Origin of the sequence: Microbacterium sp. NPDC079356, assembly GCF_049545465.1 — a bacterium.
In the GTDB taxonomy this organism is placed as follows: Bacteria; Actinomycetota; Actinomycetes; order Actinomycetales; family Microbacteriaceae; genus Microbacterium; species Microbacterium gawkjiense.
This window is the reverse complement of sequence record NZ_JBMWDN010000001.1, coordinates 556826-613712: the sequence shown is the minus strand read 5'-3', so window position 1 is coordinate 613712 and position 56887 is coordinate 556826. Positions and strand designations below refer to the sequence as shown.

Below are 56887 nucleotides of genomic sequence, written 5' to 3'. Positions count from 1 at the left end.
GACGTCTACCGGGTCACCTCGTCCTGACGCCTCCGGAGCTCGGTGGCGGCCGCCCGTTTGTGGTGGACAGGTCCGGAGGTCTCGACCCAGCTCAGCGCATCCGCGAGGAGCTCCGGGCGCCACGCCAGCACGTCGTCGACCAGCCGTGGCGGACCGGCGCCGACGACGGCGTCCCGGACGAGGTCGACGAGCGTTCGCACCGGCGTCGTCACAGCCACGCCGCTGATGGTCTCGACGTCGGAGGCGGGCAGGGCCACGTCGCGGAAGCGGATGCGGGTGTCGAGGGGGACGGCAGCCCGCGTCCGGCCGGCGCGCTGCAGGGTCTGGATGAGGGGCGGTTCGGGGATCGCCCCGTGCACCCACGCCGCGCTCGCGTGCGTGACGGCCCGGTGGACCCCGGCGACCCCGCGGAACGAGGCCGCACGCAGTTCGCGCGTCTCGACGGCATCGGCGGGCATGAACGCCTCGCCGATCTCGACGAGGTCTCCATCCAGCCGGGCTGCGGTCAACTCGGCGGTCGACAGGCGGTCATCGGCGAAGTAGAGGAACGGCCACATGAGGGCAGTCTGCGCCACCGCGCCGAGACGACGACGCCGCGGCGGGACTCTGTGGAGAATCCCGCCGCGGCGACGGTGCTGTGTCGGAGGCGGTCAGCCGCCGAGGGCGCGCAGCCAGCCCTTGCGGGCTTCGAGCGCGTCCTTCGCCTTGGCGATCGCGGCCTTGTCCTTCGAGGCCTCGGCGGCGGCGAGCTCGTCCTCGAGCTTGGATATCGCATCCTGGAGCTGGCTCGTCATGTCGTTCTGACGCGCCTTCGTCTCGGGGTTGTTGCGCTTCCAATCCTCGTCCTCGCGCGCCTTCAGCGCGGTCTCGACCTTGCGGAGCTGGTCGTCCAGGCCGCGCTCCGTGTCGCGCGGGAAGACCCGACCGATCTCATCCCACTGGCGCTGGATGTTGGTGAGGAGAGCGCGCGCCTTGCCGTTGTCCTTCTCCTTCGCGACGCCGGCGGCCTCGTCGAGGAGTGCGCGCTTGGCCTCGATCTTCTCCTTGGACGCCTCGACGTCGCCGTTCTCGCGTTCGATGCGCGCACCGTAGAGCACGTCGCCGGCGGCCTTGAAACGGGCCCACAGTGCGTCGTCCGCCTTCTTGCCCGCGCGACCGGCGGACTTCCACTGGTCGAGCAGCGTGCGGTAGGCGGCGATGCCGTCCTCACCCTGCGGCGCGAGGGCCTCGGCGCGCTCGACCAGTCGGGTCTTCGCGTCGCGGGCGGCCTTGTGCTGCTCGTCGAGGCTCGAGTAGAACTCGCGGCGGTTCTTGTCGATCACCGCGCGCGCGTCGCGGAACCGCTTCCAGAGCTGCTGACCGACGGCCTTCGGCAGGCGCGGGCCGCTGCTCTGGTGCTCCTGCCAGCGGGCGAACAGGGCGGCCACGTCCGCGGTCGTCTGCTTCCACTGGATGGACCGCGGGTCCTTCGCGGCGATCGCCTCGATCTCGGCGACGATCGACTCGCGCTCGGTCACCGCGGCATCCACTGCGGCACGCTGCGCCTGGGCCTCCTCGGCGCTCGCCTCGGAGAGGGCGCCTTCGAGTGCCGTCACGCGGGCTTCGAGCGCGGCCAGGTCGCCGACGGCGGCGGCACCGTCCAGGCGCTCCCGGATGGTGCGTGCCGTGGAACGGAGGTCGGATGCGGAGGCGCCGCCGCGACGGTGTCGCACTTCGAGGAGCGTCACCTCGGACGCGAGGTCGGCGAACTTGCGCTCGAAGTAGGCCAGTGCCTCTTCGGGGGTGCCGTCGGGGTACTGCCCGACGACACGCCACTGGTCGCCCTCACGGACGGAAACGGTGCCGTCGTCGTCGACGCGGCCCCACGGCTGGGTCTCGGCGGATTCAGGGGTGGCGGAACTCACGGGGGTCACCTCGTCGGCGGCATGCGCCGCATGGGGGTCGGATTAGTGACTCAGCCTAGTACGGCGGTCACGGGGTCGGAGAGGGGGTCGGCGAGCCCGACGGTGAGGCGGACGGCGTCGGCGACCCGCTCGGTCCCGGGGTGGGTGTCCCGCTGGGGGAGGCGGGCGCGGTCGGTGTCGGCTCCGGCTCCGGCATGCCCGGCCCGAGCGTGTAATAGGCGACCTGCGCACCCAGCAAGGCGGCGATCAGGAGGCCGCCGGCGACGCCCGCGATCAGGTTGTCCCGGCGCCTGCGCTGGATGACGGAGGCGTGGAACCGGCGCCGCGCCTCATACAGTCGGGCACGCTCGCGCTCCTGCGCACTGTCGCGCCCCTTGCCCCTGCCCGCTGCCACGGTGATCCTCTCGTCGGCGCCGCGCACGCCCGCGCGGCCATCTGCAGAGTATTCAGTCCCCGGCATCCGTTCCAAACCGGAGCCCCGCAGCCTCGGCACGATGTCGGTGGGGGCGGTTAGCCTGGGGGGATGGCCCAGAGTGACGCGCTTTTCCGTGGTGCGACGCCGCTGGCCGTGAGGATGCGGCCCGCATCGCTCGACGAGGTCGCAGGGCAGACGCACTTGTTGCGCCCCGGCTCCCCGCTCGTGGCTCTCGCCGACCCCGGCCGCGCGACGACCGGAGCCGTGTCGGTGATCCTCTGGGGCCCGCCCGGCACGGGCAAGACGACGCTCGCCCAGGCCATCGCGCGGACGTCGGGCCGTCGGTTCGTCGAACTGTCCGCGGTGACCGCGGGCGTGAAGGACGTGCGCGAGGTCATGCAGGAGGCGATGACCCAGCGCGACCTGTACGGGACGTCGACCATCCTGTTCCTCGACGAGATCCACCGGTTCACCAAGGCGCAGCAGGACGCCCTGCTGCCCGGCGTCGAGAACGGATGGGTCATCCTCATCGCCGCGACCACCGAGAACCCCTCGTTCTCGGTGATCTCGCCGCTCCTGTCGCGCTCGCTCCTGCTCACCCTGCAGCCGCTGACGGACGCCGACCTCGGCATGCTGATCGACCGCGCCGTGACCGACGCTCGCGGACTCGCCGGGACCGTCGAGCTCTCGGACGACGCACGTGCCGCGCTCGTCCACCTCGCCTCGGGCGACGCACGCCGCGCCCTCACCTCGCTGGAGGCCGCCGCGGCCATGGCGGAGCCCGGGGAGGACACCCCGGTCATCACCGCCGAACACGTCGCCCAGGCCGTCGACCGCGCTCTCCTGCGCTACGACCGGCAGGGCGACGAGCACTACGACGTCATCAGCGCGTTCATCAAGTCGATCCGCGGTTCGGATCCGGATGCCGCCATGCACTACCTCGCCCGCATGATCGAAGCCGGGGAGGACCCGCGTTTCATCGCGCGACGGCTCGTGATCTCGGCCGCCGAGGACATCGGCCTCGCCGATCCGCAGGCGCTGCAGATCGCGGTCGCGGCCGCCGACGCCGTGGCCTTCATCGGGATGCCGGAGGGCCGCATCCCTCTCGCGGAGGCGACGGCGTACCTGGCGACGACGGCCAAGTCGAACGCGGCGTACAACGCCATCAACGCCGCGATCGCGGACGTCCGCGCGGGCGGCTTCGGGCGGGTGCCGGTGCACCTGCGCGACGCGCACTACGCGGGAGCCAAACGCCTCGGTCACGGCAAAGGCTACGTCTACCCGCACGACCTCGACGTGGGCGTCGCGACCCAGCAGTACCTCCCTGACGAGCTGCGCGGCCGACGCTATTACGAGCCGACCTCGCGCGGCGTCGAGCGCGACATCTCCGCCCGCCTGGAGAAGATCCGGAAGATCCTCGGTGAGTGACCCCTGGGAGCGCCGCATCGAGTCGGTCTGGGAGGGTGCGGACGACGGGAAGCCGGAAGCGCTGCGATCGGCGATGGCGGACGCCCTCGCCGGGCGCCCGGAGGACGACGCGCGGTGCCTGTTCGAGCGGGCATCGGTCGAGGACTTCCTCGGGGAGGAGGCGGCCGCCATCCCGCTGTACCGGCGCGCGCTGGATGCGGGACTCCGCCCGCCCTTCCGCAGTCAGGCGATCATCCAGCTCGCGAGTTCGCTCCGGAACGTCGGCGATGCCTCCGGGGCGATGGCGGCCCTCAAGGGGATCGATCCCGCCGACCCGCTGTCCGCGGCGGCGGCAGGATTCGAGGCCCTCGCGCTCTACGACGACGACAAGCCCGCGCGTGCCCTGCGGACCGCGCTCGGCGCTCTCGCGGACGAGGTTCCCCTCTACGGTCGTGCGCTGCGCGCCTATGCGGCGGACGTCCGCACACGCCCCCGCATCCGGGTCATCGCCGTCGCAGTGCTGATCCGCGACGGCCACGTCCTCGCCGAGGAGTACGCCGCGACGCCGGCCCGTCCCGCGTTCCTTCGCGCTCCCGGCGGAGGAGTGCAGCCGGGCGAGACCGCGGAGGCGGCCGTCCGACGCGAGATCGCCGAGGAGCTGGGGGTGACCGTCACCGAGACCCGACTCGTCGGGGTGGTTGAGAACATCTTCGACAACGAGGGCCGGCCGGGGCACGAGATCGCCTACGTCTTCGCGATCCGGAGCCCCGAGCTGGAGGCCCACCCGCGGGGCGACCGCCTGCCCGTACTCGACGGCGACACGACCGTCGGCTGGTACCGCCTCGAGGACGTGTCGGAGGAGTCCGTGCCGTTCTATCCGCCCGGAGCCCTCGATCTGGCACGCGGCCGGGGATGAAGCCGCCCGTCTGTTAGACTTGACCGGCTCGAAACCGTGTTTTCGGGCATCCTCTTCTCTCTTTCCCACCTTTCGGCGTGCCCCGGCGTGCAGTCCGGAAGGGCGAGAGACGGCGATACGCCCGTGAGCCGTGAAAGACATGGCCACGTCATGGAAGGAAGATTTCGTGGCAACGAAGTCCCAGGACCGCCGCAAGGTGCGCCTCTCGCGCGCCCTCGGCGTCGCACTGACCCCCAAGGCCGCCCGCTACCTCGAGAAGCGTCCCTACGCTCCCGGTGAGCACGGCCGCACCAAGCGCAAGCAGGACAGCGACTACGCCGTCCGTCTCCGCGAGAAGCAGCGTCTGCGCGAGCAGTACGGCATCCGCGAGAAGCAGATGCGCAACACGTTCAACGAGGCCCGCCGCACCGAAGGGCTGACCGGTGAGAACCTCGTCGAGCTCCTCGAGATGCGTCTCGACTCGCTCGTGCTGCGTGCCGGCTTCGCCCGCACCACCGCACAGGCTCGCCAGCTCGTCGTGCACCGTCACATCCTCGTCGACGGCCAGCTCGTCGACCGCCCGTCCTTCCGCGTGAAGCCGGGCCAGACGATCCACGTCAAGCCCAAGAGCGAGGCTCTCGAGCCGTTCCAGGTCGCAGCAGCCGGCGGTCACGCCGAGGTCCTGCCTCCGGTTCCCGGCTACCTCTCGGTCGAGCTCGACAAGCTCCAGGCACGTCTCGAGCGTCGCCCGAAGCGCGCCGAGGTCCCCGTGACCTGTGAAGTCCAGCTCGTCGTCGAGTACTACGCCGCGCGCTGAGCGAAGCTCATCACCGCCAGAAGGGGCGTCGGGTTCACCCGGCGCCCCTTCTGCTTTGCACCTAACATGGATCCCATGAAGAGCGTCCTCTGGTTCCTGCTGGGCATCGCCGGTGGCTTCGTCGTCGCGCACCTGGTCAACAAGGACCCCCGAGGTCAGGAGCTGCTCTCCGAGGTCGATCTCCGGATCTCCGAGTTCACCGACCGGATGGCCGACGCCTACCGGGCGCAGGAAGCGAAGATCGACGGCATCGTCGCCGACGCGAAGGACCTCGCCGCCGACGTCGCCGCCGCCGGCCGCTCGGCCGCAGCGAAGCTCGACGACTGACCACCCCCACATCTCCCGGTCGCCTCCTCGCGGATGCGACCGATCCCGCCTGCAGTTGAGGACACACGATGAAGACCGCTGAGATCGCCCGGCGCTACCTGGACTACTTCGAGAAGAAGGGGCACACGATCGTGCCCTCGGCATCCCTCGTCAGCGACGACCCGGCGCTACTGTTCACGGTGGCGGGCATGGTCCCCTTCATCCCGTACCTGTCCGGCGACGTGCCCGCGCCCTACAAGCGCGCCGCCGACAACCAGAAGTGCATCCGCACGAACGACATCGAAGAGGTCGGCAAGACCCCTCGCCACGGCACCTTCTTCCAGATGCTCGGCAACTGGTCGTTCGGCGACTACTTCAAGGAAGGCGCGATCCGCTACGCCTGGGAGCTGCTCACGACGTCCGAGGAGGAGGGCGGCCTGGGCTTCGACCCGAAGGATCTGTGGGTCACCGTCTACGAGGAGGATGACGAGGCGATCAAGCTCTGGCTCGAGCACTCCACGCTGCCCGAGGAGCGCATCCAACGACTCGGCAAGGACACCAACTACTGGACGACCGGCCTTCCCGGCCCGGCCGGCCCGTGCTCGGAGATCTTCTTCGACCGCGGCCCGGCCTACGGCGTCGACGGTGGTCCCGCGACCGACGACGACCGGTACGTGGAGATCTGGAACCTCGTCTTCATGCAGTACGAGATCACGAACGTCCGCTCGAAGTACGAGTTCGACATCGTGGGCGACCTCCCGGCGCAGAACATCGACACCGGCATGGGCCTCGAGCGGGTCGCCTTCATCAAGCAGGGCGTCGACAACATGTACGAGACGGACCAGGTGCGTCCCGTCCTCGACAAGGCCGTCGAGCTGTCGGGTAAGCGCTACGGCGAGAACCACGACGACGACGTGCGCTTCCGCGTGGTGGCCGACCACATCCGGTCCTCGCTCATGCTGCTCTCGGACGGGGTGACACCCGCCAACGACGGCCGCGGCTACATCCTGCGCCGTCTGATGCGCCGCGCCATCCGTTCGATGCGCCTGCTCGGCGTCGACGGTCCGACGTTCGCCGAGCTGTTCGCCGTCTCCCGCGACGCCATGAAGGAGTCGTACCCGATCGTCGAGACCGACTACGCGCGGCTGTCGCAGTACGCCCTCGCGGAGGAGGCGACGTTCCTCCGGACCCTGGCGAGCGGTTCTGAGATCCTCGACACCTCGATCGAGTCCGCGAAGTCGTCCCAGTCGACGTCGCTCAGTGGCTCCCAGGCGTTCCTGCTGCACGACACCTACGGCTTCCCGATCGACCTCACCCTCGAGATCGCCGAGGAGGCCGGACTCACGGTCGACCGCTCCGGCTTCGACGCCCTCATGAAGGAGCAGCGCGAGCGCGCGAAGGCCGATGCGCGCTCCCGCAAGGGCCAGCTGGCCGACACGAGCGTCTACCGCGACTTCCGCGCGCTGGGCGAGACGGTCTTCACGGGGTACACCGACCTCGAGACCGAGTCCCGCGTGCTCGGCATCCTCGTCGGCGGCGCACCCGCCGACCGTGCCTCTCAGGGCCAGATCGCCGAGGTGATCCTCGCGGAGACCGCGCTCTACGCCGAGTCCGGCGGCCAGGTCGCCGACAAGGGCGTCATCGTCGGCCCGGGCTACGAGCTCGAGGTCCTCGACGTGCAGAAGCCCGTGCCGGGACTGGTCAGTCACACCGTCGAGGTGACGACGGGCGAGGTCGCCGTCGGTCACGCTGCGACGACGGTGGTGGATGCCGCCAACCGCCGCGCGGCCGCGCAGGCGCACTCGGCGACCCACCTCGTCCACGCCGCGCTCCGCGACACCCTCGGCAAGGGGGCGACGCAGGCGGGCTCGCTCAACCGCGCCGGTTACCTGCGTTTCGACTTCTCGTGGGGTCAGGCGCTCTCTCCCGAGACCCGCAGCGAGATCGAGGAGATCGCCAACAACGCGGTCCGCGACGACCTCGAGGTCACGACGCGCGTCCTCTCGCTCGACGAGGCCAAGTCGGCCGGCGCGATGGCGCTGTTCGGCGAGAAGTACGGCGACCGTGTGCGCATGGTCGACATCGGCGGACCCTGGTCGCGTGAGCTGTGCGCCGGGACGCACGTGTCCTCGAGCGCGCAGATCGGTCTCATCAACCTGGTGGGGGAGTCCTCCGTCGGTGCGTCGAACCGTCGTGTCGAGGCTCTCGTGGGTCAGGACGCCTTCCGCGAGCTCGCCGCCGAGCGCGCGATCGTGTCGCAGCTCACGTCGGGGCTGAAGATCCCCCGCGACCAGTTGCCCGCGCGCATCGCGGAACTGCAGGCGAGCCTCAAGGCGGCGGAGAAGAAGATCGCCCAGTTCGAGGCCAAGGCCCTCGGCGAGCGCGTCCCGACGCTTGCGGCATCCGCTGTCCGCGCCGGTGCGCACAGCGTCGTCGCCCAGTCCGTCGGCACCGTCGGGTCCGCCGACGACCTGCGCTCGCTCGCCCTGCAGGTGCGCGAGCGCCTCGGCACCGACGCGGCCGTCGTCGCGCTCGGCGGCGAGGTCGGCGGGCGCCCCGTCGTCATCATCGCCACGAACGAGGCGGCCCGCGCCGCGGGCGCCAAGGCGGGCCTGCTCGCGCGTTCCGCGGCGGGTGTGCTCGGCGGCGGCGGCGGTGGACGCGACGACGTCGCGCAGGGCGGCGGGACGGATGCCTCGGCACTGCCGGCGGCGCTGCAGGGCATCGTGTCGGTGCTGGGGAGCGCTGCCGCGTGAGCGGGTTCCGCCGCGGGGTGCGCCTCGGGATCGACGTCGGGCGCGCCCGTGTCGGCGTGGCGCGGTGCGACCCCGACGGCCTGCTCGCCGTTCCGGTCGAGACGGTGCCGCGTGCGGAGACCTCGGTCGCCCGCATCGTCGAGATCGCCCGCGAGTACGACGCGATGGAGGTGCTGGTCGGTCTGCCGATCAGTCTCGGGGGAGCGGAGACCGCCTCGACGACCGACGCCCGCGAGTTCGCGATCGCTCTGGATGCCGCGGTGGAGGTGCCCGTGCGCCTCGTCGACGAGCGCCTGAGCACCGTGTCGGCCAACGCCGTCCTCCGGCAGAACGGGCGTTCGCAGAAGTCATCTCGTAGGATTGTCGACCAGATCGCCGCGGTCGTCCTCCTCCAGCAGGCGATCGACGTCGAGAAGAGCACCGGTAACCCGGCCGGTGCGGCGCTGTAGGAAGACGCAGGAGTCCACCGATGCCCGAGACGCCTTCGCGCGACGACCATTCCGGCGCCCCCGCGGACGAGACCGCGACCACCGGCGCCCCCGTGTCCCGGCGCGCCGCGCGTCAGGCTCAGCAGGGCGCGAGCGGTGACGCACCGACGGGTGCTCCCGCCCCGACGCGGCCGCAGACGACGCCGCGCGCATCCGTCTCCTCGACGGCACCGATCGACGCCCTCTTCGAGGAGAAGGGGCTGGCCGCACCCTCCAGCTCCACGAAGCGACACGATCGTGACCGACGGAAGAGCCGCGTCGCCGCCTGGGGGGTCTTCGCGATCGTCCTCGCGATCCTCGGCGGTCTCGTCGCCGGCGGCTTCTACGTCTGGAACACCTACGAGGACCAGATCCGCGCCGTCATGGGCTGGGAGGAACCCAAGGACTACGACGCGGGTCTCGCCGAGGGCGAGGCGAGCGTCACGATCCTCTCGGGTCAGACGGGCGCCGACATCTCGCGCGCCCTGTTCGACGCGGGTGTCACAAAGACCTCGGACGCGTTCTACTCGTACCTGATCGACAGCGGCGAGGACCCGAACGTCCTGAAGCCCGGCGTCTACTCGCTGCAGCAGAAGATGACCTCGGAGGCGGCGTTCACGGCGCTCCTCGATCCCGCGAACAAGCAGGAGTACACCGCGCAGCTGCGTGAGGGCCTCACCGTCGCGCAGTCCGTCCCGCGCATCGCGGAGGGCATCGGCCTGCCGGTGGAGGAGGTCGAGGCCGCCGTGAAGGATCCGGCCGCCTACGGTGTCAAGGCGCAGAGCCTCGAGGGCTGGCTGTTCCCGGCGACCTACACCTTCGACCCCGACGTCACGGCGACGCAGGTGATCCAGGCGATGGTCGACCGGACGGTGACAGCCCTCGACGATGCCGGCGTCCCGGCCGACCAGCGGGAGCGCATCCTCACCGTCGCCTCGATCATCGAGAAGGAAGCCCGCTACGAGGACGACTTCTACAAGGTCTCGCGCGTCATCGAGAATCGGCTTGACCCGTCGATCAGCGACACGAATGGCAAGCTGCAGATGGATTCGACCGCGCAGTACCCCTTCGCCGATCGGGAGGGTGGCACGAGCTCGCGCGCGGAGGAGCTCGAGGACGACAACCCGTGGAACACCTACGTCAACCCCGGCCTGCCGGTGACGCCCATCGCCAACCCCGGTGAACTCGCCATCAAGGCGGCGCTGGAGCCTGCCGAAGGGCCGTGGCAGTACTTCGTCACCGTCAACCTCGACACCGGCGAGACCGTGTTCTCCGCGACCTTCGCCGAGCACGAGAAGGCCGTCGCGCAGTACCAGAAGTGGTGCCGGGACAACCCCGACGGAGGCTGCTCCTGATGCCGGTCGCCCTGGAGGTCTGGGGCGATCCGATCGAGCACAGCCTGTCGCCGGCGATGCACACGGCCGCCTACGCGCTGCTGGGGTGGGACTGGACCTACGGTCGGCGGCGGGTCGACGAGGCCTCCTTCGCCGATGAGCTCGCCTCGCTCGGCCCCGAGCACCGCGGGCTCTCGCTCACGATGCCCCTCAAGCACGTCGCCTACGCCGCCGCCGGGCAGCACGACGCCCGCGCGGCACTGACCGGCGCGGCGAACACGCTCGTCCGGTCCGGCTCCGGGTGGCATGCCTTCAACACGGATGCCGGGGGCATCGTCGCCGCGTTGGCGGAGGCCGGTGTCGTCGCCGCCGACCGCGCACGCATCGTCGGTGCGGGGGCGACGGCATCCGCTGCGCTCGTCGCGCTGTCGGAGATCGGCGTGCGGCAGGTGTGGATCGCGGCACGCCGTCCCGCCGCGGCCGCCTCGCTGCAGGACCTGGCGGAGCGGCTCCGGCTCCGCGTCGACGCGGTGCCGCTCGACTCGGCGACTCACGCGTCCGTGGACGTCACGATCGCGACGCTCCCCGGCGGTGTCTCGGTGGACGGGTCCGTCGCGGATCGTCTCGCCGCTGCCGGCGGCGCACTCCTCGACGTCGTCTACGGCCACTGGCCGACGGACCTGTCGCGGGCGTGGGACCGCATCGGCGCGCCCGCGCAGGGCGGGGCGGGGATGCTGCTGCATCAGGCCGTGCTGCAGATCCGCGCGTTCGCCTCGGGGGGCGTCGATCAGCCGCTGCCGCGCGAGGACGAGGTGGTGGCCGTCATGCGCCGCGCGCTCGTGGGAGACTAGGGCAATGCTCCGCGTGCTCACCGCCGGCGAATCCCACGGCCCCGAACTCGTCGCCATCATGGAGGGTCTGCCCTCCGGCGTGCCCGTCTCGCTCGACGCGATCCGCGCCGACCTCGCCCGCCGCAAGCTCGGCTACGGACGCGGGTCGCGGATGAAGTTCGAGGAGGACGAGCTGAACCTCTCCGGAGGCGTGCGGCACGGCCTCTCGCTGGGCAGCCCGATCGCCCTGCGCATCGGCAACACCGAGTGGCCGAAGTGGGTCGAGGTCATGAACCCGGAGCCGGTCGAGATGACCGAGCGCTCGCGCGGGCGCGGCGCCGCTCTGACGCGCCCCCGTCCCGGCCACGCCGACCTCGTCGGCATGCAGAAGTACGACTTCGACGAGGCCCGCCCGATCCTCGAGCGCGCCAGCGCCCGCGAGACCGCGGCGCGCGTCGCGCTCGGCGCGATCGCCCGCGGCTTCCTCTCCGAACTCGGCATCCGCCTCGTCAGCCACACCCTGTCGATCGGTCCCGTGCAGGTGCCCGAGGGCTCCGCGCTCCCCGGTCCGGACGACGTCGCGACCCTCGACGCCGATCCGCTGCGCTGCTTCGACCCGCAGACCTCCGAGCGCATGGTCGCAGAGGTTGATGCCGCCAAGAAGGACGGCGACACCCTCGGCGGCATCGTCGAGGTGCTCGCCTACGGACTGCCCCCGGGCCTCGGCTCCCACGTGCACTGGGATCGCCGCCTCGACGGCAAGCTCGCCCAGGCGCTCATGAGCATCCAGGCGATCAAGGGCGTCGAGGTCGGCGACGGGTTCGAGACCACGCGCCGCCGCGGATCCGCGGCCCACGACGAGCTCTTCGCAACGGCGGACGGCATCACCCGCGCGTCCGACCGCGCCGGCGGCACCGAGGGCGGCATGTCGACGGGCACCGTCCTGCGCGTCCGCGCGGGCATGAAGCCGATCGCGACGATCCCGCACGCGCTGCGCACCGTTGACGTCGCCACCGGCGACACCGCAGCCGCGCACCACCAGCGCTCGGACGTCTGCGCGGTCCCCGCGGCCGGCGTCGTCGCCGAGGCGATGGTCGCGATCGTCCTGGCCGACGTCGTCCTCGAGAAGTTCGGCGGTGACAGCGTGCGCGAGACGCGGCGGAACCTCGAGACCTACCTCGCGGCGATCCCCGAGACGCTGAAGACGACCCCTGCGTCAGAGGCGGCGCTGCTCGCGCATGACCTCGCCTGAGCGCCAGGCGATCGTCCTCATCGGCCCCATGGGGGCCGGCAAGACGAGCGTCGGCAAGCGCGTCGCGAAGCGATTGGGCCGCAGCTTCACCGACACCGACGCCGCGATCGTCCGTCAGCACGGCCCGATCGCCGAGATCTTCGCGACGCGCGGCGAGGGTCACTTCCGCGCTCTCGAGCGCGACGCCGTCGCGGCGGCGCTCGAGGCCGGGGGCGTCGTGTCGCTCGGCGGGGGCGCGGTGCTCGACGAGACCACCCGGCAGCGGCTGCAGGCGCACCGGGTCGCCCTCCTGACGGTCGCACCGCGCGTCGTCGCGCGTCGGCTCGGCGAGGCGGCGACCCGCCCCCTGCTCGCCGCGGGCGACGAGACCCCGATCGCCCGCTGGGAGCGCATCTACGCCGAGCGGCGTCCCGTCTACGAGGCTGTCGCCGATGCGACCTTCGACACCTCGTCGGGCCCGCTCGAGAACATCGTGACCGCCATCGCGGAGTGGGCAGCCCCCTCCGCCGACCCTTCCGGAGCACACGAATGAGCCACACCACCATCAGCGTCACGGGAGCGACGCCGTACGACATCCACGTCGGACGCGGGCTCCTCGCCGGTGTCCGCGAGCACCTCGCGCCCACGGTGAAGAAGGTGCTCGTCGTGCACACGCCGCGGCTCGGCGCGAAGGCCGCCGACCTGCGTGAGACGCTCCTCGCCGACGGCACCCTCGAGGTCCTGACCGCCGAGGTGCCCGACGCCGAGGACGGCAAGCGCATCGAGGTGGCCGCCTTCTGCTGGCAGGTCATGGGCCAGGCTGACTTCACCCGCTCGGACGCGGTCATCGGCTTCGGCGGCGGCGCGGTCACCGATCTCGCCGGGTTCGTCGCGGCATCCTGGCTGCGCGGCGTGCAGATCGTGCAGATCCCGACCACCGTCCTCGGCATGGTGGACGCCGCCGTCGGCGGCAAGACCGGGGTCAACACGGCTGAGGGGAAGAACCTCGTCGGCGCCTTCTGGGCGCCGCGGTCGGTGATCTGCGACCTCGACGTGCTCGACACCCTGCCCCGCAACGAGACCGTGGCGGGCTTCGCGGAGGTGGTCAAGGCGGGCTTCATCTGGTTCCCCGAGATCCTCGACATCGTCGAGCGTGACCCGGAGGCCGCGGTCGACCCGACGACCGCGGAGTTCCGCCGCTGCATCGAGCTTGCCATCGAGATGAAGGCGCGGGTGGTGAGCGAGGACTTCCGCGAGGCGGGCCTGCGCGAGATCCTCAACTACGGCCACACGCTCGGACACGCCATCGAGCACGCCGAGCGCTACCGCTGGCGCCACGGCGCCGCCATCTCGATCGGCATGATGTACGCCGCGGAGCTCTCGCGCCTCGCCGGCCGCCTCTCCGACGAGGACGTCGCCCGGCACCGCCGCATCTTCGATCTGCTCGGGCTCCCCGTGAGCTACCGCATGGACGGGTGGCAGCACCTGCTCGGCGTCATGCAGCGCGACAAGAAAGCACGCGGCGGGATGCTGCGCTTCATCGTCCTCGACGCGATCGGCAAGCCGACGGTCATGCAGGCGCCCGACGAGTCGATCCTGTTCGCGGCGTACCAGGAGGTCGCGGGGTGACGGATGCCGTCGTCCGGCGGGTGCGCCTGCAGGAGTGGCGGCAGGCCCGGGATCTGCGTCTGAGGGCGCTGCGGGACCCGGTGGCATCGATCGCCTTCCTCTCCACCGCCGAGGAGGCGCTCGCCCAGGCCGACGACTTCTGGCAGCAGCGCACCGCGGATGCCGCGATGGGCGAAGACGCCGCGCAGTTCGTCGCCGTCGCGGGGGAGCGGTGGGTGGGCTCGGTGACCGTGCTGCTGCGCGCGGCGGGCTCGACCGACACCCTCGGCCGGACCGTCGACGCACCCCAGGCCGACCTCGTCGGGGTCTTCGTCGACGCCGATCACCGCGGCCGCGGCATCCTCGACGCACTCGTGGAGGCGGCCGCCACGTGGGCGGAGGAAGCGGGCGCGAGCGGACTGACGCTCGACGTCCACACCGACAACGCGCGGGCGCAGGCGGCCTACCGCCGGCTCGGGTTCACGCCGACGGGGCTCGGTGTCGACACCGCAGCGGGGTACGAGATCCAGATGCACCGGGCCGCCCGATAGGGTGCTGACGTGTCGACCCGCCGCCTCCTGCTCGTCAACGGACCGAACCTGAACCTGCTCGGCATCCGCGAACCCGAGGTCTACGGCACCGAGACGCTCGCCGACGTCGAATCCCTGGTCGCAAGGACCGCGGCGGAGTCCGGCTACGAGGTGCGCGCCGTGCAGAGCAACCACGAAGGTGTCCTGATCGACGCGATCCACGCGGCACGCACCGACTGCGCCGGCATCGTCATCAACCCCGGGGGACTGACGCACACCTCCGTCGTCCTGCGCGACGCCCTCGCGGGTGTCGCCCTGCCCGTCGCCGAGGTGCACATCTCCGACGTGATGGCGCGCGAGGCGTTCCGCCACCACTCCTACGTCGCCGACGTCGCGGTGGTCCACGTCGTCGGTCGCGGGGTGGCGGGGTACGCCGAGGCGACCCGCGCGTTGCTCGCCCGGCTCGCGGACTGACCCGTTCCCGGGGCGGATGCCGCGGCATCCCGTAGAATCGATCGTCGGCCGCTCCGGCCCCCGAACTCATCGAACGGAAAACCGCACTCTCATGGCATCCACTGCAGACATCAAGAACGGCGTCGTCCTGTCCATCGACGGACAGCTCTGGAACGTCGTCGAGTTCCAGCACGTGAAGCCGGGCAAGGGCGGCGCCTTCGTCCGCACCAAGCTCAAGAACGTCGTCTCGGGCAAGGTCGTCGACCGCACATACAACGCGGGCGCGAAGATCGAGATCGAGAACGTCGACCGCCGCGACTTCACCTACCTCTACAACGACGGTGACAGCTACGTCTTCATGGACGTGTCGGACTACGACCAGCTGAGCGTGTCCTCGACGGTCGTCGGTGACGCCGCGAACTACCTGCTCGAGAACCAGCAGGTCCAGATCGCGCTGAACAACGGCAACCCGCTGTACGTCGAGATGCCCGCGTCGGTCGTTCTCGAGATCACCTACACCGAGCCGGGCCTGCAGGGCGACCGTTCGTCGGCCGGCACGAAGCCCGCCACCCTCGAGACCGGCTACGAGATCCAGGTCCCGCTCTTCGTCGAGCAGGGCACGAAGGTCAAGGTCGACACGCGCACCGGGGACTACCTCGGCCGCGTGAGCTGACCCGTCGATGAGCGCACGCAGTAAGGCGCGCAAGCGCGCCCTCGACATCCTGTACCAGGCCGACGTCCGCGGCGACGAGCTCGCCGTGACCCTCGCCGCCGAGGCGAAGCGCGCCGCGAGCGAGCCCGCCCGCGAGGCGTCGTGGCTCTACGCGCGCGAGATCGTCGACGGCGTCATCGACACGCAGAGCGAGATCGACGAGCAGATCGTCACCCACGCCCGCGATTGGAAGCTCGAGCGGATGCCGGCGGTCGACCGCGCGATCCTTCGCATCGGCGTGTGGGAGATCCTCCACAACGCCGACGTGCCCACGGCCGTCGCGATCGACGAGGCCGTCGAGCTCGCGAAGGAGTTCTCGACCGACGACTCCGGCTCGTTCGTGCACGGCGTGCTCGCCCGCATCGCGCGGAGCTGACCCCCGGCCGCCGGCGGGCGCGTTCGCTGCGCTCGAGCGGAGATCCGCCTTCGCGAGGACGTTTGCGGCGGCATCCGTCCGAGGGAACGCAGATCTCCGCCGGACGGAAGCCCGGTCATGCGAGGTGGAGGACCTGCGCCAGCGCCCGGAGGATCCGATCCTGGACGTCGGGCCACCGGTCCACGACGTCGGCGTACCCGACACGGACCACGGTGTAGCCGTGCAGGGCGAGGAGGGTGTCGTGCGCGTTGTCGGCATCGCGTTGTGCTCCGACGTGATGGCCTCCGTCGATCTGCAGCACGAGCCTGGCCCCGATGAGGAAGTCGACCCGGTGACCGTGCAGGTACACCTGGGGGTGGACGGTGGCCGGAATCCAGCGGAGACGGACCGAGACGAAGGTCTCGAGGCCGGAATCGAGGTGAGCACAGGCATCCTCGAGCACGCGCCGCGCGGCCGGACGGAGGGCGTAGCGTCGCATGACCGCCGCGGACACCAGGCCCTGCCGCAGCGCGGAGTCCCAGACGGCGAGCGCCTGTTCGAACGGCCGGCACTCCGCGACGATCGCGAGGACGTTCTCGATGGGGTCCTCCAGCGCGCCCGGCACGCGTGCGATCAGCGGCGCGCTCCAGTGGACGCGCGCGCCGCGCGCAGAAACGGTTCCGGATGCCGGTGGCGCGCTCACGTGCGGCCGTGAGGAGTCGTCCAGCGTCCAGAGACCGAGCCGCCGCGCCTGCGTGACGCACGTCAGGACCACGCCCGCGCGTGCCGCGCTGTAGAGGAGGGGATCGGCTCCCTGCTCGGCGACCCAGCCGCGGCGCGGTCGTTCCAGGCCCGCCGTGCCCAGCGGACGATCGGGCCGCCATCCCTCCGCGCGAACGCAGATCTCAGCGTGCGGGGCGGAAGGCGGCGAGCTTCCCGACGCCGCGCCCGGCGCGGTGCACGAGGACCCCCGCCCCAACGCCGAGGACGAGGAAGCAGGCGACGAAGCTCGTGCTCACGAGGACGAGCCCGACCTCGGAGTCCGAGCCGTCGATGGGCAGCACGTCACCGAGGTCGCCGAGGGACATCCCGACGCCGAAGGCCACGCCGACGTAGGCGGGCAGACCGCAGACGAGCAGCGCGAGGTACGCGAGCGCGACCCACTCCGTCCGGAACACGGGGAACATGATCGCGGCGACGAGGACGGTCGCCGCCAGCGCGACCCCGACGAGCGGGAGGGCGACGGCGAGGGGCGTGAAGACGGGCTCACCGGCCGCCTCGGCGGCGACGGCGATCTGGCCGAGCGTCCGCCCCGGCACGGTCGACAGCGGTGTGAGGATCTGGGTGACGACGTACATCAGCTGCGCGTACAGAACGACGAGGACCGTCCCGGTCACCACGATGATCGTGCGTACAGGTGTCATGTCTTCCCCCGGAGTCATCCTGGCATGCCGAGCGGGCGCACCCCGTTAGACTGGTCGCACACAAGCAACCTTTAACACCGTCCTGTGAGGCGGAGAAGGGAGCGGCGGATGACTTCGCGCATCGTCTTGCACGACAGCGACATCGCCCGCGCACTCACGCGCATCTCTCACGAGATCCTCGAGTCGAACAAGGGCCCCGACGGGCTCGTGCTCCTCGGGATCCCCACCCGCGGCGTCACCCTCGCCGAGCGGATCGCGTCACTCATCGCCTCGTTCACCGGCGCCACCGTCCCGGTCGGCGCACTCGACGTGACCATGTATCGCGACGATCTGCACCGCAACCCGACCCGCACCCCGCGCCCGACGGAGATCCCCGCCGGCGGGATCGACGCCAAGACGGTCGTCCTCGTCGACGACGTGCTCTTCTCGGGGCGGTCCATTCGCGCGGCGCTCGACGCGCTGCAGGACATCGGCCGTCCCGCCGCCGTGCGGCTCGCGATCCTCGTCGACCGCGGTCACCGCGAACTGCCGATCCGGCCCGACTTCGTGGGCAAGAACCTGCCGAGCTCGCGCGACGAGCGCGTCAACGTCCGCCTCGCCGACGTCGACGGCGCCGAGGAGGTGACGATCGCGTCATGAGGCACCTGCTCGACACCCGTACGCTCGGCCGCGCCGACGCCCTCCGCATCCTCGACGTCGCCGAGGACATGCGCGACACGCAGTCGCGCGAGATCAAGAAGCTCCCGACACTCCGCGGCAAGACGGTCGTGAACCTCTTCTTCGAGGACTCGACCCGCACCCGCATCTCCTTCGAGGCGGCGGCCAAGCGGCTCTCCGCCGACGTCATCAACTTCTCCGCGAAGGGGTCGTCGGTCTCCAAGGGCGAGTCGCTCCAGGACACCGCCCAGACCCTGCAGGCGATGGGGGCCGACGCCGTCGTCATCCGCCACGGCGCCTCCGGTGCCCCCCACACGCTCGCGACGAGTGGATGGATCTCCGCCGGCGTCCTGAACGCGGGTGACGGGACCCACGAGCACCCGACGCAGGCGCTGCTCGACGCCTTCACGATCCGCAAGCGCTTCTTCGGCGACGACAGTCGGGGTCGCGACCTGTCGGGCCTGCACGTCGCGATCGTCGGCGACATCCTGCACTCACGCGTCGCCCGGTCGAACGTCTGGCTGCTCACGACCCTCGGGGCGCGCGTCACCCTCGTCGCGCCGCCGACCCTCGTCCCGCAGGACGTGACGGCGTGGCCGGTCACCGTCCTCTACGACCTCGATCAGGCCATCGCCGACGCCCCCGACGCGGTCATGATGCTCCGCATCCAGCTCGAGCGGATGAACGCCGCCTATTTCCCGACTGAGCGGGAGTATTCGCGGCGCTGGGGATTGGATGGCGCGCGGATGGCCGCCCTGCCGACCGATAGCATTGTCCTGCATCCCGGGCCCATGAACCGGGGTCTGGAGATCTCCGCCGACGCCGCCGATTCGCCACGCTCGACCGTTCTCGAACAGGTCGCGAACGGGGTGTCGGTGCGCATGGCGGCGCTCTACCTGCTCCTGGCGGGGGAGCAACCCACCCACGACGCACAGGAGGAGGCCCGATGACCGAGACCACCCTCATCCGCGGAGCGCGGATCGACGGCGGCATCGCCGCCGACATCCTGATCCGGGACGGTGTCATCGCCGAGCTGGGCTCCGGACTCAGCGCCGCCGGGGCGCGGACGGTGGATGCCGACGGCCTGATCGCGCTGCCGGGACTCGTCGATCTGCACACCCACCTCCGCGAGCCCGGTTACGAGGCGTCCGAGACGATCCTCACCGGATCGCGGGCGGCTGCCGCGGGCGGCTATACGACCGTCTTCGCGATGCCGAACACCTCACCCGTCGCCGACACGGCCGGCGTCGTCGAACAGGAGCTCGCCCTCGGCGAGGCCGCGGGCTACGTCCACGTGCAGCCGATCGGCGCCGTCACGGTCGGGCAGAAGGGGGAGCGGCTCGCCGAGCTCGGCGCCATGGCGTCGTCGCGTGCCCGCGTCCGCGTCTTCAGCGACGACGGCTTCTGCGTCTTCGACCCGCTCATCATGCGGCGCGCGCTGGAGTACGTGAAGTCCTTCGACGGCGTCGTCGCGCAGCACGCGCAGGACCCGCGGCTCACCGAGGGCGCGCAGATGAACGAGGGCACCGTCTCGGCGGAGCTCGGGCTGACCGGCTGGCCGGCGGTCGCCGAGGAGTCGATCATCGCCCGCGACGTGCTGCTGGCCCAGCACGTCGGATCGCGCCTGCACGTGTGCCACCTCTCCACCGCGGGATCGGTCGACCTCATCCGGTGGGCCAAGAAGCGCGGCATCCACGTGACCGCCGAGGTCACGCCCCACCACCTGCTGCTCACCGAGGAGCTCGTCCGCGGCTACGACCCGCGGTTCAAGGTGAACCCGCCGCTGCGGCGCGACGAGGACGTGATGGCCGTTCGCGAGGGTCTCGCCGACGGCACGATCGACATCGTCGCGACCGACCACGCGCCGCACCCCGCCGAGGCGAAGACGTGCGAGTGGCAGGCGGCGGCGAACGGCATGGTGGGGCTCGAATCGGCGCTCCGCGTCGTCCACGCCGCGATGATCGAGACCGGTCTGCTGGAGTGGGCCGACGTGGCGCGCGTCATGTCGACCGCTCCGGCCCGCATCGGCCGCCTCGCCGACGCCGGCGCGCCGCTCGCGGTCGGCGCCCCGGCATCCCTCACCCTCTACGACGCGCACCCGGTCCGCGTGTTCGGCACCGACGACCTGCGAGGCCGGAGCGTCAACTCGCCCTACCTCGGGCGGGAGCTGCCGGGCGAGGTGCGTGCGACGTTCTTCCGCGGGCGACAGACCGTGGCCGACGGCGTCGTCGTCGACGAGGTCGCCCCGTGAGCCGCGAGGCCGCCGGCCTCATCATGGCGGCGGTCGCGGCGCTCCTGATCCTCGCGGGCCTCATCGCGTGGCGACGACGATCCCGGCGGGATGCGGGTCTGACCGCTCCCGTCGGCGAGGCACCGGCCGGCGCCACGACGCGACTGCGGTCCGAGGGACTGTACGTCGCGACGACGCGCCACGACGAGCCGCTCGAGCGGCTCGCGATCCGCGGGCTCGCCTTCCGCTCGCGCGTCGACGTCACCGTCACCGACCGCGGCGTCGCGCTCGATCTGACCGGCCAGCCGCGGGTCTTCCTCGCGGCGGACCGCCTCGTCGACGCGGGACAGGCCACCGTCGCCATCGACCGGGTCGTCGAGCGCGACGGGCTCGTCCGGGTCGCGTGGACGACACCCGAGGGCACCCTCGTCGACAGCTACCTCCGCCCGCAGGACACCTCGGCCCGCTCGCTCGCCGACGCGATCGCCGGGATCCTCCCCGCCACCCCGACTCCCACCTCCCCCCAGCAGACTCCCGGAAGCGACGCATGAGCATTCAGAGATTCCAGGCTCCCGAACCCGCCGTCCTCGTCCTCGAAGACGGTTCCCGCCACCCCGGTCACGCCTACGGCGCGCGCGGCACCACCCTTGGCGAGGTCGTCTTCGCCACCGCGATGACCGGTTACCAGGAGACGATCACCGACCCGTCCTACGCGGGTCAGATCGTCCTGCAGACCGCGCCCCACATCGGCAACACCGGCATGAACGGCGAGGACCACGAGTCGCGCCGCATCTGGGTGTCGGGCTACGTCCTCCGCGACCCGTCGCGCATCGTCTCGAACTGGCGCGCCGACCACTCGCTCGAAGACGCCCTCGTCCGCGACGGCATCGTCGGGATCAGCGGCGTCGACACCCGCGCGGTGACGCGTGTGCTCCGTTCGGCCGGGTCCATGCGCGGCGGCGTCTTCTCGGGGGATGCCGCATCCCTCACCGACGACGAGCAGCTGCGCATCGTGCGCGAGGCGCCCGAGATGAGCGGGCAGAACCTGTCCGCCGACGTCTCGGTCGCCGCCGCCGAGGTGACCCGGGCGGTGGGCGAGAAGATCGGCAACCTCGCGATCCTCGACCTCGGCGTCAAGCAGGCCACCGTCAACAACCTCGCCGCCCGCGGGTTCGAGGTGCACGTCCTGCCGCAGTCGATCACGTTCGCCGACATCCAGGCGATCGACCCGGTGGCGGTCTTCTACTCGAACGGCCCCGGCGACCCCGCGGCATCCGACCGTCACGTCGCGCTGCTGCGCGAGGTGCTGGATGCGCGCCTGCCCTTCTTCGGCATCTGCTTCGGCAACCAGCTGTTCGGCCGCGCCCTCGGGTTCGGCACGTACAAGCTGCCCTTCGGGCACCGCGGCATCAACCAGCCCGTCCTCGACAAGACGACCGGTCGCGTCGAGATCACGGCGCACAACCACGGGTTCGCCGTCGACGCGCCCATCGAGGGCGTCATCGACAGCCCGAACGGCTACGGCCGCGTCGAGGTGAGCCACGTCGGTCTCAACGACAACGTGGTGGAGGGCCTGCGCGCCCTCGACCTCCCGGCGTTCAGCGTGCAGTACCACCCCGAGGCCGCCGCCGGCCCGCACGACGCCAACTACCTCTTCGACCGCTTCCGCGACCTCGTGATCGCCACTCAGGAGACGACCCAGAATGCCTAAGCGCGACGACATCAACAGCGTCCTCGTCATCGGATCGGGCCCGATCGTCATCGGTCAGGCCTGCGAGTTCGACTACTCCGGCACCCAGGCGTGCCGGGTCCTCCGCGAGGAGGGCGTGCGCGTCATCCTGGTGAACTCGAACCCGGCCACGATCATGACCGACCCCGACTTCGCCGACGCCACCTACGTCGAGCCGATCACCCCCGAGGTCATCGAGACGATCATCGCCAAGGAGAAGCCCGACGCGATCCTGCCGACCCTCGGCGGCCAGACGGCGCTCAACGCCGCGATGGCGCTGCACGACCGCGGCATCCTCGAGAAGTACGGCGTCGAGCTCATCGGCGCGAAGGTCGACGCCATCCGCAAGGGCGAGGACCGTCAGGTCTTCAAGGAGCTCGTCCTCGAGTCCGGCGCCGATGTCGCCCGCAGCGTCATCGCGCACACGATGGACGACTTGCTCGCCGGCGCCGCCGAGCTGGGCTACCCGCTCGTGGTCCGCCCCTCCTTCACGATGGGCGGGCTGGGCTCCGGCTTCGCGTACGACGAGGAGGACCTCCGCCGCATCGGCGGCGCGGGCCTGCGCGACTCTCCCACGACCGAGGTGCTCCTGGAAGAGTCGATCCTCGGATGGAAGGAGTACGAGCTCGAGCTCATGCGCGACACCGCCGACAACACGGTCGTCGTGTGCTCGATCGAGAACGTCGACCCTGTCGGCGTGCACACGGGCGACTCGATCACCGTGGCGCCGGCGCTGACGCTCACCGATCGCGAGTACCAGAAGCTCCGCGACATCGGCATCGACATCATCCGCGCCGTCGGCGTCGACACCGGCGGCTGCAACATCCAGTTCGCCGTCGACCCGCAGACCGGCCGCATCATCGTCATCGAGATGAACCCGCGTGTCTCCCGCTCGTCGGCCCTCGCCTCGAAGGCGACCGGCTTCCCGATCGCCAAGCTCGCCGCGAAGCTCGCGATCGGCTACCGGCTCGACGAGGTGCCCAACGACATCACGAAGGCAACGCCGGCGAGCTTCGAGCCGACGCTCGACTACGTCGTCGTCAAGGTGCCCCGGTTCAACTTCGAGAAGTTCCCCGCCGCCGACACGACGCTGACGACCACCATGAAGTCGGTGGGTGAGGCGATGGCGATCGGCCGCAACTACACGACCGCCCTGCAGAAGGCGCTGCGCTCCCTCGAGAAGCGCGGCTCGAGCTTCCACTGGGGCCCCGAGGAGCGCTCGGTGGAGGAGCTCCTCGAGATCGCGAAGACCCCGACCGACGGCCGGATCGTCGTGCTGCAGCAGGCGCTCCGCAAGGGCGCGACGCTCGAGCAGGCGTTCGAGGCCACGGCGATCGACCCGTGGTTCCTCGATCAGATGATCCTCATCAACGAGGTGGCCGAGTACATCCGCGAGGCCGACGAGCTGACCGAGGACGTCCTGCGCCTCGCGAAGGACCACGGCTTCAGCGATGCTCAGATCGCAGAACTCCGCGGCCTCGGCGAAGCGGAGGTGCGCGGCATCCGTCACGGCATCGGACTGCGCCCGGTCTACAAGACCGTCGACACGTGCGCGGGGGAGTTCCCCGCACTCACGCCGTACCACTACTCCTCGTACGACCGCGAGACCGAGGTCACGCCGAGCGAGGGCCGCAAGGTCGTCATCATCGGCTCGGGCCCGAACCGCATCGGCCAGGGCGTCGAGTTCGACTACTCATGCGTCCACGCGTCCTTCGCGCTGTCGGATGCCGGATTCGAGACCATCATGGTCAACTGCAACCCCGAGACGGTCTCGACCGACTACGACACGAGCGACCGGCTCTACTTCGAGCCGCTCACGCTCGAGGACGTCCTCGAGGTGCTGCACGCAGAGGCGCAGTCGGGCGAGATCGTCGGTGTCATCTGTCAGCTCGGCGGGCAGACGCCGCTGGGCCTCGCGAAGGGCATCGAGGCGGCCGGGTACACCATCCTCGGCACGAAGCCCGCCGCGATCGACATCGCCGAGGAGCGCGAGCAGTTCTCGCAGCTGCTCGACCGGGCGGGACTCATGGCGCCTCGCCACGGCACGGCCACCGACGAGGCGGGCGCCATCGCGATCGCCGAGGAGATCGGATACCCCGTCCTGGTGCGCCCGAGCTTCGTGCTCGGCGGGCGCGGCATGGAGATCGTCTACGACACCGAGAGCCTGCGCGACTACTTCGTCCGCATCGCCGACCAGGCGATCATCCGCGAGGACGCGCCGCTGCTCGTCGACCGCTTCCTCGACGACGCCGTGGAGATCGACGTCGACGCGCTCTTCGACGGCGAGCAGCTCTACATCGGCGGCGTCATGGAACACCTCGAGGAGGCCGGCATCCACTCCGGCGACTCGTCGTGCACCCTGCCGCCGATGTCGCTCGGACGCGGCGAGATCGACCGCGTGCGCACCGCGACCCACGCGATCGCCGAGGGGGTCGGGGTGCGGGGCCTGCTGAACGTGCAGTTCGCGGTCTCGGCCGGCGTTCTGTACGTCATCGAGGCCAACCCGCGCGCATCGCGCACCGTGCCGTTCGTGTCCAAGGCCCTCGGCATCCCGATGGCCAAGGCCGCCAGCCGCATCATGGCGGGCGCGTCGATCGCCGAGCTCATCGCCGAGGGTCTCCTGCCCGAGCAGGACGGCTCGCGGGTGCCGCTGGACGCTCCGGTCGCCGTCAAGGAGGCCGTGCTGCCGTTCAAGCGGTTCCGGACCGCAGACGGTCGCACCGTGGACTCGGTCCTCGGTCCCGAGATGCGCTCGACGGGCGAGGTCATGGGCATCGACCGGGACTTCCCGACGGCGTTCGCGAAGAGCCAGGCGGCCGCGTACGGTGGGATGCCGACCTCGGGCACCGTGTTCCTGTCGGTCGCCGACGACGACAAGCGCGCCGTGATCCTGCCCGCCCACCGGTTGCAGGAGCTCGGCTACACGCTCATCGCCACCGAGGGTACGGCCGAGATCCTGGCCCGCAACGGCATCCGGGTGGAGGTCGTCTCGAAGTACTCCGAGACGCAGGACTCGGGGGAGTCGAACGTCGTCGACCTCATCAACGCGGGCGAGATCGACATCGTCGTGAACACGCCCTCGGGCGGCATCGCCCGCGCCGACGGGTACGAGATCCGCGCCGCCGCCGTGGCCGCCGACAAGGCGCTGTTCACGACGATGGCCGTCCTCGGCGCCGCGGTATCCGCGATGCCGGTCCTCCGCGAGGGCTTCGCGGTCCGGAGCCTCCAGGAGTATGCCGCCGACCGGAAGGCGGCGGTGTGACCTCATTCGGTTCACGGCTGGCCGCGGCGGTCGACGCCCGCGGCCCGCTGTGCGTCGGGATCGACCCCCACGCGTCCCTCCTGGACGCGTGGGGGCTCCCGGCATCCGCTGCGGGTGTCCGCGAGTTCGGCCTGCGGGTGGTGGATGCCGCGCGCACCCGCGTCGGCGTCGTCAAGCCGCAGGTGGCGTTCTTCGAGCGGTACGGGTCGGCGGGGTTCGCCGCCCTCGAGGAGGTCATCGGCACGGCGCGCGCCGCGGGCCTCGTGGTGATCGCCGACGCCAAGCGCGGCGACATCGGCACGACGATGGACGGCTACGCCGAGGCGTGGCTGGCGGCCGGATCCCCGTTGGAGTCGGATGCCGTGACGGTCAGCCCGTACCTCGGCCCGGACTCCCTGCGCGGCACGATCGCGACCGCCGTGCGTGCGGGCAAGGGTGTCTACGTCCTCGCCGCCACGAGCAACCCCGAGGCGGCCGGCCTCCAGTCCGCCGAGGTCACGGCGGTCGATGCGGAGCGCGGCCAGACGGTGGCCGACTGGGTCGCCCAGCATGCCGGAGCCGCCAACGCCTCGGCCGTCGTCGGGGATGACAGGTTCGGGCCGGTGGGGTTCGTCGTCGGGGCTACAGTGGAACGCGCCGACCTCGGACTGTCGGATGCCTCGCTGCATCGCGCATCGATCCTCGCCCCGGGGTTCGGCGCGCAGGGTGCCCGCCTGCGCGACATCACCGAGCGGTTCGGTCCGCTCGCTCCGCAGGTGCTCGCCAGTGCGAGCCGCAGCATCCTCGGCGCGGGTCCCGACGGGATCGGCGCGGCCATCGACACCCACAACTCCGAACTCCAGGACGCACGACATGCCTGACTCCCGCACCCCTCCCGAGGTCGACCGCGCCGCCGCATCGCGACGCGCGGTGGCGGCGCGCCGCGAGCGCGCCGCGCTCAAGCGCGACGTCTCGACGCGCGTCATCAGCCCGCAGGACCTCCTGCGACGCGCGTGGGCCGAGCCCCAGTCCGCGGCGGCCGCCATGCGCGTGACCGAGTTCCTGACCGCGATCCCCGCCATCGGCGAGGGCAAGCGCGACCGGATCCTCGCCGACCTCCAGATCGCACCGGTGAAGAAGATCGGCGGTCTCGGCATCCGTCAGCGTCAGGTGCTGCAGGAGTACCTCGACCGCCGCCTGCCCGAGCCGCGGGCGCGCGCCGAGCGCAGCCGGCTGATCGTCCTGGCCGGCCCGACCGCGGTCGGCAAGGGCACCGTCGCCGCGCACATCAAGGAGCACCACCCCGAGATCCTGCTGTCCGTCTCGGCGACGACGCGGCCGCCGCGGCCGGGCGAAGTCGAGGGGGAGCACTACTTCTTCGTCGACGATGCCGAGTTCGACCGGATGGTGCGCGACGGCGAGCTCCTCGAGCACGCGACCGTCCACAACGCCTACCGGTACGGCACGCCGCGCCGTCCCATCGACGCCGCCCTTGCGGAGGGCCGTACGGTCCTCCTCGAGATCGACCTGCAGGGCGCGCGTCAGGTGCGCGCCGCGGCGCCGGACGCGACGCTCGTCTTCCTTCTGCCGCCGAGCTGGGACGAGCTCGTGAACCGCCTCGTGGGGCGGGGCACCGAGGGCGAGGAGGAGCGCGCACGGCGCCTGAAGACCGCCCGGGTCGAGCTGGCCTCGCAGGGCGAGTTCGACTACCGCGTCGTGAACGACGACGTCGCCCGGGCTGCCGCCGAAGTGGCGGACCTCGCCCGCTGACGCCCGCTGGGAACGGTTCGTTTCAGACCGTTACAGCCGATGAGGCGGGACGGCGGCGGTCCGGAAAGCTGGACGCATGTCCACCGTCCTGACCGCCACCGCGCCTGCGTCGAGTCCCGCCGCGGCACCCGGGGCGGTGTCGCTCGCGGGTGTGGAACGCACCTTCGCCGGCGCGAACGGCGCGGTCCCGGTGCTCCGCGGCGTCGACCTGACGATCGACCCCGGGGAGATCGTCGCCGTCGTCGGTCCGTCCGGGTGCGGCAAGTCCACGCTCCTGCGTCTGCTGGCGGGCCTCGACACCCCGACCGCGGGGTCGGTGACCGTCGACGGCACGCCGCTCCGCGACACCGACGAGCGCACCGCCGTGGCCTTCCAGGAGCCGCGCCTGCTGCCGTGGCGCAGCATCGCCGAGAACGTCGAACTCGGGATGCCGCGCGGCACCGCGCGCGCCGCGACGAGAGCCCGCGTCGCCGAGCTGCTCGACCTCGTGGGGCTGACCTCCGCCGCGACGCGTCGCCCGAGCGAGGTCTCCGGGGGGATGGCGCAGCGCGCATCCCTCGCGCGCGCCCTCGCCCGCGGACCCGAGGTGCTGCTGCTCGACGAGCCGTTCGGCGCCCTCGACGCGCTCACGCGGCTGCGGATGCAGGATCTCCTCCTCGACGTCCACTCCGCCGAACCGACGACCGTCGTCCTCGTGACGCACGACGTCGAGGAAGCCCTCTACCTCGCCGACCGCGTGCTGCAGCTGCGTGCGATCGACGCCGGATCCCCGGAATCCTCGATCGCACGCGTGATCGAGGTCCCCGGCATCCGCCCCCGTGACCGCGCCGATCGCGGCTTCACGGACCTCCGCGCCGAGCTCCTCGACGGACTCGGCGTCGACACCCACCGCTCGACCCCTCAGGAGACCCGATGAGCACCGTCATCCGCCGCACCGCCCCCACGATCGTCGTGGCGGGAGCGGTGATGCTCATGGCCACGGGGTGCCTCGCCGGCGAGAACGCCGCCTCCACCACCGAGAGCACGGGAGAGTGGTCCACCGACACGCTGTCGATCGACTTCGCGACCTACAACCCGCTGAGCCTCGTCGTGAAAGACCAGGGCCTCATCGAGAAGGCGCTCGGCGACGACGTCGACGTCGAGTGGACGCAGTCCGCCGGGTCGAACAAGGCCAACGAGCTGCTGCGCGCCGGTTCGCTCGACGTCGGCTCCACGGCCGGCTCCGCCGCGCTGCTGGCCCGCGCCAACGGCTCGCCGATCAAGGTCATCGACGTCTACTCGCAGCCCGAATGGTCGGCGATCGTCGTCGGCCCCGACAGCGACATCACCTCGGTCGCCGACCTGAAGGGCAAGAAGGTCGCGGCGACCAGCGGCACCGACCCGTACTTCTTCCTGCTGCAGGCGCTCGAGACGGCCGGACTCAGCGTCTCCGACGTCGAGGTGCAGAACCTGCAGCACGCCGACGGCCGCTCGGCCCTCGATGGCGGATCGGTCGACGCGTGGGCCGGTCTCGACCCGATCATGGCGGCCGCCGAGGTCGAGTCGGACGACAAGCTGATCTACCGGAACGTCGACTTCAACTCGTACGGCTTCCTCAACGCGACCGAGGACTTCCTCACCGACCACGCCGATGTCGCGCAGGTCGTCGTCAACGCATACGAGGAAGCCCGCGAGTGGGCTCTGGCGAACCCCGACGAGACCGCGGCGCTCCTCGCCGAGGTCGCCGGGATCGACCCCGCCGTCGCGACCACCGTCATCTCCGAGCGCTCGAACCTCGACGTCAGCGCCATCCCCGGCGACGCCCAGCTGGCGGTCCTCGAGAAGATCGCTCCGGTGCTCGTCGACTCCGACGCGGTGACCGGTGGGCAGGATGCCGTGGACACGGCGCTCGACACGATCATCGAGCCGACGTTCGCCGAGAAGGCCGCAGGCTGATCGTGACGGCCTCCGCAGAGGCGACCACCACCGCCGCGGCGCCCTCGGGCGCGGCGGCGGTGCGGCCGTTCTGGTCCCGCACGAGCGTCCGCGTCGTAGGCGGTCTCGTCGTCCCCGTCGCCCTCCTCGCGCTGTGGCAGGCGGTGACGGCGTTCGGGGTGATCCCGACCTATCGCCTGCCGGCCCCAGTCGACGTGGTGAACGCGGCGGTCCGTCTCGCCGAGGACGGCACGCTCTGGCGTCATATCGCGATCTCGGTGCAGCGCGTCGCCCTCGGCTTCGCGGTCGGGTCGGTCGTGGGCCTTGCCGTCGCCGCGGTCGTCGGGCTGACCCGTTCCGGGGACGTCCTCCTCAGCCCGATCCTCGCGGGGTTCCGCGCGATTCCTTCGCTGGCGTTGGTGCCGCTCCTGCTGTTGTGGATGGGCATCGGCGAGGAGCCGAAGGTGACGCTGGTGGCGATCGGCGCGTTCTTCCCGGTCTTCACGACCGTCGCGGGCGCCCTCCGCCATGTGGATCCGCACCTCGTCGAGATGGCGCGCTCGTTCGGTCTCCGCGGGTGGGGGCTGTTCCGCACGGTCCAGCTGCCCGCGACCGTGCCCTCTCTTGTCTCAGGTCTGCGCCTAGCGCTCGCGCAGGCGTGGTTGTTCCTCGTCGCCGCGGAGCTCATCTCCGCCTCGATGGGTCTCGGATACTTGCTTACCGATTCGCAGAGCACGGGACGCGTCGACCGCATCTTCCTGGCGATCGTGATCCTGGCGGGCCTCGGGGTGCTCTCGAACGCGCTCGTCACCCTGCTCCAGCGCCGTGTCCTGCGGAAGTGGTCATGACTTCGACGACCGCAGACGACGAGCTGCGCCTCGTCGAGACCCGCGCCTACCCGGCGCCGCCCACGTTCGCCGCGCAGGCCAACGTGACCGCCGGTGCGTACGGGGAGGCTGCCGCGGATCCCCTGGCCTTCTGGGAGCGTGCCGCGCGGCGCCTGGATTGGACGACCCCCTGGCACACCGCGCTCGACTGGCAGCCCCCCGCCCGCTCCGACGACGGCACACTGGCCGTCCCGGTCGCCTGCTGGTTCGACGGGGGCACCCTGAACGTCGCCGTGAACTGCGTCGACCGCCACGTCGCCGCCGGGCGAGGTGAGAAGGTCGCTCTCTACTTCGAAGGCGAGCCCGGCGACCGCACCGCCGTCACGTACGCGGACCTGCAGCGTCGGGTGTCGCAGGCGGCGAACGCGCTCACCGCCCTCGGCATCCGTCCGGGCGATCGCGTCGTCGTGTACCTGCCGGTCCTCGTCGAGACGGTCGTGATCACCCTCGCGTGCGCACGGATCGGCGCCGTGCATTCGCTCGTGTTCGGCGGGTTCTCGGCCGAGGCGCTGCGGTTCCGCCTCGAGGACACCGGCGCGAAGCTGCTCGTCACGAGCGATGGGCAGTTCCGCCGCGGGGGAGCGGTCGAGGTGAAGTCCGCCGCCGACACCGCGGCTGCGGGACTGCCGGCCCTCGAGCACGTGCTGGTCGTCCGGCGCACCGGCGACGAGGTCGCGTGGACCCCGGGTCGCGACGTCTGGTGGCACGAGGTGGTCGACACGGCAGCGCCCGTCCACGCGGCGCCGGCGTTCGAGGCGGAGCATCCGCTCTTCATCATCTACACCTCCGGCACGACGGGCAGGCCGAAGGGCCTCGTGCACACCTCGGGCGGGTACCTCACGCACGCGAGTTGGGCGCACTGGGCCCACTTCGACGCGAAGCCCGACGACGTGCACTGGTGCACCGCCGACCTCGCCTGGGTCACCGCGCACACCTACGAGATCTACGGCCCGCTCTCGAACGGTCTCACCCAGGTCATCTACGAGGGGACGCCCGATGCGCCGCACCGCGAGCGTCATCTGGAGATCATCGAGCGCTACGGGGTGACCGTCTACTACACGGCGCCCACCCTCATCCGCACCTTCATGACCTGGTTCGGCGACGCGCTCCCGGCCGGTCACGACCTGTCTCGCATCCGCCTGCTCGGCACCGTGGGCGAGGCGATCAACCCTGCCGCGTGGGTGTGGTTCCGTCGCACGTTCGGCCGCGACGAGGTGCCCGTCGTCGACACGTGGTGGCAGTCCGAGACCGGTGCGGCGATGATCGCCCCGCTGCCCGGCGTCACGACCCTGAAGCCCGGCTCTGCGACCGTCCCGCTGCCGGGGATCGACGCGGCCGTCGTGGACGCCGAAGGCCGCGAGGTCCCGCCGGGACGCTCGGGAACGCTCGTCGTGCGCCGCCCCTGGCCGGGCATGGCGCGGACCGTGTGGGGTGACCCGGACCGCTACCGCGACGCGTACTGGTCGGCCTACGCCGGGCACGGGGAGTACGGCGGCTACTACGTCGCCGGCGACGGCGCGACCCGCGACGCCGACGGCCACATCCGCATCCTCGGACGACTCGACGACGTCGTGAACGTCTCCGGTCACCGTCTGTCGACGATCGAGATCGAATCGGTGCTCGTGGCGCACGAGACGGTGGGCGAGGCGGGCACGACGGGTGTCGCCGATCCCGTCACCGGCCACGCGGTCGCGGCCTTCGTCGTCCCGTCCGGGGCGGGGAGGCCGGATGCCGCCGACCTCCGCGCGCACGTCGCGCGCGAAATCGGGCCGGTCGCCAAGCCCCGCCATGTGGTCGTCGTCCCGGACCTGCCGAAGACCCGTTCCGGCAAGATCCTCCGCCGCCTGCTCGCCCAGCTGTGGCAGGCGGAGCAGGACCGCCGTGCCGGCCGCGAGCCCGCGCCGCTCGGCGACACCACGTCGCTGCAGAACCCCGACGCCGTCGCAGAGATCGCCGCCGCCCTCGCCGCGGCCTGACACGCGGCATCCCGAGAGAGAAGACATGACCGACGAACACCGCTTCGGCTTCCGCACCCGCGCCCTTCACGCCGGAGGGACCCCGGATGCCGCCACCGGCGCCCGCGTCGTGCCGATCTACCAGACCTCCTCGTTCGTCTTCGACGACGCGACGGATGCCGCGAACCTCTTCGCGCTGCAGAAGTACGGCAACATCTACTCCCGCATCGGCAACCCCACCGTCGCCGCGCTCGAGGAGCGCCTCGCATCGCTCGAGGGTGGGATCGGCGCGGTCGCGACGGCGTCGGGGATGAGTGCGGAGTTCATCACGTTCGCCGCCCTGGTCGGCGTCGGCGACCACGTCGTCGCGTCGGCGCAGCTCTACGGCGGCACCGTCACGCAGCTCGACGTGACGCTCCGCCGCTTCGGCGTCGACACCACGTTCGTCGCCTCGAGCGATCCGGCCGACTACGCCGCGGCGATCCGGCCCGAGACGAAGGTCCTCTACGTCGAGACGATCGGCAACCCGTCGGGCGAGATCGCCGACATCGAGGGGCTCGCCGAGGTCGCTCACGCGGCCGGCATCCCGCTCGTCGTCGACTCGACCCTCGCGACCCCCTACCTCGCCCGGCCGCTCGAGCACGGCGCGGACATCGTCATCCATTCGGTCACCAAGTTCCTCGGCGGGCACGGCACCACCCTCGGCGGCGTGGTCGTCGAGAAGGGGACGTTCGACTGGGGCAACGGGAAGTTCCCGCAGATGACCGAGCCGGTGGCCTCCTACGGCGGCATCCGCTGGTGGGACAACTTCGGCGAGTACGGCTTCCTCACCAAGCTCCGCACCGAGCAGCTCCGCGACATCGGTGCGGCGCTCAGCCCGCACTCCGCGTTCCTGCTGCTGCAGGGCGTCGAGACCTTGCCGCAGCGCATCGACGCGCATCTCGCGAATGCGCGCATCGTCGCCGAGTGGCTGGACTCCGACCCCCGCGTCTCGTTCGTGACGTGGGCGGGGCTTCCCGGTCATCCGCACCACGCGCGGGCGCAGAAGTACCTGCCGCTCGGACCGGGGTCGGTCTTCGCGTTCGGCGTGAAGGCGGGCGACGAGACGTCGACCGAGGCGGAGCGGGTGGCCGCGGGACGCCGCGCCGGTGAGGCCGTCATCGACGCGCTGCAGCTCGCCTCCCACCTGGCCAACATCGGCGACGCGCGGACCCTCGTCATCCACCCCGCCTCGACGACGCACCAGCAGCTGAGCGCCGAGCAGCTCGTCGCCGCCGGCGTCCCCGCCGACCTCATCCGCATCTCGGTCGGTCTCGAAGACCCCGAGGACATCATCTGGGACCTCGATCAGGCCCTCACCCGAGCCACAGGAGTCAGCCGATGAGCGACACGAACGCGTGCGCCCTGCCCACGCCCGCCGGGCACCACTCCGCCCCCCGCACGTGGCCGTCGGCCGGAGCGCAGGAGCGGTTCGAGATCCTCCGCCGCGCGAAGACGATCGCGATCGTCGGCGCCTCCGACAACCCGGCGCGGGCGAGCTACTTCGTCGCGACTTACCTGCGGGGGAGTTCGCCGTACGACGTGTACTACGTCAACCCGCGGGCCACTGAGATCCTCGGGCAGCCCGCGTACGCCTCGCTCGCCGACCTCCCCGTCGCCCCCGACATCGTCGACGTGTTCCGAAAGCACGACGACCTGCCGGGCGTCGCCCAGGAGGCGGTGGATGCCGGTGCCTCGACCCTCTGGCTGCAGCTCGGCTCGTGGCACGAGGGAGCCGCGAAGATCGCCGCGGACGCGGGACTGTCGGTCGTCATGGACCGCTGCGTCAAGATCGAGCACGCGCGCTTCCACGGCGGGCTCCACCTCGCCGGGTTCGACACCGGAGTGCTGAGCTCGAAGCGGCAGCTGCTCAGCCGGTGACCGCCCGCGCGGCGGAACCACCGCGCGCCCTGTAGACTGGCGGGATGCCGCGCCGCGCACACGCGCGTCCGTGCAGTCTTCTCGCCTCACCGATCCTGGAGGACCACCATGGCCAACCGTGACCAGGGCATCATCGACCCGCCCATCGACGCACTGCTCGACAAGGTCGACTCGAAGTACCAGCTCGTGATCTACGCATCCAAGCGTGCGCGTCAGATCAACGACTACTACTCGGACCTCCACGAGGGCAACCTCTTCGACAACGTGGGCCCCCTCGTCGACTCGAACGTCGAGGACAAGCCCCTCACGATCGCCCTCCACGAGATCCACGAGGACAAGCTGCGCCTGCGCGCGGCCGAGTGACCTCGACGTCATGACCCGGGCGCCACACGGCGTCATCCTCATGCCCGCGAATCCCCGGTGTCGGGGACCGCGGGCATGATGGTTTCCACACCCCCGATCCGCCCTCTGGAGGACCGATGACCGCGCTGCGCCTGTTCACGTCGGAGTCCGTGACCGAAGGTCACCCCGACAAGATCTGCGACCAGATCTCCGACAGCATCCTCGACGCCCTGCTCGAGGTCGACCCCGGCAGCCGCGTCGCCGTCGAGACCCTCGTCACCACGGGGCTCGTCCATGTCGCGGGCGAGGTGCGCACCGACGGCTACGTCGACATCCCCGGGATCGTCCGTCGTGTCGTGAACCGCATCGGCTACACCTCGTCCGAGACCGGCTTCGACGGCGACTCCTGCGGCGTGACGGTCTCGATCGGCGAGCAGTCCGGCGACATCGCCGCGGGTGTCGACAACGCGCTCGAGCACCGCGAAGGCGGTTCGGTGGACCCCGTCGACGCGCTCGGGGCGGGCGATCAGGGCATCATGTTCGGCTACGCCACGAACGAGACGCCGCAGTACATGCCGACCGCGATCTGGACGGCGCACCGCCTCGCCGAGCGGCTGACCGACGCCCGCCGCAGCGGCGCTCTGCCCTTCCTCCGTCCCGACGGCAAGACGCAGGTCACGCTCGGGTACGAGGGCACGACCCCGCGCACCGTCGACACCGTGGTGCTGTCGACGCAGCACCACCCCGACATCTCGCTGCCGGCGCTCCGCGCGGCGGTCCAGGCCGAGGTCATCGACCCCGTCCTCGCCCAGACGGGGCTCGACGTCTCGGACGTCCGGTACGTCATCAACCCGGCAGGCCCCTTCGTCGTCGGCGGTCCGAAGGGCGATGCGGGCCTGACGGGACGCAAGATCATCATCGACACCTACGGCGGCGCCGCCCGACACGGCGGCGGGGCATTCAGCGGCAAGGACCCGTCCAAGGTCGACCGTTCGGCGGCGTATGCGATGCGCTGGGTCGCCAAGAACGCGGTCGCGGCGGGTCTGGCCGATCGTCTCGAGGTGCAGGTGGCGTACGCCATCGGCCGCGCCGCGCCGGTCGGGCTCTACGTCGAGACGTTCGGCACCGGTCACGTCTCCGACGAGGCGATCACGGCCGCGATCCGCGACGTGTTCGACCTGCGTCCGCAGGCGATCATCGACGACCTCGACCTGCTGCGTCCCATCTACGCGCAGACCGCCGCGTACGGCCACTTCGGGCGCGAACTCCCCGAGTTCACCTGGGAGCGCACCGACCGCGTCGACGCGTTGCGGGCCGCCGCCGGTCTCTGACCCCGTGATCGACGTCGCGCGGGTCCTCATCGACTCGCCGCTGCCGCAGCTCGATCGGCTCTTCGACTACGCCGTCCCGAGCGCCCTCCGGGAGGACGTCCGCCCGGGCGTGCGTGTGAAGGTGCCGCTTCGGAGCGCCGGACGCGTGGTCGAGGCCTGGGTCATCGAGCGCGCCGAGGTCGAGCCGGGCGGGAGACCGCTGTCCGAGGTCGCCGCGGTCGTCTCCCTCGTCCCGATCCTCCCCGACGGGCTCTACCGGCTCGCCCGACGCGTGGCGGACCGCGCCGCCGGCTCGGCGAGCGACATCCTGCGTCTGGCTGTCCCCAAACGGATGGTGCGCGCCGAGAAGGCGTGGGTGGCCGCGGAGCCGCCCGCGGCGCCGACGGTGGACCCGGATGCCGCGACCCGCGCACGTGCGGTGGCATCGGCATACCCCGGGCTCGCCGATGCGGTGCTCGCGGGGGAGCGGCTCGCGGTGGATGCGCCCCCGCATCCCTCGCCCGGGCAGCTGCGCGGCGCGTGGGCGGATCTGCTCGCGTCGCTCGCGACCCTCGTCCTGGACGGCGGCCGGAGCGCGCTCATCGTCGTGCCGGACCACCGCGACCAGTCGCAGGTCCTGCAGGCGCTCGCGGCGCTCGTGCCGGCGGACGCCGTCATCCGCGACGACGCCCGGCGGTCGGGTCCGGAGCGCTTCGCGACCTACCTCCGCATGCTGAGCCCCGCGCCCTGCATCGTGGTGGGCAACCGATCGAGCGTCTACGCCCCGGCCCACGACGTCGGCGCGGTCCTCCTGTGGGACGACGGCGACCCGCTGCTCGCCGAGCCGCTGAGTCCCGGGGTCCACGCCCGCGATGCGGCGCTCGTGCGGCAGGAGGAGGAGCACTCCGCCCTCGTCTTCGCCGGTCACACCCGGACGACGGACGTCGAACGTCTCGTGCAGCTCGGCTGGGTGCGCGAGCTGCCCGCGCAGCGTCGCGTCAGCCCGCGGGTCGTCCTGTCGGCCACGCACGAGGCCGAGTACCGGGGCGCCCGCGTACCGTCCGCGGCCTTCGCCGCCGCGCGCGAAGCCCTGCAGCACGGTCCCGTGCTCGTGCAGGTCGCCCGTCCGGGGTACTCGCCCGTGCTCGTGTGCGCCGAGTGCCGTCACCCGGCGCGGTGTCGGCACTGCGCGGGCCCACTCCGCGCGCGCCGGCCCGGAGCCACCCCGGACTGCGGCTGGTGCGGTCGGTCGGCGCCGAACTGGACCTGCGCGAACTGCCAGGGAACGCGGTTCCGGATGGTGTCGTCGGGCAGCGAGCGGACCGCCGACGAGCTCGGGCGGGCGTTCCCCGGCATCCGGGTCGTCGTCGCCGACGGCGATCACCCCGTCGTGTCCGTCGACGCCCGTCCCGCCCTCGTCATCGCGACGCGGGGCGCGGAGCCGCCCGCCGAGGGTGGGTACCGCGCGGTGATCCTCCTGGACGGCGACAAGATGCTCATGGCCGAGCAGCTGCGCATCGGCGAGTCGTGCCTCCGGTGGTGGTCGAACGCCGCCGCCCTGGCGGCGCCCGGCGCTCCGGTCCACCTCGTCGGGGTCACCGGTCCGGTTGCCCGCGCGCTCGCGACCTGGACGCACGCGGCCTACGCGCGCGCGGAACTGTCCGATCGGGCGCCGCTGCTCATGCCGCCGACGGTCCGGGTCGCCGCCGTCGAGGGGGCCGCGGCATCCGTCGACCGCGCCCTCGCCGAGCTGCGCGAGGCGGTTCCGGGCCTGGGTCCCCTCAGCGTGCTGGGGCCGGTGCCGACCGACGACGGCGCGCGGGCGCTCGTGCGGGTCGACTACGCGCACGGGCGGGCGGTGGCCGAGCAGCTGCGGGCCTCGGTCGTCGCCGACGCCGTCCGCGGTCGACGGCGGGGTCCGGGGCCGCGGACTACACTCAGGGTTCGGCTCGATGTGCCCGAGCTCGATCTGTGAGGACCTGAATGCGCGTCGTTTTCGCCGGAACCCCCGAACCGGCCGTCCCCTCGCTCCGCGCCCTCGCCGCCTCGTCCCACGAGATCGTCGGCGTCGTCACCCGTCGCGATGCCCCCGTCGGACGCAAGCGCGTGCTGACGCCGTCCCCCGTCGCGGTGGCGGCCGAGGAGCTCGGACTGACCGTCGTCAAGGCCGACCGGCTCGACGAAGCGGCGACCGCCGAGATCGCCGCCCTCGGCGCGGACCTCGGTGTCATCGTCGCGTACGGCGGTCTCGTGCGGGAGCCCCTGCTCTCGACGCCCCGGCACGGATGGATCAACCTGCACTTCTCGCTCCTTCCCAAGTGGCGCGGCGCCGCGCCGGTGCAGCACGCGCTCATCGCGGGCGACCGGGTGACGGGCGCCGCCGTGTTCCAGCTCGTCCCGGCCCTGGATGCGGGCGACGTGTACGACGAGATGCGCTACGACGTCCCGCGCGGGGCGACCGCAGGTGACGTGCTCGCCGACCTGGCGGTCTCGGGTGCTCAGCTGGTGTCCGGCGTCGTCGACGCGATCGATGACGGCACCGCCGCCCCGACCCCGCAGCAGGGGGAGCCGACGCTCGCGCCCAAGCTCACGCAGGCGGACGGTGCGCTCGACCTGACGCAGCCCGCCGACCGGGTCGTCGACCGCTTCCGCGGGACGACCCCCGAACCCGGCGCGTACCTCTCCGTCGGCGGCGCACGTGTGAAGATCCACGCGGCCCTGCGCGGTCCCGACACCGGCCTCGAGGTCGGCCGGCTCGCCCTCGTCGGCCGTGACGTGCTCGTCGGGACGGGGGAGGGGACGCTGCTCCTGCGCACCGTGCAGCCCGCCGGCAAGGGCGCCATGCCCGCCGCGGACTGGTGGCGTGGCCTCCGGTCCGACGATCCGCGCGTCGACCTGCCGGGGGAGTCGTCGTGACCGCCGCACGCGACGTCGCGTACACCGTCATCCACGCGGTCGGTGCGGAGGACGCCTACGCCAACCTCCTGCTCCCGCGCGAACTCGAGCGTGCCCGGCTTTCGACGGCGGATGCCGCCCTCGCCACCGAACTCACCTACGGCACGCTCCGCCGGGTGGGCACCTACGACGCGATCATCGAGATCGCCGCGGCACGCCCGGTCTCGGGCATCGACCCCGCCGTCCTGGACGCGCTGCGGCTGGGGGCGCATCAGCTGCTGGCGACGCGCGTCCCCGCGCACGCCGCGGTCCACGAGACGGTCGACCTCGTGGGGCGCGTCGCCGGACGTCGTGCGACGGGTTTCGCGAACGCCGTCCTGCGCCGCGTGTCCGAGCGGGACGAGGAGGAGTGGCTGTCGCGCATCGAGGATGCTGCCCGCTCCGACGACGAGCGGCTGTCGGTGCGCTTTGCCCATCCCGTCTGGATCATCCGCGCCTTCCGACGCGCCCTCGCCGCGGAGGGGCGCGAGGCGGAGCTGCTCGACCTGCTGGCGGCGGACAACGCCGCGCCCACGGTGACGCTGTCGGCCCTCCCGGGCGTGGGCGAGATCCCGGCGGACGCCGATCGCACGCCGTTCTCGCCGCTGGGCTTCCGGCTCGCCGGCGGTGACCCCGATCGCATCGTGCGCGCCTCGGGCGGCGCTGTGCGCGTCCAGGACGAGGGGTCCCAGCTCGCCGCCCTCGCGTTGTCCCGTGCGCTGCCCGTCCGCAAGGGCGAGCGCTGGCTCGACCTGTGCGCCGCTCCGGGCGGCAAGACGGCGGTCCTCGCGGCCGAGGCGGTCGCGCACGACGCCCGGCTCGAGGCGAACGAGCTCTCCCCGGCACGCGCGCGACTGGTGCGCCAGTCGGTCGCCGCGGTCCCGCTCGAGGTGCCGGTGTCGGAGGAGGACGGCCGCTCGCGTGCCGGGCGGGGCGTCTACGATCGCATCCTCGTCGACGCGCCGTGCACCGGACTCGGTGCCCTCCGTCGGCGCCCCGAGGCGCGGTGGCGCAAGGCCCCCGCCGACGTCCCCGAGCTCACGCAGTTGCAGACCGAGCTCCTCACCGCGGCGGTCGACGCGCTCGCTCCCGGCGGGGTCGTCGCCTACGTCACGTGCTCCCCGCACCTGGCCGAGACGGCGGGTGTGGTGGCCGAGGTCGAGCGTCGTTTCGGCGCCGAGATCACCCAGCTCGACGCCCGCGCGGTGCTCCGTGAGATCTCCGGCGGCGACATCGATCTCGCCGCACCGGCCGACGGTTCCGGTCGCGCGCAGCTGTGGCCGCACCGTCACGCGACCGACGCCATGTCGATCTGGCTCCTGCGCCGTTCGTGACTCTGCAGGAAAGACGACGGGGCGCCGGGATAATGGCTGACGTGGCCCATTCCGACGTACGCATCAACCCCAGCATCCTCGCCGCCGACTTCGTGAACATGCAGGCCGAGCTCGCCCGCATCGCGTCGGCGGACTTCGTCCACGTCGATGTGATGGACAACCACTTCGTCCCCAACCTGACGTTCGGCCCGCAGATGGTCGAGCGCATCCAGGCGACCAGTCCGGTGCCGCTCGACGTGCACCTCATGATCAGCGACGCCGACCGGTGGGCGCCGGGCTACGCCGAGATCGGCGCGGCATCCGTCACCTTCCACCTCGAAGCGGCCGCCGAACCCGTCGCGCTCGCGCGGCGCCTGCGTGACATCGGGGCGCGCGCCGGTGTCGCCGTGAAGCCGGCGACCCCCGTCGAGCAGCTCTTCGACGTGCTCGACGAGTTCGACCAGATCCTCGTGATGACCGTCGAGCCCGGCTTCGGAGGGCAGAGCTTCATGGCCGACCAGATGCCGAAGCTCCGTCGCCTGGCCGACGAGGCGCGCCGGCGCGGGTCGCAGGTCTGGTTGCAGGTCGACGGCGGTATCGGCGAGTCGACCATCGCGCAGGCGGCGGAGGCCGGGGCCGACACGTTCGTGGCGGGCTCCGCGGTGTTCGGCGCCGAGGACCCCGGCGCGGCGATCCGCGCCCTCCGGTCGGCCGCGGCATCCGCTCACCGGCACTGACGGCCTCGTCACGGGAACCGGACCGCGGCGCCGTGCCGGTACCCTGGATGGTGTGAAGACCTTTGACGGACTGTTCTCCGAGCTGACCGAGACGGCGCAGACCCGTCCCGAGGGATCCGGAACCGTCGCGCAGCTCGACCGGGGCGTCCACGCGATCGGCAAGAAGATCGTCGAAGAGGCGGCCGAGGTCTGGATGGCCGCCGAATACCAGTCCGACGCCGAGACGGCCGAGGAGATCTCGCAGCTGCTGTACCACCTGCAGGTGCTGATGCTCGCGAAGGGGCTGACGCTCGAGGACGTGTACCGACATCTCTGATCGGTCCTTCCCGCCGTCCGCATACCTCACACCGAAAGACGTTCCATGCTGCGCATCGCCGTCCCCAACAAGGGCATGCTCGCCGAGACCACGGCGGGGATGCTCGCCGAAGCCGGGTACACCGGCCGACGTGACCCCAAGGACCTCCACGTCATCGACCCCGTCAACGACGTCGAGTTCTTCTACCTCCGTCCGAAGGACATCGCGACCTACGTCGGTTCCGGCGCGCTCGACGTCGGGATCACCGGCCGCGACCTGCTGCTGGACGCCCGGATGCCGGGGGCCCGCGAGATCGAGCAGCTCGGCTTCGGCGGCTCGACGTTCCGATTCGCCGGTCCTCCAGGACGCTTCACCGAGCTCTCCGACCTCGACGGTCTGCGTGTCGCGACGGCCTACCCGGGCCTCGTCGACGGCTACCTCGACGAGCACGGCGTGGCTGTGGACCTCGTGCCCCTCGACGGAGCGGTCGAGTCCGCCGTGCAGCTGGGGGTGGCGGATGCCGTCGCCGACGTCGTCTCGACGGGGACGACGCTCCGCCAGGCCGGGCTCGAGATCTTCGGCCCCGTCCTGCTCGAGTCCGAGGCGGTCCTCATCGGCGCCCCGACCGAGGCGCCCGGCACCGAGACGCTGCTGCGGCGCCTGCGCGGCGTGATGGTCGCCCGCCGCTACGTGCTCATCGACTACGACCTGCCGGCGCACCTCGTCGACCAGGCGGTCGCGCTGACCCCGGGCATCGAGTCCCCGACGATCTCGCCGCTGCGCGACCCGGAGTGGGTGGCCGTGCGCGTCATGAGCCCGCGCAAGACCGTGAACCAGGTCATGGACGCGCTGTACGAGATCGGCGCCCGCGCGATCCTCGTGACGGCGATCCACAACGCGAGGCTCTGACGTGTCGCTCGTCTGCCGGGTCATCCCGTGCCTCGACGTGGCCGCCGGCAAGGTCGTGAAGGGCGTCAACTTCGAGAACCTGCGCGAGATGGGCGACCCCGTCGAACTCGCCCGCCGGTACTACGAGCAGGGTGCGGACGAGATCACCTTCCTCGACGTCACCGCGACCGTCGACGCGCGCGACACGACCTACGACGTCGTGCAGCGCACCGCCGAGCAGGTCTTCATCCCACTCACGGTCGGCGGCGGCGTGCGCTCGGCCGAGGACGTCGCCCGCCTCCTCGGCGTCGGTGCCGACAAGGTCGGCGTGAACTCGGCGGCCATCGCGCGGCCGGAGCTCCTCGGCGAGATCGCCGACCGGTTCGGCGCGCAGGTGCTCGTCCTGTCGCTCGACGTCAAGCGCGCACCGCACACTGCCTCCGGGTTCGCCGTCACGACCCACGGCGGCCGCACCCTGACCGACCTCGACGCGCTCGCCTGGGCGCGTGAGGCGATCGAGCGCGGTGCGGGCGAGCTCCTCGTCAACTCGATCGACGCGGACGGTACGAAGGACGGTTTCGACCTCGAGCTCGTCGCCCTCATGCGCGAGGTCTCGTCCGTGCCCGTGATCGCCTCGGGCGGCGCCGGCGACGCGGCGCACTTCGCCCCGGCGATCGAGGCCGGCGCCGACGCGGTGCTCGCGGCATCCGTCTTCCACTCCGGCCAGCTGACCGTCGGCAATGTGAAACAGGCCCTCGCGGCCTCGGGTGTGGAGGTGCGGCGATGACCGGATCGATCGACGAACGCATGGCGCGGGTCGTCTACAACGCCGACGGCCTCGTGCCCGCGATCGTGCAGCAGCACGACACGCGCGAGGTCCTCATGCTGGGGTGGATGGATGCCGAGGCCCTCCGCCGCACGCTGACCGAGGGTCGCGTGACGTTCTGGTCGCGGTCCCGGCAGGAGTACTGGCGCAAGGGCGACACCTCCGGCCACGCGCAGTTCGTCCGCGGCGTGCGCCTCGACTGCGACGGCGACACCCTCCTCGTGAGCGTCGAGCAGGTCGGGGCCGCCTGCCACACCGGCGACCGCACGTGCTTCGACGCCGACGACCTCGACCCCGTGATCGGCGAGTTCTCGTGACCGAGGCCACCGCGCGCCGGATGCGACTGTCCGCCGTGCTGGCGATCCTCCTCGGCGGCGCGGTCGGCATCATCGGGTCGACCCAGACCTGGCTGAACGCGACCTTGAACGACGGCTCGCAGCTCGCGGTCCCGGTCCCCGGCGCCGACGCGCTGGCGGTGCTCGCGCCGCTCAGCCTCGCCGCGCTCGCGCTCGGCCTCGCGCTCACGATCGTCGGGCGTGCGCTCCGCTACGTCTTCGCGGTCGTCGCGATCGGCCTGGGGGCGGGGCTCGGCTGGGGCTCGTACCGCATCGCAGCGGAGCAGCCCATCGACGCCGTCGCAGGGCCGGTGACGGATGCCACGGGCCTCAGCGGCGCGCAGGGTATCTCCGGCATCGTGTCCGGGATCACGGCGACGCCCTGGCCCGGGGTGACGGCCGCGGCATCCGTCCTCATCGTGCTGGGCGGCGTCCTCATCCTCGCGACCGCCCACCGGTGGAGCGCCGGCGGCCGCAAGTACCGCACGACGGGGGCCGCGGGGACCGGCCCCCGCGACAGCATCGATTCCTGGGACGACCTGTCCCGCGGTGAGGATCCGACGAGCTGACGCGTCCGGGGCGGGGGGAGGGTGCCCGCCCCGCTAGACTGGTGGTGCGGCTCCGGCCGCCCCGAACCTGCATGCGAAGGAGAACAATGAGCGGCATCGAGGACCCCGGCCACGGACACTCCCCGGCGGCATGGACGACGGTCGTCATCATGCTCATCGCCCTGACGATCGGCACCGTTTTCTTCTTCCTCGAGATGCCGCTCATGGTCTGGCTCTCGGTCGTCCTGCTGGTCATCGGCCTCATCGTCGGCTACATCATGACCAAGGCGGGCTACGGCGTCGGCGGATCCAAGACCGTCTCGAAGCAGCACTGACGTGCTCGCCGACCTGACGGCCGGCGCGGTGGAGGATGCACGGGAGCGGGAGACCGTCCGCCCCCTGGCCGTGGTGGAGAAGCTCGCGCTCGCGCGGCCTGCCGCCATCGATGCGCTGGCCGCTCTCGCCCCCGCCGACAGCGTCAAGATCATTGCCGAGGTCAAGCGCGCGAGCCCGTCGCGCGGTGATCTCGCTGACATCCCCGATCCCGCGCTGCAGGCGCGTCGCTACGAGATCGGGGGAGCGTCCGCGATCTCGGTGCTCACCGAGGGGCGCAAGTTCAAGGGTTCGCTCGCCGACCTCGAGTCGGTGCGGGCAGCCGTCACCCTCCCGGTGCTCCGCAAGGACTTCATCGCGACGCCGTACCAGGTGTTCGAGGCCCGCGCCGCCGGCGCCGACCTCGTTCTCCTCATCGTGGCGGGTCTCGAGCAGCGCGTGCTGGCCGAGCTGTACGACCTCGTCGTCGAACTCGGCATGACGCCGCTCGTCGAGACCCATTCCGCCGAAGAGGTCGCGCGCGCGGGCGACATCGGCGCGCGCCTGGTGGGTGTCAACGCCCGCAACCTCTCCACCTTCGAGCTCGACCGGGACCTCTTCGGCCGGCTCGCCCCCGAGCTGCCGGACGGCGTGATCAAGATCGCCGAGTCCGCCGTGCTCTCACCCGCCGACGTCGCCCATTACCGCGGCGCCGGCGCCGACGTCGTCCTGATCGGCGAAGCGCTCGTCACGAACGACCCCGTGTCGACGCTCGCCGCCTTCCTGGAGGCAGGCTCATGAGTCTTCGCGCAGTGAACGGTCCCTTCTTCGGCGAGTTCGGCGGGCGATACATGCCCGAGTCGCTGATCGCGGCGATCGACGAGCTCACGGCGGTCTACGAGGACGCGAAGGCCGACCCCGCCTTCGCGGCCGAGTTCGCCCGCTTGCTGAACGTCTACGCGGGGCGGCCCTCCGCCCTCACCGAGGTGCCACGGTTCGCCGAGCACGCCGGCGGCGCACGCATCTTCCTCAAGCGCGAGGACCTCAACCACACCGGGTCGCACAAGATCAACAACGTGATCGGTCAGGCGCTCATCACGCAGAAGCTCGGCAAGAAGCGGGTCATCGCCGAGACCGGCGCCGGCCAGCACGGCGTCGCCACCGCGACCGCCGCCGCGCTGTTCGGCTTCGAGTGCACGATCTACATGGGCGAGGTCGACACCGAGCGCCAGGCCCTCAACGTCGCTCGGATGAGGCTGCTGGGCGCTGAGGTCGTGCCGGTCACGACCGGCTCCCGCACCCTCAAGGACGCCATCAACGAGGCGTACCGCGACTGGGTCGCCTCGGTCGAGACGACCAACTACATCTTCGGCACCGCCGCGGGCCCGCACCCGTTCCCCGCGATGGTGCGCGACTTCCAGAAGGTCATCAGCGAGGAGGCGCGTCAGCAGCTCCTCGACGAGACCGGCCGCCTCCCCGACGCCGTCATCGCGTGCGTCGGCGGCGGGTCGAACGCGATAGGCATGTTCGACGCGTTCCTCGACGACGAAGGCGTCGCGCTGTACGGAGTGGAAGCTGCCGGTGACGGCGTCGACACGCCGAAGCACGCGGCGTCCATCGAACGCGGCCGTCCCGGCATCCTCCACGGTGCGAAGACCTTCGTCCTGCAGGACGAGGACGGGCAGACGACCGAGTCGCACTCGATCTCCGCCGGCCTCGACTACCCGGGCGTCGGGCCCGAGCACGCGTGGCTCGCGAGCATCGGCCGCGCGCAGTACATCCCCGCGACCGACACCGAGGCCATGGAGGCGCTGCGCCTGCTGAGCCGCACCGAGGGCATCATCCCCGCGATCGAATCGGCGCACGCCCTCGCCGGCGCACTCCGCATCGGCCGCGAGCTCGGTCCGGACGCGATCCTCGCCGTCAACCTCTCCGGCCGCGGCGACAAGGACATGGACACCGCCGCGCGCTGGTTCGAGCTGTACGACGCCGACAAGGAGCCCGTCGAGATCCCGGCCGACCTCGAGCACGGCAGCGGCGAAGGGGTCGAGCTGTGACCTCGCGCGTCGCCGCCGCGATCGCCGCCGCGAAGGAATCCGGTCGGGGCGCGTTCGTCGGTTACCTCCCGATCGGATACCCCGACCTGCAGACGAGCATCGACGCCGCCGTGGCCCTGGCCGACAACGGCGCGGACATCCTCGAGCTCGGCCCGCCTTACTCCGACCCCGTCATGGACGGCGTCGTCATCCAGGAGGCCACGCAGGCCGCCCTCGCGGCGGGCTTCCGCTTCCGCGACACGTTCACGGCCGTCCGCGCCATCGCCGAACGCGTCGATGTGCCGATCGTCGTCATGACGTACTGGAATCCTGTGTTCCAGTACGGCGTGGACCGGTTCGCCGACGACCTCGCCGCCGCCGGCGGTGCGGGACTCATCACCCCCGACATCACGCCCGACGCAGCGGCCGAGTGGATCGCCGCGTCCGAGCGCACCGGGCTCGATCGCATCTTCCTCGCGGCACCGTCCTCGACCGACGAGCGCATCAGGATGATCGCCGAGCACTCCACCGGTTTCGTGTACACCGTCTCGACGATGGGCATCACGGGGGAGCGGACGGAATTGGATGCCGCGGCCCGCGCCCTCGTCGATCGCCTGCGCGCGCACGGCGTCGAGAACGCCTGCGTCGGCATCGGCATCTCGACGGCCGACCAAGTCGACGGTGTCCTCGACTACGCCGACGGCGCCATCGTGGGCACCGCGCTCGTGCGCGCGCTCCGCGACGGCGGTGTGGACGGCCTCGCCGCGACGACCCGTGAGCTGTCCCGCGGCGCAGGTCCGCGTCCGGGCACCGCGTAGACTCGCCGTCGTGACTTCTGCAGCCCTCTCCCTCGTCGCGAGCATCCCCAGCCCGCCGATCAGCTCGTTCCAGCTCGGCCCACTGACGATTTACTTCTACGCCCTCTGCATCCTCGCGGGCATCGTGGTGGCCACGTTCTGGACCAACCGCCGTCTGACCAAGCGCGGCGCGGAGCCGTGGGTCGTCATCGACATCGCGCTGCTCGCGGTGCCGCTGGCCATCATCGGCGCACGCATCTTCCACGTCCTCACGCACCCGGGGTTCTACTTCGGCGAGGACAAGGACCTGTGGGCGATCTTCCGCATCTGGGAGGGCGGCATCGCCATCTTCGGCGCCCTGATCGGCGGCGCCGTGGGTGCGTGGCTCGGCTGCAAGTGGAGCGGCATCCGCTTCTGGACCTTCGCCGACGCGCTCGCGCCCGCGCTCCTGCTGGCGCAGGCGTTCGGCCGCTTCGGCAACTGGTTCAACCAGGAGCTCTACGGCCTGCCCACCGACCTTCCGTGGGGCCTGGAGATCAGGTACCCGAACCCGGCCTGGCCGGCGGGTCTGCCCGAAGGCACCCTCTTCCACCCGACCTTCCTCTACGAGGTCATCTGGAACGTCATGGGTGTGATCATCATCGCCGCGGCGGGTCGCCGCTTCCGGCTGCAGTGGGGTCGCCTGTTCGGCCTGTATCTCGTGTGGTACTCCGCCGGCCGCATCGCGTGGGAGTCCATCCGCATCGATCCGAGCGAGGTCTTCCTCGGCCTGCGCACGAACGTGTGGGCATCGTTCCTCGGCGTCGTCGTGGGTCTGGTCATCATGATCGTGCAGAAGCGCCGGCACCCCGGGTTCGAGCCGTCGCCGTATCAGCCGGGACGCGAATGGACGCCTCCGGGCGCGGTACACTCGCAGGGAACCGATGACTTCGTCGACGTGAGCGCACCCCCCGCGTCCGAAGAATCCTCCGACTCGGCCACAAGCTCAGTCACCACCCGATAGCACCGCAGGGCCGACGTCGTCCCAGGTTGAGCACCCATGTGAGGACGGTAGGCATGCCCTCGAGCTCCCGTCACGAAGACACCACGACCCGGTCGGCCGGGACCATCACCGGTGGTTCGTTCCCTGCGAAACAGGGGATGTACAACCCGGCGTTCGAAAAGGACGCCTGCGGTCTGGCGATGGTCGCGACGCTGCGCGGTGAGGCGGGCCACGACATCGTGGACCTCGCCCTCACCGCGCTGCGCAACCTCGAGCACCGCGGCGCGATCGGGTCGGATGCCGGTACCGGTGACGGCGCCGGCATCCTGACGCAGATGCCCGACGCGTTCCTGCGCGCGGTGGTCGACATCGACCTGCCGCCCGTGGGGGAGTACGCCGCAGGTCTCGCGTTCCTCCCGACGGACCACGACGAGCGCGCGGCCCAGAAGAGCGCGATCGAGGCGATCGCGCGGAGCGAGGGCCTCACCGTCCTCGGCTGGCGCGTGGTGCCGACGGCCGACGAGAACCTCGGCAAGCTGGCGTTCCACGCCCGTCCGGCCTTCGAGCAGCTGTTCGTGTCGCGGCCGGCGGTCGGCGACGCGCCGGCGCTGTCGGGCATCGCGCTCGACCGGCGGACCTACCGCCTCCGCAAGCGCGCCCAGCACGAGCTGGACGCCTACTTCGTCTCGCTCTCGAGCCGCACCCTCGGCTACAAGGGCATGGTCACGACCCTGCAGCTCGAGCCGTTCTACCCGGACCTGCAGGACGAGCGGTTCGCGACCGAGCTCGCCGTCGTCCACTCGCGGTACTCCACCAACACGTTCCCATCGTGGCCGCTCGCGCAGCCGCTGCGCATGCTGGCGCACAACGGTGAGATCAACACCGTCAACGGCAACCGCAACTGGATGCGGGCGCGTCAGTCGCAGCTCGAGTCCGAGCTGCTCGGCGACATCCGTCCGCTCCTGCCGATCTGCAGCCCGGGCCAGAGCGACTCGGCCTCGTTCGACGAGGTGCTCGAGCTGCTGACGCTGACCGGGCGCAGCCTGCCGCACGCCATCATGATGATGGTGCCCGAGGCTTACGAGAAGCAGGCCGACATCCCGGCCGACCTGCGCGCCTTCTACGAGTACCACTCGATGCAGATGGAGCAGTGGGACGGTCCGGCCGCCCTCATCTTCACCGACGGCTCGCTCGTGGGGGCGACGCTCGACCGCAACGGTCTGCGTCCGGGTCGGTGGACCGAGACCACCGACGGACTCGTCGTCATCGGCAGTGAGACCGGTGTGCTCGACTTCGAGCCCGAGCGCATCAAGCGCCGCGGCCGGTTGCAACCCGGGCGCATGTTCGTCGTCGACACGGCCCAGGGCCGCATCGTCGAGGACGACGAGATCAAGCGCGACCTCGCCACCCTCCACCCCTGGCAGGAGTGGCTCGACGAGGGTCGCGTGCGCCTCAAGGACCTCCCCGAGCGCGAGCACATCGTGCACCCCATCGCCTCGATCACGCGCCGTCAGCGCACCTTCGGTTACACCGAGGAGGAGGTCCGCATCCTCCTGACGCCGATGGGCCAGACGGGCGCCGAGCCGCTGGGAGCGATGGGCTCCGACACGCCCATCGCCGTCCTCAGTGAGCGTCCCCGCCTGCTGTTCGACTACTTCGTGCAGCAGTTCGCCCAGGTGACGAACCCGCCGCTGGACTCCATCCGTGAAGAGGTCGTCACCTCGCTCGGGCTCGGCCTCGGTCCCGAGCGCAACCTGCTGGCATCCGGACCGGACCACACCCGTGTCATCACGCTCGACTTCCCGGTCATCGACAACGACGAACTCGCGAAGCTGCAGAACATCGACCGCGCCTTGCCCGGTCGGCGCTCCATCACGATCCGCGGTCTCTACCGCGCCGACGACGACGCGGACTCGCTCCGTGCGCGCCTCGACGAGATCAACGCCGAAGTGGATGCCGCCATCGCCGACGGTGTCGAGTTCATCATCCTCAGCGACCGCGACTCCACCTCGGACCTGGTTCCGATCCCGTCCCTGCTGACGCTCTCGTCGGTGCACCACCACCTCATCCGCAACGAGAACCGCATGAAGGTCGGTCTCGTCGTCGAGGCCGGTGATGTGCGCGAGGTGCACCACGTCGCGACCCTGATCGGCTACGGCGCGTCGGCGGTCAACCCGTACCTCGCGATGGAGACGGTCGAGTACCTCGTCCGCGCCGGATACATCACCGGTGTCGAGCCCGAGAAGGCCGTCCGGAACCTGATCTACGCGCTCGGCAAGGGCGTGCTGAAGATCATGTCGAAGATGGGCATCTCGACGGTGTCCTCGTACGCGGGAGCGCAGGTCTTCGAGGCCGTCGGCCTGTCGCAGGAGTTCGTCGACACCTACTTCACCGGCACCGAGACGAAGCTCGGCGGAATCGGGATCGAGGAGATCTCGCGCGAGAACCTGGCCCGTCACGAGTTCGCCTACCCGGCGGACCAGGCCGCCCGTGCGCACGAGCGGCTGTGGACCGGTGGCGAGTACCAGTGGCGTCGCGACGGCTCGCCGCACCTCTTCAACCCCGATACGATCTTCCGTCTGCAGCACGCGACGCGGACCCGTCGGTACGACATCTTCCGCGAGTACACCCACCTGATCGACGAGCAGGCCGCCGAGCTCAAGACGCTCCGCGGACTGTTCCGCCTCAAGACCGGGGTGCGTCCGGCGGTGCCGATCGACGAGGTCGAGCCGGTGTCCTCGATCGTCAAGCGCTTCTCGACGGGCGCGATGAGCTACGGCTCGATCTCGAAGGAGGCGCACGAGACCCTCGCGATCGCGATGAACCGTCTCGGCGCGAAGTCCAACACGGGTGAAGGCGGCGAGGACGTCGATCGTCTGCTCGACCCCGAGCGGCGCAGCTCCATCAAGCAGGTCGCGTCGGGACGCTTCGGTGTCACGAGCATGTACCTGACGCACGCCGACGACATCCAGATCAAGCTCGCCCAGGGCGCCAAGCCCGGCGAAGGCGGTCAGCTGCCCCCCGGCAAGGTGTACCCGTGGATCGCCCGCACGCGCGGCGGCACCCCGGGCGTCGGCCTGATCTCGCCGCCGCCGCACCACGACATCTACTCGATCGAAGACCTCAAGCAGCTCATCTTCGACCTGAAGCGCGCCAACCCGTCCGCGCGGGTGCACGTCAAGCTCGTGAGCCAGTCGGGCATCGGCGCGGTCGCGGCCGGCACCGCGAAGGCGCTGGCCGACGTCATCCTCGTCTCCGGTCATGACGGGGGGACGGGCGCGAGCCCGCTCAACTCCCTCAAGCACGCGGGCACCCCGTGGGAGCTCGGTCTTGCGGAGACGCAGCAGACGCTGATGATCAACGACATGCGCGGCCGCGTCGTCGTGCAGGCCGACGGTCAGCTCAAGACCGGGCGCGACGTGCTCATCGCCGCGCTCCTGGGCGCCGAGGAGTTCGGTTTCGCGACGAGCGCGCTCGTGGTGGAGGGGTGCATCATGATGCGCGTCTGCCACCTCGACACCTGCCCCGTGGGTGTCGCGACGCAGAACCCCGAGCTGCGCAAGCGCTTCACGGGCAAGGCGGAGCACGTCGTCAACTTTATGGAGTTCATCGCCCAGGAGGTCCGCGAGTACCTCGCCGAGCTCGGCTTCCGCTCGATCGACGAGGCCGTGGGGCACACCGAGGTCCTCGACGTGCAGCCCGCCGTCGACCACTGGAAGGCGCACGGCCTCGACCTGTCGCCCATCCTGCGGGGTCCCGCCTTCTCCGACGACGCGCCGCGACGCCGGGTGCAGGAGCAGGAGCACGAGCTCGAGGAGCACTTCGACGTCGCCCTGCTCGACCGGGCGCGCGACGTCGTCGAGCACGGCGGCCACCTGACGATCGACCTGCCGGTGCGCAACACCGAGCGCGCCGTCGGCACGATGCTCGGCCACCACGTCACCAAGGTGCACGGCGAGAACGGTCTGCCCTCCGGCACGATCGAGGTCAACCTGACCGGGTCGGCGGGGCAGTCCTTCGGCGCGTTCCTCCCGTCGGGGATCGCGCTGCGCCTGGAGGGCGACTCGAACGACTACGTCGGCAAGGGACTCTCCGGCGGCGAGATCGTCGTCCGGCCGCCGCGTGCGGCGACCTTCGACGCGTCGAAGAACGTCATCGCCGGCAACGTCATCGGCTACGGCGCGACGCGGGGCTCGATGTTCCTGCGCGGCGTCGTCGGCGAGCGGTTCCTCGTCCGCAACTCCGGCGCGACCGCGGTCGTCGAGGGTGTCGGCGACCACGCGCTCGAGTACATGACCGGGGGACTCGCCGTCATCCTCGGCCCGACCGGGCGCAACCTCGGGGCGGGCATGTCGGGCGGTTCGGCCTACATCTACCGGCTCGACCGGGCGCTCATCAACCGCGAGGCGCTCGCGACCGGCGAACTCGAGCTGCTCGAGCTGGGTGCCGGCGACGTCGAGATCCTCCGCGACCTGCTGAGCCGTCACACCGAGGAGACCGGATCGGACCTCGCCGAGCGACTGCTCGCGAACCTCGACACCGAGGTCGCGAACTTCACTCGGGTCCTGCCGCGGGACTACGCGGCCGTTCTGAAAACCCGCCAAGAGGCGGCCGCTGAGGGGCTCGACCCCGACAGCGACGTCGTCTGGACCCGCATCCTGGAGGTGACCGGTGGCTGATCCGAAGGGCTTCCTCAAAGTCACCGAGCGCGAGCTGCCGCCGCGCCGGCCCGTTCCCGTCCGCATCATGGACTGGAAGGAGGTGTACGAGCAGGGCGACCAGGCCGTGCTCCGCCGACAGGCCGGCCGCTGCATGGACTGCGGCGTACCGTTCTGCCACCAGGGCTGCCCGCTCGGCAACCTCATCCCGGAGTGGAACGACCTCACGTGGCGCGGCGAGGGTCGTGCGGCCATCGAGCGGCTGCACGCGACGAACAACTTCCCCGAGTTCACGGGTCGACTGTGCCCGGCCCCCTGCGAGAGCTCCTGCGTGCTCGGCATCAACCAGCCGGCCGTCACGATCAAGCAGATCGAGGTCTCGACGATCGACGAGGCCTTCGCCAACGGCTGGGTCGAGGCCGAGCCCCCCGGGCGCCTCACCGGCAAGACGGTCGCGGTCGTCGGCTCGGGGCCCGCGGGTCTCGCCGCCGCTCAGCAGCTGACCCGCGCCGGTCACACCGTGGCCGTGTACGAGCGCGACGACCGCATCGGCGGTCTGCTGCGCTACGGCATCCCGGACTTCAAGATGGAGAAGCGACACCTCGAGACGCGCCTGCGTCAGATGCGCGACGAGGGCACCCGCTTCCGCGCGGGGGTCGAGATCGGCAAGGACCTGTCGTGGGCGGACCTGCGCGCCCGCTACGACGCGGTCGTCGTCGCCACCGGCGCCACCGTTCCGCGCGACCTGGCGATCCCCGGGCGCGACCTCGACGGGGTGCACTTCGCCATGGAGTACCTCGTCGAGTCCAACAAGGCCGTCGCGGGCGACCAGGTTCCCCACCAGATCCACGCCGAGGGCAAGCACGTCGTCGTCATCGGAGGTGGCGACACCGGTGCGGACTGCATCGGCACCGCTCACCGCCAGGGCGCGCTGAGCGTCACCAACCTCGCGATCGGCAAGCAGCCGCCGGAGTCGCGGCCGGACCACCAGCCGTGGCCCATGATGCCCACGATCTTCGAGGTCGCCTCGGCGCACGAAGAGGGCGGCGAACGCTCCTACCTCGCCTCGACGGTCGAGTTCCTCGGCAACGAGGCGGGCGAGGTGCGTGCCCTGCGCGTGGCCGAGACCGAGTTCGTCGACGGCCGCCGCGTCCCCAAGAGCGGGACCGAGCGCGAGATCCCCGCCGACCTCGTCCTCATCGCGATGGGCTTCACCGGCCCCGAACGCACCGCCCTCGAGGAGCAGCTCGGCACGGTGTTCGACACGCGCGGCAACGTCGAGCGTGCCGATGACTGGCAGTCGACCGCCCCGGGCGTGTTCGTGGCGGGGGATGCCGGGCGTGGCCAGTCCCTCATCGTCTGGGCGATCGCGGAGGGACGCGCGGCCGCTTCGGCTGTCGACGAGTACCTCATGGGGTCGACCAGCCTCCCGGCGCCGGTCCGTCCGACCGACGTCGCGATCGGTCTCCCGCACGCCTAGGCTGGAACCGATCCCAGATCCCGAATCACTACCCGACGGAGCTATTTCTGTGAGACGCGCGAAGATCGTCGCCACGCTGGGTCCCGCCACCGAGAGCTATGAGATGGTCCGCGCGATCATCGACGCCGGTGTGGACGTGACCCGTTTCAACCTCAGCCACGGCGACTACGCCGACCACGACGCCCGACTGGCCAACGTCCGGAAGGCGTCGGACGACGCCGGCCGTGCCGTCGCCGTCCTCGTGGACCTTCAGGGACCGAAGATCCGTCTCGGTCGCTTCGCCGAAGGCCCCCACTTCCTCGCCGTGGGCGACGTCTTCAAGATCACGACCGAGGACATCGCCGGCACGAAGGAGATCGTCGGCACGACCTTCAAGGGTCTGCCCGACGACGTGAAGAAGGGTGACTTCCTCCTGATCGACGACGGCAAGGTCCGCGTCCAGGTCACCGGTGTCGAGGGCCCCGTCGTCACGACCGAGGTCATCGTCGCGGGCTACGTGTCGAACAACAAGGGCATCAACCTGCCCGGTGTCGCCGTCAACGTCCCGGCCCTCTCCGAGAAGGACGAGGCCGACCTCCGCTGGGGTCTGCGCGCCGGGGCCGACATCATCGCCCTCTCGTTCGTGCGCAACGCCGCCGACGTGACGCGCGTGCACGAGATCATGGCGGAGGAGGGACGCAAGGTCCCCGTCATCGCCAAGATCGAGAAGCCGCAGGCGGTCGACGCGCTCGAGGAGATCATCGACGCGTTCGACGGCATCATGGTCGCCCGCGGCGACCTGGGCGTCGAGCTCCCGCTGGAGGCGGTGCCCATCGTGCAGAAGCGCGCGGTCGAGCTCTGCCGCCGCATGGCCAAGCCCGTCATCGTCGCGACGCAGATGCTCGAGACGATGATCGAGAACCCCGTCCCCACCCGCGCCGAGACCAGTGACGTCGCCAACGCCGTCCTCGACGGTGCGGACGCCGTCATGCTCTCGGGCGAGACGAGCGTCGGCAAGCACCCCGTCGGCGTCGTCGAGACGATGGCGCGCATCATCGATGCCACCGAGACCCACGGGCTCGAGCGCATCCCGCCGCTGACGGCCAAGCCCCGCACGCAGGGTGGCATCATCACCCTCGCTGCCAACGAGGTGGCCGAGTTCGTCGAGGCGAAGTTCATCTGCCTGTTCACCGAGTCGGGAGACACCGCCCGCCGCATGTCGCGGTTGCGCCCCGGCATCCCGATGCTGGCGTTCGCGATCGACCCGGCGATCCGTCGCCGTATGGCGATCACGTGGGGCATCCAGTCGGCCCTCGTCGAGCATGTGGCACACACGGACCTCATGTTCCTGCAGGTCGACGACTACTTCCTCTCGCGCGGCCTCCTCGAGGAGGGCGACAAGGTCGTGGTCATCTCCGGTTCCCCTCCCGGGATCATCGGGGCGACCAACGACATCCGCATCCACAAGATCGGCGACGCCGTCCACGGCAAGGCACCGATCTACAAGGCGGAGAGCTGACGCCTCACGGTCATCGGAAGCGGGCAGTCCCTCGGGACTGCCCGCTTTCTAGCACTCGGGATGCCACGGCGGAAGGCCTCCGGCCGGAGATTCCGGCGGGCGTAGGGTCGGGCGGCAAGTAGTCACCATCCGATCGCAGGAGGTCATCATGGGGTTCTTCGGTTTTCTGATCCTGGGGCTCATCGCCGGCGCCATCGCCAAGCTGATCCTTCCGGGCAAGCAGGGCGGGGGCTGGTTCGTCACGCTCATCCTGGGCGTCGTCGGAGCGCTCTTGGGCGGCTGGCTGGGCAGCGTGCTGTTCAACAGGCCGCTCGAAGAGTTCTTCAGCATCCAGACGTGGCTTCTCGCCATCGGCGGCTCGCTCATCGTCCTGCTGATCTACGGCCTGATCGTCGGCCGTCGTCGGACCACCTGACGCGGAGAACACGGAACGGCGCCCCTGCGGGGGCGCCGTTCCGCTGTGGTGCCGGTGGTGGGAGTCGAACCCACACGCCCTTTCGGGCAACCGAGTTTGAGTCGGTCGCGTCTGCCATTCCGCCACACCGGCGCGAGCCTCAACGACGATACCGCAGGATGGCGGGTCGCCCTGGCCTAGGATGGACGGGTGACTGAGCAGGAACCCTCCACCGCCCCCCAGGCTGCCCCGGCTCCCCGACGCGTCGTCGTCGCGGAGGACGAGTCGCTGATCCGCCTCGACATCGTCGAGATCCTGCGTGACAGCGGCTTCGACGTCGTCGGCGAGGCGGGCGACGGTGAGACCGCCGTCCAGCTGGCCACCGAGCTGCGTCCCGACCTCGTCATCATGGACGTGAAGATGCCGATCCTCGACGGGATCAGCGCGGCGGAGAAGCTTAGCAAGAACCACGTGGCCCCCGTGGTCCTCCTCACGGCCTTCAGTCAGAAGGAGCTCGTCGAGCGGGCGAGCGAGGCGGGCGCCCTCGCCTACGTCGTGAAGCCGTTCACCCCGAACGACCTCCTGCCGGCCATCGAGATCGCCCTCGCACGCTACGAGCAGATCATCACGCTCGAGGCCGAGGTCGCCGACATGGTCGAGCGCTTCGAGACCCGCAAGCTCGTCGACCGCGCCAAGGGCCTGCTCAACGAGAAGATGGGCCTGTCCGAGCCCGAGGCCTTCCGCTGGATCCAGAAGGCGTCGATGGACCGCCGACTGACCATGCAGGACGTCGCCAAGGCGATCATCGAGCAGCTCGCGCCCAAGAAGTCCTGACGCGGTCACCGTGATCGAGGAGTTCGATCTCCCGGTCGACCTCGCCTCCCGTCGCGGCACGATCACGCTCCGCGGTGCGGAGGAGGGCGACCTCGACGCGATCGTCGCGCTGCTGTCGGACGACACCGTCAGCGCGGGCCGCGGCGACGTCGCGGCATCCGACGATCGTCCGCTCTACCTGCGGGGGCTACGGCGCATCCTCGCCGCAGACGGGAACGACCTGCTCGTCGTCGAGCGCGAGGGTCGCATCATGGGGACGATGCAGCTGACCGTGGTGCCGGGCATGGCGCGACGGGGGAGTACTCGCCTCATGATCGAGGCCGTGCGTGTCGCCGGTGCGGAGCGCTCGGGCGGGATCGGAGCCGCGATGATGATGTGGGTCACGGACGTCGCGGCACCTGCGGTGGGCGCGTCCCTCGTCCAGCTCACCTCGGATGCGGCGCGCACCGAGGCGCACCGGTTCTACACGCGGCTGGGTTTCGTCGACTCGCACATCGGCTTCAAATACGCCGTCGCGCGCTGACCCGGGTCAGGATGCCGGCCGGTCCCGCACCATGTTGGTGATCCGGACCGTCGAACACCGCCTGCCCCGGTCGTCGGTCACCACGATCTCGTGCACCG

The 56887-nt window shown here is 71.1% G+C and carries 58 protein-coding genes and 1 tRNA gene (2 of these 59 cut by a window edge); 52 read left to right on the top strand and 7 right to left on the bottom strand.

Annotated elements, in window-relative coordinates; translation table 11 throughout:
• Positions 1 to 27, top strand: partial view of a RelA/SpoT family protein gene (locus ACPEH0_RS03125; RefSeq protein ID WP_359918755.1) — the 3' end only. It extends 2241 nt beyond the left edge of the window; the window shows 27 of its 2268 coding nt (coding positions 2242–2268); the start codon falls outside the window, past its left edge; it ends in the stop codon at positions 25 to 27.
• Here ACPEH0_RS03125 and ACPEH0_RS03120 read toward each other — a convergent pair.
• The 3 genes from ACPEH0_RS03120 to ACPEH0_RS03110 form a co-directional block, all read right to left on the bottom strand.
• Positions 6 to 575, bottom strand: a complete 570-nt coding sequence (locus tag ACPEH0_RS03120) for a type IV toxin-antitoxin system AbiEi family antitoxin (RefSeq protein ID WP_366213039.1) — start codon at positions 573 to 575, stop codon at positions 6 to 8. The two genes, ACPEH0_RS03125 and ACPEH0_RS03120, sit on opposite strands and share 22 nt — an antisense overlap.
• A gap of 75 nt (positions 576 to 650) precedes the next feature.
• Positions 651 to 1913, bottom strand: coding sequence for a DUF349 domain-containing protein (locus tag ACPEH0_RS03115; protein ID WP_423719406.1), 1263 nt, complete (start codon positions 1911 to 1913; stop codon positions 651 to 653).
• A 58-nt stretch (positions 1914 to 1971) separates the two neighbouring features.
• Complete coding sequence (locus tag ACPEH0_RS03110) at positions 1972 to 2298, bottom strand: dioxygenase (protein WP_217531642.1); 327 nt, start codon at positions 2296 to 2298, stop codon at positions 1972 to 1974.
• A 129-nt stretch (positions 2299 to 2427) separates the two neighbouring features.
• On the opposite strand from ACPEH0_RS03110, the gene ACPEH0_RS03105 reads away from it, so the two are divergent.
• From ACPEH0_RS03105 to nusB, 15 genes are all read left to right on the top strand, one after another.
• Positions 2428 to 3747: a replication-associated recombination protein A gene (locus ACPEH0_RS03105; RefSeq protein ID WP_366213040.1), complete on the top strand. Its 1320-nt coding sequence runs from the start codon at positions 2428 to 2430 to the stop codon at positions 3745 to 3747.
• Positions 3740 to 4642: a tetratricopeptide repeat protein gene (locus ACPEH0_RS03100; RefSeq protein ID WP_366213041.1), complete on the top strand. Its 903-nt coding sequence runs from the start codon at positions 3740 to 3742 to the stop codon at positions 4640 to 4642. The genes ACPEH0_RS03105 and ACPEH0_RS03100 overlap by 8 nt, the downstream gene beginning before the upstream one ends.
• Positions 4643 to 4808: 166 nt before the next feature.
• On the top strand, positions 4809 to 5438 hold the full coding sequence (gene rpsD, locus ACPEH0_RS03095) for a 30S ribosomal protein S4 (protein WP_082886095.1): 630 nt from the start codon (positions 4809 to 4811) through the stop codon (positions 5436 to 5438).
• 75 nt (positions 5439 to 5513) lie between these two features.
• The gene (locus tag ACPEH0_RS03090) at positions 5514 to 5765 is read left to right on the top strand and encodes an ATPase (RefSeq protein WP_217531957.1); all 252 of its coding nucleotides are present in this window, start codon (positions 5514 to 5516) and stop codon (positions 5763 to 5765) included.
• Between the two features lie 68 nt (positions 5766 to 5833).
• Positions 5834 to 8500 (top strand): alanine--tRNA ligase, encoded by a 2667-nt coding sequence (alaS, locus tag ACPEH0_RS03085; protein WP_366213042.1) that lies wholly within the window; start codon positions 5834 to 5836, stop codon positions 8498 to 8500.
• Positions 8497 to 8949 carry a Holliday junction resolvase RuvX gene (gene ruvX / locus ACPEH0_RS03080; protein WP_217531953.1) on the top strand — a complete coding sequence of 151 codons (453 nt, stop codon included), beginning with the start codon at positions 8497 to 8499 and terminating at the stop codon, positions 8947 to 8949. The genes alaS and ruvX overlap by 4 nt, the downstream gene beginning before the upstream one ends.
• 20 nt (positions 8950 to 8969) lie before the next feature.
• Positions 8970 to 10322 carry an endolytic transglycosylase MltG gene (mltG, locus tag ACPEH0_RS03075; RefSeq protein WP_366213043.1) on the top strand — a complete coding sequence of 451 codons (1353 nt, stop codon included), beginning with the start codon at positions 8970 to 8972 and terminating at the stop codon, positions 10320 to 10322.
• Entirely contained in the window at positions 10322 to 11152 is an 831-nt protein-coding gene (locus tag ACPEH0_RS03070) for a shikimate dehydrogenase family protein (RefSeq protein WP_366213044.1), read from the top strand. The genes mltG and ACPEH0_RS03070 overlap by 1 nt, the downstream gene beginning before the upstream one ends.
• Before the next feature lie 4 nt (positions 11153 to 11156).
• A complete protein-coding gene (aroC, locus tag ACPEH0_RS03065) occupies positions 11157 to 12383 on the top strand; it encodes a chorismate synthase (RefSeq protein ID WP_311862066.1) in 1227 nt (408 codons plus the stop codon).
• A complete protein-coding gene (locus ACPEH0_RS03060; RefSeq protein WP_217531945.1) occupies positions 12370 to 12915 on the top strand; it encodes a shikimate kinase in 546 nt (181 codons plus the stop codon). Before aroC ends, ACPEH0_RS03060 begins: the two co-directional genes overlap by 14 nt.
• The gene (gene aroB, locus ACPEH0_RS03055) at positions 12912 to 13991 is read left to right on the top strand and encodes a 3-dehydroquinate synthase (RefSeq protein WP_064002082.1); all 1080 of its coding nucleotides are present in this window, start codon (positions 12912 to 12914) and stop codon (positions 13989 to 13991) included. The genes ACPEH0_RS03060 and aroB overlap by 4 nt, the downstream gene beginning before the upstream one ends.
• Positions 13988 to 14521 (top strand): GNAT family N-acetyltransferase, encoded by a 534-nt coding sequence (locus ACPEH0_RS03050; protein WP_366213045.1) that lies wholly within the window; start codon positions 13988 to 13990, stop codon positions 14519 to 14521. The genes aroB and ACPEH0_RS03050 overlap by 4 nt, the downstream gene beginning before the upstream one ends.
• Before the next feature lie 9 nt (positions 14522 to 14530).
• Positions 14531 to 14974 (top strand): type II 3-dehydroquinate dehydratase, encoded by a 444-nt coding sequence (locus ACPEH0_RS03045; protein ID WP_217531941.1) that lies wholly within the window; start codon positions 14531 to 14533, stop codon positions 14972 to 14974.
• Between the two features lie 91 nt (positions 14975 to 15065).
• Complete coding sequence (gene efp / locus ACPEH0_RS03040; protein WP_217531939.1) at positions 15066 to 15626, top strand: elongation factor P; 561 nt, start codon at positions 15066 to 15068, stop codon at positions 15624 to 15626.
• Positions 15627 to 15633: 7 nt separating this feature from the next.
• A complete protein-coding gene (gene nusB, locus ACPEH0_RS03035; protein ID WP_366213046.1) occupies positions 15634 to 16041 on the top strand; it encodes a transcription antitermination factor NusB in 408 nt (135 codons plus the stop codon).
• 115 nt (positions 16042 to 16156) lie between these two features.
• On the opposite strand, the gene ACPEH0_RS03030 is transcribed toward nusB, so the two are convergent.
• A complete protein-coding gene (locus ACPEH0_RS03030) occupies positions 16157 to 16795 on the bottom strand; it encodes an endonuclease domain-containing protein (protein WP_366213047.1) in 639 nt (212 codons plus the stop codon).
• Between the two features lie 130 nt (positions 16796 to 16925).
• Complete coding sequence (locus ACPEH0_RS03025; protein ID WP_366213048.1) at positions 16926 to 17444, bottom strand: hypothetical protein; 519 nt, start codon at positions 17442 to 17444, stop codon at positions 16926 to 16928.
• 108 nt (positions 17445 to 17552) lie between these two features.
• Between ACPEH0_RS03025 and pyrR the strand changes: the two genes are divergently transcribed.
• The 34 genes from pyrR to ACPEH0_RS02855 all read left to right on the top strand — a co-directional run bounded on the left by pyrR (position 17553) and on the right by ACPEH0_RS02855 (position 55453).
• Positions 17553 to 18083, top strand: coding sequence for a bifunctional pyr operon transcriptional regulator/uracil phosphoribosyltransferase PyrR (pyrR, locus tag ACPEH0_RS03020; protein WP_217531933.1), 531 nt, complete (start codon positions 17553 to 17555; stop codon positions 18081 to 18083).
• Positions 18080 to 19051 carry an aspartate carbamoyltransferase catalytic subunit gene (locus ACPEH0_RS03015; protein ID WP_366213050.1) on the top strand — a complete coding sequence of 324 codons (972 nt, stop codon included), beginning with the start codon at positions 18080 to 18082 and terminating at the stop codon, positions 19049 to 19051. Before pyrR ends, ACPEH0_RS03015 begins: the two co-directional genes overlap by 4 nt.
• A complete protein-coding gene (locus ACPEH0_RS03010; protein ID WP_366213051.1) occupies positions 19048 to 20352 on the top strand; it encodes a dihydroorotase in 1305 nt (434 codons plus the stop codon). Before ACPEH0_RS03015 ends, ACPEH0_RS03010 begins: the two co-directional genes overlap by 4 nt.
• Positions 20349 to 20882 carry a hypothetical protein gene (locus ACPEH0_RS03005; RefSeq protein ID WP_366213052.1) on the top strand — a complete coding sequence of 178 codons (534 nt, stop codon included), beginning with the start codon at positions 20349 to 20351 and terminating at the stop codon, positions 20880 to 20882. Before ACPEH0_RS03010 ends, ACPEH0_RS03005 begins: the two co-directional genes overlap by 4 nt.
• On the top strand, positions 20879 to 22042 hold the full coding sequence (carA, locus tag ACPEH0_RS03000) for a glutamine-hydrolyzing carbamoyl-phosphate synthase small subunit (protein ID WP_366213053.1): 1164 nt from the start codon (positions 20879 to 20881) through the stop codon (positions 22040 to 22042). The genes ACPEH0_RS03005 and carA overlap by 4 nt, the downstream gene beginning before the upstream one ends.
• Positions 22035 to 25322, top strand: a complete 3288-nt coding sequence (carB, locus tag ACPEH0_RS02995) for a carbamoyl-phosphate synthase large subunit (protein WP_366213054.1) — start codon at positions 22035 to 22037, stop codon at positions 25320 to 25322. Before carA ends, carB begins: the two co-directional genes overlap by 8 nt.
• A complete protein-coding gene (gene pyrF / locus ACPEH0_RS02990; RefSeq protein WP_366213055.1) occupies positions 25319 to 26182 on the top strand; it encodes an orotidine-5'-phosphate decarboxylase in 864 nt (287 codons plus the stop codon). The genes carB and pyrF overlap by 4 nt, the downstream gene beginning before the upstream one ends.
• Positions 26175 to 27071 (top strand): guanylate kinase, encoded by an 897-nt coding sequence (gene gmk, locus ACPEH0_RS02985; RefSeq protein WP_064002068.1) that lies wholly within the window; start codon positions 26175 to 26177, stop codon positions 27069 to 27071. The genes pyrF and gmk overlap by 8 nt, the downstream gene beginning before the upstream one ends.
• Positions 27072 to 27147: 76 nt before the next feature.
• A complete protein-coding gene (locus tag ACPEH0_RS02980) occupies positions 27148 to 27987 on the top strand; it encodes an ABC transporter ATP-binding protein (RefSeq protein ID WP_366213056.1) in 840 nt (279 codons plus the stop codon).
• Positions 27984 to 29006, top strand: coding sequence for an aliphatic sulfonate ABC transporter substrate-binding protein (locus tag ACPEH0_RS02975; protein WP_366213057.1), 1023 nt, complete (start codon positions 27984 to 27986; stop codon positions 29004 to 29006). Before ACPEH0_RS02980 ends, ACPEH0_RS02975 begins: the two co-directional genes overlap by 4 nt.
• Positions 29007 to 29008: 2 nt before the next feature.
• The gene (locus tag ACPEH0_RS02970) at positions 29009 to 29833 is read left to right on the top strand and encodes an ABC transporter permease (RefSeq protein WP_366213059.1); all 825 of its coding nucleotides are present in this window, start codon (positions 29009 to 29011) and stop codon (positions 29831 to 29833) included.
• Entirely contained in the window at positions 29830 to 31848 is a 2019-nt protein-coding gene (gene acs, locus ACPEH0_RS02965) for an acetate--CoA ligase (protein WP_366213060.1), read from the top strand. Before ACPEH0_RS02970 ends, acs begins: the two co-directional genes overlap by 4 nt.
• Before the next feature lie 25 nt (positions 31849 to 31873).
• Positions 31874 to 33211: an O-acetylhomoserine aminocarboxypropyltransferase/cysteine synthase family protein gene (locus ACPEH0_RS02960; RefSeq protein ID WP_217531911.1), complete on the top strand. Its 1338-nt coding sequence runs from the start codon at positions 31874 to 31876 to the stop codon at positions 33209 to 33211.
• The gene (locus ACPEH0_RS02955; protein WP_217531909.1) at positions 33208 to 33747 is read left to right on the top strand and encodes a CoA-binding protein; all 540 of its coding nucleotides are present in this window, start codon (positions 33208 to 33210) and stop codon (positions 33745 to 33747) included. The genes ACPEH0_RS02960 and ACPEH0_RS02955 overlap by 4 nt, the downstream gene beginning before the upstream one ends.
• 108 nt (positions 33748 to 33855) lie before the next feature.
• On the top strand, positions 33856 to 34110 hold the full coding sequence (gene rpoZ / locus ACPEH0_RS02950; protein WP_064002061.1) for a DNA-directed RNA polymerase subunit omega: 255 nt from the start codon (positions 33856 to 33858) through the stop codon (positions 34108 to 34110).
• A 116-nt stretch (positions 34111 to 34226) separates the two neighbouring features.
• Positions 34227 to 35420 (top strand): methionine adenosyltransferase, encoded by a 1194-nt coding sequence (gene metK / locus ACPEH0_RS02945; protein WP_217531907.1) that lies wholly within the window; start codon positions 34227 to 34229, stop codon positions 35418 to 35420.
• A 4-nt stretch (positions 35421 to 35424) separates the two neighbouring features.
• Positions 35425 to 37374, top strand: a complete 1950-nt coding sequence (locus ACPEH0_RS02940; protein WP_366213061.1) for a primosomal protein N' — start codon at positions 35425 to 35427, stop codon at positions 37372 to 37374.
• Positions 37375 to 37382: 8 nt separating this feature from the next.
• A complete protein-coding gene (fmt, locus tag ACPEH0_RS02935; protein WP_366213062.1) occupies positions 37383 to 38315 on the top strand; it encodes a methionyl-tRNA formyltransferase in 933 nt (310 codons plus the stop codon).
• Positions 38312 to 39667 carry an RsmB/NOP family class I SAM-dependent RNA methyltransferase gene (locus ACPEH0_RS02930; protein ID WP_217531901.1) on the top strand — a complete coding sequence of 452 codons (1356 nt, stop codon included), beginning with the start codon at positions 38312 to 38314 and terminating at the stop codon, positions 39665 to 39667. The genes fmt and ACPEH0_RS02930 overlap by 4 nt, the downstream gene beginning before the upstream one ends.
• A 32-nt stretch (positions 39668 to 39699) precedes the next feature.
• Positions 39700 to 40383 carry a ribulose-phosphate 3-epimerase gene (gene rpe, locus ACPEH0_RS02925; RefSeq protein WP_217531899.1) on the top strand — a complete coding sequence of 228 codons (684 nt, stop codon included), beginning with the start codon at positions 39700 to 39702 and terminating at the stop codon, positions 40381 to 40383.
• A 52-nt stretch (positions 40384 to 40435) separates the two neighbouring features.
• Entirely contained in the window at positions 40436 to 40699 is a 264-nt protein-coding gene (locus ACPEH0_RS02920; RefSeq protein ID WP_064002055.1) for a phosphoribosyl-ATP diphosphatase, read from the top strand.
• A gap of 45 nt (positions 40700 to 40744) precedes the next feature.
• On the top strand, positions 40745 to 41587 hold the full coding sequence (gene hisG / locus ACPEH0_RS02915) for an ATP phosphoribosyltransferase (protein WP_217531897.1): 843 nt from the start codon (positions 40745 to 40747) through the stop codon (positions 41585 to 41587).
• 1 nt (position 41588) lies between these two features.
• Complete coding sequence (gene hisF / locus ACPEH0_RS02910; RefSeq protein ID WP_217531895.1) at positions 41589 to 42353, top strand: imidazole glycerol phosphate synthase subunit HisF; 765 nt, start codon at positions 41589 to 41591, stop codon at positions 42351 to 42353.
• Positions 42350 to 42709, top strand: coding sequence for a phosphoribosyl-AMP cyclohydrolase (hisI, locus tag ACPEH0_RS02905; RefSeq protein ID WP_064002052.1), 360 nt, complete (start codon positions 42350 to 42352; stop codon positions 42707 to 42709). The genes hisF and hisI overlap by 4 nt, the downstream gene beginning before the upstream one ends.
• Positions 42706 to 43296, top strand: a complete 591-nt coding sequence (locus ACPEH0_RS02900; RefSeq protein ID WP_217531893.1) for a Trp biosynthesis-associated membrane protein — start codon at positions 42706 to 42708, stop codon at positions 43294 to 43296. Before hisI ends, ACPEH0_RS02900 begins: the two co-directional genes overlap by 4 nt.
• An 86-nt stretch (positions 43297 to 43382) precedes the next feature.
• Positions 43383 to 43610, top strand: coding sequence for a DUF6704 family protein (locus ACPEH0_RS02895; RefSeq protein ID WP_217531891.1), 228 nt, complete (start codon positions 43383 to 43385; stop codon positions 43608 to 43610).
• A 1-nt stretch (position 43611) separates the two neighbouring features.
• A complete protein-coding gene (gene trpC, locus ACPEH0_RS02890) occupies positions 43612 to 44388 on the top strand; it encodes an indole-3-glycerol phosphate synthase TrpC (RefSeq protein WP_366213063.1) in 777 nt (258 codons plus the stop codon).
• A complete protein-coding gene (trpB, locus tag ACPEH0_RS02885; RefSeq protein ID WP_366213064.1) occupies positions 44385 to 45644 on the top strand; it encodes a tryptophan synthase subunit beta in 1260 nt (419 codons plus the stop codon). Before trpC ends, trpB begins: the two co-directional genes overlap by 4 nt.
• Positions 45641 to 46441, top strand: a complete 801-nt coding sequence (gene trpA, locus ACPEH0_RS02880; RefSeq protein ID WP_217531885.1) for a tryptophan synthase subunit alpha — start codon at positions 45641 to 45643, stop codon at positions 46439 to 46441. The genes trpB and trpA overlap by 4 nt, the downstream gene beginning before the upstream one ends.
• A 10-nt stretch (positions 46442 to 46451) precedes the next feature.
• Positions 46452 to 47423: a prolipoprotein diacylglyceryl transferase gene (gene lgt, locus ACPEH0_RS02875; RefSeq protein WP_366213065.1), complete on the top strand. Its 972-nt coding sequence runs from the start codon at positions 46452 to 46454 to the stop codon at positions 47421 to 47423.
• Between the two features lie 53 nt (positions 47424 to 47476).
• Positions 47477 to 52081, top strand: a complete 4605-nt coding sequence (gltB, locus tag ACPEH0_RS02870) for a glutamate synthase large subunit (RefSeq protein WP_217531881.1) — start codon at positions 47477 to 47479, stop codon at positions 52079 to 52081.
• Entirely contained in the window at positions 52074 to 53540 is a 1467-nt protein-coding gene (locus ACPEH0_RS02865; RefSeq protein WP_366213066.1) for a glutamate synthase subunit beta, read from the top strand. The genes gltB and ACPEH0_RS02865 overlap by 8 nt, the downstream gene beginning before the upstream one ends.
• A 49-nt stretch (positions 53541 to 53589) precedes the next feature.
• Positions 53590 to 55038, top strand: a complete 1449-nt coding sequence (gene pyk / locus ACPEH0_RS02860; RefSeq protein ID WP_217531877.1) for a pyruvate kinase — start codon at positions 53590 to 53592, stop codon at positions 55036 to 55038.
• A 148-nt stretch (positions 55039 to 55186) separates the two neighbouring features.
• On the top strand, positions 55187 to 55453 hold the full coding sequence (locus ACPEH0_RS02855; protein ID WP_311862151.1) for a GlsB/YeaQ/YmgE family stress response membrane protein: 267 nt from the start codon (positions 55187 to 55189) through the stop codon (positions 55451 to 55453).
• A 46-nt stretch (positions 55454 to 55499) separates the two neighbouring features.
• Here the strand turns inward: ACPEH0_RS02855 and ACPEH0_RS02850 are convergent.
• Positions 55500 to 55585, bottom strand: a tRNA-Leu gene (locus ACPEH0_RS02850).
• A gap of 57 nt (positions 55586 to 55642) precedes the next feature.
• On the opposite strand from ACPEH0_RS02850, the gene ACPEH0_RS02845 reads away from it, so the two are divergent.
• Positions 55643 to 56266: an ANTAR domain-containing response regulator gene (locus tag ACPEH0_RS02845; RefSeq protein ID WP_064002042.1), complete on the top strand. Its 624-nt coding sequence runs from the start codon at positions 55643 to 55645 to the stop codon at positions 56264 to 56266.
• A 10-nt stretch (positions 56267 to 56276) separates the two neighbouring features.
• Entirely contained in the window at positions 56277 to 56789 is a 513-nt protein-coding gene (locus ACPEH0_RS02840) for a GNAT family N-acetyltransferase (protein WP_366213067.1), read from the top strand.
• 6 nt (positions 56790 to 56795) lie between these two features.
• Here ACPEH0_RS02840 and ACPEH0_RS02835 read toward each other — a convergent pair whose 3' ends face one another.
• Positions 56796 to 56887: the 3' end of a PaaI family thioesterase gene (locus ACPEH0_RS02835; protein ID WP_253034445.1), read on the bottom strand. Its footprint extends 355 nt past the window's final position; 92 of the gene's 447 nt are visible here — the last part of the coding sequence; its start codon lies off the right edge, out of view — the gene reads right to left on this strand; the stop codon is at positions 56796 to 56798.

What these genes read in the sequence shown, in the direction of transcription:
- ACPEH0_RS03105 (WP_366213040.1), top strand. Translation starts at nt 2,428, where the DNA reads ATGGCCCAGAGTGACGCGCTTTTCCGTGGTGCGACGCCGCTGGCCGTG.
- ACPEH0_RS03090 (WP_217531957.1), top strand. Translation starts at nt 5,514, where the DNA reads ATGAAGAGCGTCCTCTGGTTCCTGCTGGGCATCGCCGGTGGCTTCGTC.
- alaS (WP_366213042.1), top strand. Translation starts at nt 5,834, where the DNA reads ATGAAGACCGCTGAGATCGCCCGGCGCTACCTGGACTACTTCGAGAAG.
- mltG (WP_366213043.1), top strand. Translation starts at nt 8,970, where the DNA reads ATGCCCGAGACGCCTTCGCGCGACGACCATTCCGGCGCCCCCGCGGAC.
- ACPEH0_RS03070 (WP_366213044.1), top strand. Translation starts at nt 10,322, where the DNA reads ATGCCGGTCGCCCTGGAGGTCTGGGGCGATCCGATCGAGCACAGCCTG.
- aroC (WP_311862066.1), top strand. Translation starts at nt 11,157, where the DNA reads ATGCTCCGCGTGCTCACCGCCGGCGAATCCCACGGCCCCGAACTCGTC.
- ACPEH0_RS03060 (WP_217531945.1), top strand. Translation starts at nt 12,370, where the DNA reads ATGACCTCGCCTGAGCGCCAGGCGATCGTCCTCATCGGCCCCATGGGG.
- aroB (WP_064002082.1), top strand. Translation starts at nt 12,912, where the DNA reads ATGAGCCACACCACCATCAGCGTCACGGGAGCGACGCCGTACGACATC.
- efp (WP_217531939.1), top strand. Translation starts at nt 15,066, where the DNA reads ATGGCATCCACTGCAGACATCAAGAACGGCGTCGTCCTGTCCATCGAC.
- nusB (WP_366213046.1), top strand. Translation starts at nt 15,634, where the DNA reads ATGAGCGCACGCAGTAAGGCGCGCAAGCGCGCCCTCGACATCCTGTAC.
- ACPEH0_RS03025 (WP_366213048.1), bottom strand. Translation starts at nt 17,444, where the DNA reads ATGACACCTGTACGCACGATCATCGTGGTGACCGGGACGGTCCTCGTC.
- pyrR (WP_217531933.1), top strand. Translation starts at nt 17,553, where the DNA reads ATGACTTCGCGCATCGTCTTGCACGACAGCGACATCGCCCGCGCACTC.
- ACPEH0_RS03015 (WP_366213050.1), top strand. Translation starts at nt 18,080, where the DNA reads ATGAGGCACCTGCTCGACACCCGTACGCTCGGCCGCGCCGACGCCCTC.
- ACPEH0_RS03010 (WP_366213051.1), top strand. Translation starts at nt 19,048, where the DNA reads ATGACCGAGACCACCCTCATCCGCGGAGCGCGGATCGACGGCGGCATC.
- carA (WP_366213053.1), top strand. Translation starts at nt 20,879, where the DNA reads ATGAGCATTCAGAGATTCCAGGCTCCCGAACCCGCCGTCCTCGTCCTC.
- carB (WP_366213054.1), top strand. Translation starts at nt 22,035, where the DNA reads ATGCCTAAGCGCGACGACATCAACAGCGTCCTCGTCATCGGATCGGGC.
- gmk (WP_064002068.1), top strand. Translation starts at nt 26,175, where the DNA reads ATGCCTGACTCCCGCACCCCTCCCGAGGTCGACCGCGCCGCCGCATCG.
- ACPEH0_RS02980 (WP_366213056.1), top strand. Translation starts at nt 27,148, where the DNA reads ATGTCCACCGTCCTGACCGCCACCGCGCCTGCGTCGAGTCCCGCCGCG.
- ACPEH0_RS02975 (WP_366213057.1), top strand. Translation starts at nt 27,984, where the DNA reads ATGAGCACCGTCATCCGCCGCACCGCCCCCACGATCGTCGTGGCGGGA.
- acs (WP_366213060.1), top strand. Translation starts at nt 29,830, where the DNA reads ATGACTTCGACGACCGCAGACGACGAGCTGCGCCTCGTCGAGACCCGC.
- ACPEH0_RS02960 (WP_217531911.1), top strand. Translation starts at nt 31,874, where the DNA reads ATGACCGACGAACACCGCTTCGGCTTCCGCACCCGCGCCCTTCACGCC.
- ACPEH0_RS02955 (WP_217531909.1), top strand. Translation starts at nt 33,208, where the DNA reads ATGAGCGACACGAACGCGTGCGCCCTGCCCACGCCCGCCGGGCACCAC.
- rpoZ (WP_064002061.1), top strand. Translation starts at nt 33,856, where the DNA reads ATGGCCAACCGTGACCAGGGCATCATCGACCCGCCCATCGACGCACTG.
- metK (WP_217531907.1), top strand. Translation starts at nt 34,227, where the DNA reads ATGACCGCGCTGCGCCTGTTCACGTCGGAGTCCGTGACCGAAGGTCAC.
- fmt (WP_366213062.1), top strand. Translation starts at nt 37,383, where the DNA reads ATGCGCGTCGTTTTCGCCGGAACCCCCGAACCGGCCGTCCCCTCGCTC.
- rpe (WP_217531899.1), top strand. Translation starts at nt 39,700, where the DNA reads ATGGCTGACGTGGCCCATTCCGACGTACGCATCAACCCCAGCATCCTC.
- hisG (WP_217531897.1), top strand. Translation starts at nt 40,745, where the DNA reads ATGCTGCGCATCGCCGTCCCCAACAAGGGCATGCTCGCCGAGACCACG.
- hisI (WP_064002052.1), top strand. Translation starts at nt 42,350, where the DNA reads ATGACCGGATCGATCGACGAACGCATGGCGCGGGTCGTCTACAACGCC.
- ACPEH0_RS02895 (WP_217531891.1), top strand. Translation starts at nt 43,383, where the DNA reads ATGAGCGGCATCGAGGACCCCGGCCACGGACACTCCCCGGCGGCATGG.
- trpB (WP_366213064.1), top strand. Translation starts at nt 44,385, where the DNA reads ATGAGTCTTCGCGCAGTGAACGGTCCCTTCTTCGGCGAGTTCGGCGGG.
- gltB (WP_217531881.1), top strand. Translation starts at nt 47,477, where the DNA reads ATGCCCTCGAGCTCCCGTCACGAAGACACCACGACCCGGTCGGCCGGG.
- ACPEH0_RS02855 (WP_311862151.1), top strand. Translation starts at nt 55,187, where the DNA reads ATGGGGTTCTTCGGTTTTCTGATCCTGGGGCTCATCGCCGGCGCCATC.